Raw genomic sequence first — 55661 nt, 5'->3', positions numbered from 1 at the left:
GTGGATCTCGCAGGCGATGACGGCCAGGATTCGGCCATTCCCGCGTCCCTGGCCGGAGGGGCCCTGTTCAAGGCCGTTGACGCAAAGGGAGTGGCACAGGTGATTTCTGCGCCCGTGGTCGCGGCGCGAGATGGCAGTGGTGCGGTGCGAGTAATGTTCGGCACCGGGCGGTATTACCGCGTGGGCGACAACCTGCCCGCCGAGCCTGAGAAGGTCGAAAGCCTGTATGGCGTTCTCGACGACGGTACCGCGACGGTCGGGCGTACCCGGCTATCGGCGCAAAGCCTCGACGTGGGGTCGCTGGCGCGGTCCGCCGATTCGCCAGGCGACGGCAGCCGTGGCTGGTATCTGGACCTGCCCGCCGACGGCACCCGTGTCATCGAACGCGCGCAGCTGCGTGCGGATCGCTTCGTGCTGTTCAATCTCATGACACCTGGGGACGACCCGTGTGACGATCCGCTGCGCTACGGCTCCGTCGCGCTGGATATTGCCAGTGGCGGCGATCCGGGTACGGCACTCCCTGTGGTGTCCGCGGCAGGCAATGTGGTGTTCGGGCGGCCCGGCGGCCTGCTGGTGCGGCCGGGGGAGGGGGAAAGCGGTGTGCGGCTCACGACGCTGGATGAAGACGGTCGCCCCCGCTCGCGTGATCTCGACTGGCCGGGCGACAGCGGGCGCAAGGCCTGGCAGGAGCTGCGCTGAGATGAAGTCTGCCGTGCGTCGCAATGGTTTCACCCTGCCGGAAATGCTCACGACAGTAGCGCTGATCGGCATCCTGCTGGCCATCGCGGTACCGACCTACCAGGACTATATTCGCCGGGCTCACCGGGTGGATGCACAAAAATCCCTGGTGGAATTGGCGCAGTACCTGGAGCGCTATCACACCAGCCATGGCAGCTACGTGGGTGCGGCCCTGCCGTATCAGCATTCACCACGAAACGGGCCGGCGCGCTATCGCCTGGGCTTCGCCGACGAGCCGGAGTCCGCGAGCTTCACGCTGATGGCCGAACCTCAGGGCAGCATGGCGGGCGATGATTGCGGAACACTCACGCTGGCCAGCAGCGGGCTCCGTGGCGCGGCCTCGGAGCGCTGCTGGTAGCGGTGCGTCAAGTCGGCGTGCGATCCACCCACTTGGGCGCCGCCAGGGGCTTCCACGCGGCCAGGGCATCGACCAGTTCAGCGGGCGAGGCGGCGCGCTGCAGCATGTCGCGATGGGGCTGGCGCACGAAGCGCTCCTGCACCAGGTGGTCGAGGAACGCCAGCAGCGGGTCGAAGAAGCCGTTCACCTCCAGCAGGCCCAGGGGCTTTGCATGGTAGCCGAGCTGGCCCCAGGTCCAGACTTCGAACAGCTCTTCCAGGGTACCCAGGCCACCGGGCAGGGCGATGAAAGCGTCGCTCAGCTCCGCCATGCGGGCCTTGCGCGCGTGCATGCCGTCGACCACTTCCAGGCGCGTCAGGCCGCTGTGGCCGACTTCGGCGTCCTTCAGGCTCTGCGGGATGATGCCGATGACTTCGCCGCCGGCGGCCAGCGCGGCATTGGCGACCATGCCCATCAGGCCCACGGCCCCCCCGCCATAGACCAGCTGGATGCCGTTCTCGGCGAGGTGACGGCCGAGGGCTTCGGCGGCTTCCTGGTAGATAGGGGTGGCGCCGGGGCTGGCGCCGCAGAATACGCAGATGGAACGCAAGGTCATGGAACTTCCTCGATTGGCTGCCTCGTTTTGCAGGCCGTCAGGGTAGCGGCAGCCTCGAGTGCGACCAAGTCCGAATTTTCCTAGTCCATTTCAGCTCGTCGGCCGCCCCCGCCGCAGGTGCCGAGTGCGTAGCAGGCGAGCAGGTTTCGCAGCAACTGGCTTTGTAACATCGGAAGACGGTGCATGGCGCTAACTCCTGTTGGGCCGGGGGATGGCGTCTATGCTAGGCGGGGTGCGCTGTTCTGCCTCGTTGATCCTGCCGATCGACCTGATAGACAGTTTGAAGCTTGGCTCGTGGCCGATGGCCATTGATGCAGATCAGGGGAACCCGGATCGCCTTCGGGCAGTCTTCCCCTTCAGGATTCTCCGCCCAACCTGCCTAGGAGGCATGTCATGTTCCGTAAACTCGCCGCTGTATCCCTGCTTGGCCTGTTCAGTGCCCCGCTGCTGGCCGCCGAATGCTCCGTGGACATCCAGGGCAACGACCAGATGCAGTTCAGCACCAACGCCATCAGCGTCGACAAGAGCTGCAAGACCTTCACCGTGAACCTCTCCCACCCGGGCAGCCTGCCGAAGAACGTCATGGGCCATAACTGGGTACTGACCACCGCCGGCGACATGCAGGGCGTGGTGACCGACGGTATGGCCGCTGGTCTGGACAAGAACTACGTGAAAGACGGCGACACTCGCGTCATCGCCCACACCAAGATCATCGGCTCCGGCGAGAAGGATTCGGTGAGCTTCGACGTTTCCAAGCTCAAGGAAGGCGAGCAGTACACCTTCTTCTGCTCCTTCCCGGGCCACTCGGCCATGATGAAGGGCACCCTCACCCTGAAGTGATCCGGCTTTGCTAAAAAGCCTGTGATTCGAAAAGCCCGACTATTGGTCGGGCTTTTTATTTCACGCTTTTTAGTTCAAAAAACGAAGTCAGGGTGTCGGTTGCTGGAATTTGAATGGGGGACCCATGTACCACGGTGAACGCTTCAACGCCTGGACCCACCTGATCGGTGCCTTGCTGGCGCTGGTGGGCGGCATCTGGCTGCTGGTCGCCACCAGCCTGCTGGGCGAGCCGCTGCGCATCGTCAGCGTGGCGATCTATGGAACGACGCTGCTGTTGCTCTACAGCATCTCCACGCTGTACCACAGCGTGCGCGGGCGGGCGAAGGTGATCCTGCGCAAGCTCGACCACCTGTCGATCTATCTGCTCATCGCGGGGAGCTATACGCCCTTCTGCCTGGTGACGCTGAAGGGGCCCTGGGGCTGGACGCTGTTCGGCATCGTCTGGTCGATGGCGGTGATCGGCATGCTGCAGGAGATCAAGCCGCGCTCCGAGGCGCGGGTGCTGTCGATCATCATCTACGCGGTGATGGGCTGGATCGTGCTGATCGCGGTCGGGCCGCTGTACCGCGCCCTGGGCGGCGCGGGTTTCGCCTGGCTGGTGGGCGGCGGGGCCTTCTACACCATCGGCATCATCTTCTTTGCCTATGACAGCCGCTTCCGCCACTGGCACGGCATCTGGCACCTGTTCGTGATCGCCGGCAGCCTGCTGCACTTCATCGCCATCTGGCGCTACGTCATTCCCCAGCATTGAGCCGGGCGGCGCAGGACCGCTCCCGCGCCGCTGGTTGCCGACGGCTTACGGGGCGGTCGGCAGGGCGCGCTTGTGATGGGTCTTCTCGAAGGTGCGGACGATGATGTCGAAGGCGTCCTGGCTGACCTCCTGGCCGTGCAGGAAAGCGTCGATTTCCTTGTAGGTCACACCGTGGGAATGCTCGTCCGGCTTGCCGGGGGCGAGGTCTTCGAGGTCCGCAGTCGGCACCTTCTCCACCAGATGCTCCGGCGCGCCCAGGCTGCGGGCGATGCTGCGCACCTGGTTCTTCACCAGGCCGGTGAGCGGGGCGAGGTCGCAGGCGCCGTCGCCGAACTTGGTGAAGAAGCCCATCACTGCCTCGGCGGCGTGGTCGGTGCCGACCACCAGGCCGGCGCGGGCATTGGCGATGGTGTACTGGGCGACCATGCGAATCCGCGCCTTGGTGTTGCCCAGGGCGAAATCGCGGGTGGCCGGCGCCAGGCCTTCCAGCGCCTGGGTTTCCGCCGCCAGCGCCTGGACCGACGGGCCGATGTTCACGGTGTGGCGCTCGTCCGGGGCGATGCAGTCCACCGAGTCCTGGGCGTCCTGTTCGTCACCCTGGACGTTGTAGGGCAGGCGCACGGCGAGGAAGCGGTAGTCCTGGTTGCCGGTCTCGGTGCGCAGGCCTTCCACGGCGCGCTGGCAGAGCATGCCGGCGGTGAGCGAGTCGACGCCGCCACTGATGCCCAGCACCAGGGTCTTCATCCCCGAACCCTTCAGGCAGTCCTGGATGAAGCGAATGCGGCGCTGGATCTCGGCCTGCAGCTCGGCGTCGGACTGGAAGGGCGGCTGCACGTTGAGTTCTCTGGCGATGGCGGCCTGTCTGTCTTTCATCTGATGGGCTCCTGGTCGGATGCGAAAAGGGTTACACCGGCACCTTGAACACGTGGCGCAGGTAGGCGACGAAATTCTCGTCGCGGCATTGGGTCTTGCCGGGTGTGTCGGAAATCTTCGCCACGGGGTGGCCATTGCAGGCCGTCATCTTGAGCACGATGTTCATCGGTTCCACCCCGGGGATGTCGCAGGTCAGGTTGGTACCGATACCGAAGCTGGTGTTGATCTTGCCACGCAATGCACGGAAGAGCTGCAACGCCTTGGGCAGGTCGAGACCGTCGGAGAACACCAGGGTCTTGGTCATCGGGTCGATCCCTAGCCGGCGGTAATGGGCGATGGCCTTCTCGGCCCAGACCAGCGGGTCGCCGGAGTCATGGCGCAGGCCGTCGAAGAGCTTGGCGAAGTACAGGTCGAAGTCGCTGAGGAAGGCGTCCATCGTAATGCAGTCGGTGAGCGCGATGCCCAATTGACCGCGGTACTCGCGCACCCAGCAGTCCAGCGCGGCGATCTGGCTGTCGATCAGCCGTGGGCCGAGCTGTTGGTGTGCCATCAGCCATTCGTGGGCCATGGTGCCGATCGGTTTCACGTCGAACTCGCGGGCCAGGTGGACGTTGCTGGTGCCGACGAAGCGGCCAGGGAAGTCGCGCTTCAAGATGTGTACGACTTCTTCCTGGGTGCGGTAGGAAAAGCGCCGGCGGGTACCGAAGTCCGCCACCTGGAACTCCTTCAGCTCCTCTTTGCTGGCGTTGCCGGCAAGCCAGTCGAGCTTGCGGTAGAGCTGCTCGCCGACCTGCTCCAGCACTACCTCGCGGTAGCGATAGCGGTTGCGCACTTCACTGACGATGGCCAGCAGCGGCACTTCGAAGAGGATCACATGCAGCCACGGCCCGCGCAGGCGGATGGCCAGTTGGTCGTCCTCGATGCTGGTGTGCACGTAGCGCAGGTTGAAGCGGAACAGGCTGAGGAAGCGGATGAAGTCCGGCTTGATGAACGGGATGCGTTCGAGAAAGGCCAACTGGTCCGGCGTAGCCTCCAGCTCGGCCAGGCGCTCGATCTGGTAGCGGATTTCCGCCAGGTACGGGCGCAGGTCCTCGGCGTTGCGGCAACGGAATTCCCACTCCACTTCGGCGTTGGGGTAGTTGTGCAGCACCGCCTGCATCATCGTCAGCTTGTAGAAGTCGGTGTCCAGCAGGTTCTGCACGATGCTCTCGGCAAACACGCTTTCGGCCATGATCAATTCTCCCTGATGCCCATGAGGGCCTCGTCCAGCTCGTTCTCGTCCGCGCAGAGGGTGACCCCGGCGGCGCGCATCTCGGCGCAGGCGGCCCTGGCGGTTTCCTCCGCGATGGCGCGGCAGGCCGGCAGGTACAGCAGCACCTGGAAGCCGGCGCGGCGCAGTTGCAGTGCGGTGGTCTTCACGCAGTAGTCCAGCGCCAGGCCGCCCACCAGTACGTGGCTGACCGCGTTCTGCCGTAGGTACTCGATGGCTCCGGTACTGCGCCGTTCCGCCAGGTCGTGGTAGCACGCACCGTAGGGGTGCAGATCCGGCTCGACGCCTTTCCAGATGAAGAAGTCGTAGTCCATCGGTTGGGGCAGTTCGTCCAGCAGTTCGAAGCCCGGCGTGCCGGGCACACAGTGACTGACCCAGGTGAGGTCGGCGTTGGGCAGGGAGAGCGGCTGCAGCATCTGTGCCGGCTCGCTCACTACCCAGGGCGCTTGCGCAGTGTGCGCGTCCTTGCTGCCCAGGCGCAGGCTGGCGCGCTGGGCCAGAAGGTTCAGGGCGCCGCCGATGGCATCGCCGCCGGGCACCGGCAGTTCGTTGGGGCAGAGCGGGGTGAAGCCCTTCTGGGCATCTACATCGAAGCTGGCGATCAGGTTCATGGAAGCCTCCGCTTGACCGTTGGTGGCCTGTCGTGACTACATAATTCACGACGTGAAATAAGTCGTCAAGTAAAAATAACGGAAATGATCGGCAGTGGAAGATGCTTTCTATGCGTGATGAAATAAGTCGCAGGATTTCCCCGGCGAAAACCTTTTCAAGGAGCTTCGATGAGTACCGCTGAAGTGCTGGCCACCGTGGATATCGTGGCGCTGCGCCTGAACCCGGAGCGCGGGCTGGAACTGCTGCTGATCCGTCGCGCCCACGGGCCGTTCGAGGGGCAGTGGGCGTTGCCCGGCGTGCTGATCAACGGCCGCTGCGCGGATCACGGCCTGGACGATGCGGCTCTGCGCGCGTTGCGCGAGAAGGCGCGGGTGCAGCCGGCGTACATGGAGCAGGTGGCCACGGTCGGCAACGCAGTGCGCGACCCACGCGGCTGGTCACTGAGCGTGTTCTATCTCGTGCTGGTGGCGCCGGAGACCGAACTGGCCGCCGACGATCTCGACTTCGTGCCGCTCGACGCCGTGCGCGGCGAGCGCCTGGCCTTGCCCTTCGACCATGCCCATCTGGTGCAGCAGGCCTGTGAGCGGCTGGCCAGCAAGTCGGTGTACAGCGCGTTGCCGCTGCACCTGTTGCCGGAGCGCTTCACCGTGGCGGAGGCGCTGAAGGCCTTCGAGCTTTCCATTGGCGAGGAAATCCAGCATTCCAGCCTGCGCGGGCGGTTGGAGCGGATGAAAGCGGCGGGCTGGGTACAAGACACCGGTGAACGTCACCAGCCACCCATGGGGCGACCGCAGCATGTATTGCGCTTCACGCCGCAGGGGGAGGGGGCGTTCAAGTTTGATCGGAGTTTGTTGGTTTAGGGCGGCTCCGGACAGTCCTGAGCCTTGCGGCCCCCTCACCCCTCCATCCGCTCCCCAATCCACTCCACGAACGCCCTGATCTTGGGCACCGCCGCTGCATGTTCGGGGTACGCCAGGTAATACCCGCTGCGACTTTGCAGCCCGTGCTCCCAGGCGATCACCAGCTTGCCCTCGCTCAGTTCCTCTTCCACCAGGAAGCGCGGCAGCAGCGCCACGCCGCAACCGGCCTGGGCGGCGCGGATGCACATGTAGAACGTGTCGAAGCGCGGCCCGTGGTAGCTGTGCTCGCTGTGCTGGCCGAGGCTGAGGAACCACTCGTGCCAGGCCTCCTGGCGCGTGGCGTTCTGCAGCAGGACAAGGTCGGCCAATTGCGTCGGCTCGCTCAGCGGCTGTGCCGGCAGGATCGTTGGTGAGCACACCGGCACCATCTCTTCGCCGAACAGCGCCATGCACTCCGCGCCGGGCAGGGTGCCGGCGCCGAAGAAGAAGGCTATGTCGCAGCGCGATTGCAGCAGGTCCCCGGGCTCCAGCTCCTGGCGCAGGTCGAGGTGGATGTTCGGGTGGCGATGACGCCAACCGTTCAGCCGCGGGATCAGCCAGCGTGCGCCGAAGGTCGGTGGTGTGGCCACGCGCAGTACTTCAGTCTCGCCGCCATAGGAGAGCAGGTAGTGGGTGGACATCTCCACCTGGGTGAGGATCTTGCGCACTTCCACCAGGTACAGGTCTCCCGCCGGGGTTAATTGCAGGCGGCGTCGCACGCGACGGAACAGCAGGTGCTGGAGCATCTCTTCCAACTGAGCCACCTGCTTGCTGACCGCGCTCTGGGTCAGGTTCAGCTCTTCGGAAGCACGGGTGAAACTCAGGTGCCGAGCCACCGCTTCGAAGCATTGCAGGGCGGTCATGGACGGCAGATGGCGTTTGCTCAGCATGGCGGGCAGTTCATGAATTTACGGAATGATGTGCATAGGAAACGTCGTTTGTTGTGCCTCGGCAAGCCGTTTATTACTGCTGGCATTCCGTCAGGTCATCTGAAAAGAACTGGAGTCCGCATGATTTCCGCACTGCTCGAATCCCTCGGCGTCGACGCCCGCCTGGTTACCGGTGGCGATCAGGTCATCCACTCTCCCATCGACGGCAGCCGCCTGGGCGCGGTGCGCCTGCAAAGCGCCGCCGAGGTGGAGCAGAAGATCGGCCGCGCCGCCCATGCTTTCGACGCCTGGCGCAAGGTGCCGGCGCCTCGTCGCGGCGAACTGGTGCGGCTGTTCGGCGAGGAGTTGCGGGCAAGCAAGGCCGCCTTGGGCGAACTGGTGTCCTGGGAGGCCGGCAAGATCACCCAGGAAGGCCTGGGCGAAGTGCAGGAAATGATCGACATCTGCGACTTCGCCGTCGGCCTGTCGCGCCAGCTCTACGGCCTGACCATCGCCTCCGAACGCCCGGGCCACCACATGCGCGAAACCTGGCATCCGCTGGGCGTGGTCGGGGTCATCAGCGCCTTCAACTTCCCGGTCGCCGTGTGGTCGTGGAATACCGCGCTGGCGCTGGTGTGCGGCAACTCGGTGGTGTGGAAGCCGTCGGAGAAAACCCCGCTCACCGCGTTGGCCTGCCAGGCGCTGTTCGAGCGCGCGCTGAAGAAGTTCGGTGATGCGCCGGAGTATCTGAGCCAGGTGGTGATCGGCGATCGCAGCGCCGGTGAAGCCCTGGTGGACGACGTGCGCGCCGCTCTGATCAGCGCCACCGGCAGTACCCGCATGGGTAGCGAAGTCGGCCCGCGCGTAGCGGCTCGCTTCGGCCGCAGCATTCTCGAACTGGGCGGCAACAACGCGATGATCCTGGCGCCCAGCGCCGACCTCGACATGGCCGTGCGCGCCGTGCTGTTCAGCGCCGTCGGCACGGCCGGGCAGCGCTGCACCACGCTGCGTCGGCTGATCGCCCACGAGTCGGTGAAGGACGAATTCGTCAGCCGCCTGAAGACGGCCTACTCCAAGGTGCGCATCGGCCATCCGCTGGAAGGCAACCTGGTCGGCCCGCTGATCGACGAGCGCAGCTTCCTGGCCATGCAGGGCGCGCTGGAGCAGGCCCGCGGCGAGGGCGGCGTGGTGTTCGGCGGCGAGCGCCAACTGGCCGATAAATTCCCCAACGCCTATTACGTGGCGCCGGCCATCGTCGAGATGCCCGAGCAGAGCGATGTGGTGCGCAGCGAGACCTTCGCGCCGATCCTCTACGTGGTGCCCTACAAGGACTTCAACGATGCAGTGGCGCTGAACAACGGCGTGCCCCAGGGGCTGTCGTCCTGCATCTTCACCACCGACCTGCGCGAGGCGGAAGCCTTCATCTCGGCGGTGGGCAGCGACTGCGGCATCGCCAACGTCAACATCGGCCCCAGCGGCGCGGAGATCGGCGGCGCCTTCGGTGGCGAGAAGGAAACCGGCGGCGGCCGCGAGTCCGGCTCCGACGCCTGGAAGGGCTATATGCGCCGGCAGACCAACACCGTGAACTACTCGCGGGAACTGCCGTTGGCCCAGGGCATAGTCTTCGATTGATGACCAACGCGCCGGCCCCGTCAGAGGGCCGGCGCTGCACCACGCTTCGCCTGCCATTCACAAGATTCACCGATAAGGATCGCTGGATGTCGCTTCGCCAAGAATGTCTGTGGGAATACCTGACCCCCGACCGCCCGGAAGCTCCGGAGCTGCGCGGGGATCGCAAGGTCGACGTGTGTGTCATCGGCGCGGGCTTCACCGGCCTCTCCGCCGCGCTGCATCTGCTGGAGCGCGACCAGACGGTCTGTGTGCTGGAAGCCCACACCACCGGGCATGGCGGCTCGGGGCGCAACGTCGGGCTGGTCAACGCCGGCCTGTGGATTCCCCCGGACGAAATCGAAGCGGGCATGGGGGCGGAGGTCGGCCAGCGAGTCAACCGCATGCTCGGCAACGCGCCCTCGCTGGTGTTCTCTTTGATCGACAAGTACGGCATCGATTGCCAGGCGCGCCGCGAAGGCACCCTGCATATGGCGCACAACGCCCGTGGCCTGGCCGACCTGCGTAGCCGCTGCGAGCAGTGGGGGCGCCGTGGCGCTCCGGTGGAACTGCTCACCGGCAGCGAATGCGAACAGGCCTGCGGCACCGACAAGATCGCCGGCGCGCTGCTCGATCGCCGCGCCGGTACGCTCAACCCCATGGCCTACGTCAGCGGCCTCGCCCGTGCGGTCGTTGGGCTGGGCGGTGAGCTGTACCACCATTCCCCGGTGGTTGGCCTGGTGCGCGTCGGTAACGCGTGGAACGTGATCACTGCCGGGGGCGTGGTCACCGCCGAGCAGGTGGTGATCGCCTCCAGCGCCTACACCGAAGGTGAGTGGACAGAACTGCGCCGCACCTTCTTCCCCGGTTACTACTACCAGGTTGCCTCGCGTCCGCTGGAGGGCGCGGAAGCCGCGCGCATCCTGCCGGGCGGGCAGGGCTCCTGGGATACCCGCCAGGTGCTCAGCAGCATCCGCCGCGACGCCGATGGCCGTCTGCTGCTTGGTAGCCTCGGCAAGGGTACCGGCAAGCCGGCGTGGTTCCTGAAGAGCTGGGCGGACCGCATCCAGCAGCATTACTTCCCCAGGCTGGGCAAGGTGGACTGGGAGTTCACCTGGACCGGCTGCATCGACTTCACCCCCGACCACCTCATGCGCCTGTTCGAGCCGGCGCCGGGGCTGGTCGCCATGAGCGGCTACAACGGCCGCGGCGTCACCACCGGCACGGTGGTGGGCAAGGCCTTCGCCGACTTCCTGCTGGACGGGGATGCCAGCGCCTTGCCGATGCCGCTGCGGCCGATGGAGGAAATCTCCGCCGTGGGCCTGCGCAGCTGTCTGTACGAGGCCGGCTTCTCTCTTTACCACGCCGGGCAATGCCTGCGGGTGGTGATCTGAGCCTGCCGCGAAGGCGGCGCAAGCCGCCTCCGGGGTTGCCCGCCAACGCTCGCTGCACTTTGGTCTAGCCTCTTATGGTGCGTTACCCCGACGGGTCTGCACCGCGGATGTGCAGTTCGGTGACAGCGATGGTTACGGTTGGGGTTGCGCCTGTGGTGGCTGGAAAAAGACAGCTCACGGGAAGGCTGGTTGCACCCTTTCGGCTTCCGGGTTGCACCTTATGCTTTCAATGGGTTGCACGTGTCTAGGGCTTGATATCTGCCAGCTCGAGCTGTTTTCGCTGTAGGACTTGGTTAATAACAAAAACGAATGGCACGCCGCTTGCTGTTGATTGATCGCTAAGTCGCTGAATCGCTGCACGAGAAATCGCCAACAAGAAATACAACGCGCCATTACAAAAACCCTCAGGAGCAAAACTCCATGTCGCAGAAGATTTACAGAAAAGGTTTTCTGGCTCTGGCGGTCACCACCGCGCTGGGCATGTCTTCCGTAGTACAGGCCGATGTCGTTATCGGGGTCGCAGGACCGCACACCGGGGCCAACGCCTCGTTCGGGGAGCAGTACTGGCGTGGGGCTAGCCAGGCCGCGGAAGACATCAACGCCGCCGGCGGTATCAATGGCGAGAAGATCAAGCTGGTGAAGGCGGACGACGCCTGCGAGCCGAAACAGGCCGTGGCCGTGGCCAACCGCCTGGTGGACCAGGACAAGGCAGTCGCCGTGGTCGGCCACTTCTGCTCCTCCTCCACCATCCCCGCCTCGGAGGTCTACGACGAGGCCGGCATCATCGCCATCACCCCTGGTTCCACCAACCCGCAGGTCACCGAGCGCGGTCTTTCCGGCATGTTCCGCATGTGCGGCCGTGACGACCAGCAGGGCGTGGTCGCCGGCGACTACATCGTTGACGTGCTCAAGGCCAAGAAAGTCGCGGTGATCCACGACAAGGACACCTACGGCCAGGGCCTGGCGGACGCTACCCGTGCCCAGCTGAACAAGCGCGGCGTGAAGGAAGTGCTTTATGAAGGCCTGACCCGCGGCGAGAAGGACTTCAACGCCCTGGTCACCAAGATCCGCGCCTCGGGCGCAGAGGTCGTCTATTTCGGCGGCCTGCACCCGGAAGCCGGCCCGCTGGTTCGTCAGATGCGCGAGCAGGGCCTGACTGCCAAGTTCATGTCCGACGACGGTATCGTCACCGACGAACTGGTCACCACCGCTGGCGGCCCGCAATACGTCAAGGGTGTGCTGATGACCTTCGGCGCCGACCCGCGCCTGATTCCGGACGGCAAGGCCGTGGTGGAGAAATTCCGCGCCAACGGCTTCGAGCCCGAAGGCTACACCCTCTATGCCTACTCTTCGGTACAGGCCCTGGCCGCCGCCTTCAATGGCGCGGGCAAGACCGACCCGGCCAAGGCCAGCGCCTGGCTGAAGGCTAATCCGGTGCAGACCGTGATGGGCAAGAAGGAGTGGGACAAGAAAGGCGACCTGAAAGTCTCCGACTACGTGGTCTACGAGTGGGACGACAAGGGCAAGTACCACCAGCTCGACGCGTTCAAGAAGTAACCGCCTGACCCGGCCGGCGCCGCTACCCGCGGCGCCGGCTTCCCCGCAGGTCGGCGGTACGCGCGCAGCTGGTCACGAGCCGGTGATTGCGCGAGCCGTCAGCCTTTCCTGCCCTGCTTGCGCGAGTACCCAATCGTGGACGGTATCTTCCTTCAGCAAATGATCAACGGGCTGACCCTGGGGTCGGTCTACGGGCTGATCGCCATCGGCTACACGATGGTTTACGGCATCATCGGCATGATCAACTTCGCCCACGGCGAGGTCTACATGATCTCCGCCTATCTCTCGGCAGTGGCCCTGGCCCTGCTGGCCTTCTTCGGCCTGCAGTCGTTCCCGCTGCTGATCCTGGGCACCCTGGTCTTCACCATCTTCGTCACCGGCGTGTACGGCTGGGTGATCGAGCGCATCGCCTACAAGCCGCTGCGCAACTCCACGCGCCTGGCGCCGCTGATCTCCGCCATCGGCATGTCGCTGATCCTGCAGAACTACGTGCAGCTGGCCCAGGGCCCGCGCCAGCAAGGCGTGCCGACCCTGCTCGACGGCGCCTTCAAGTTCCATATCGGCGAAGGCTTCGTGCAGCTGACCTACACCAAGGTGTTCATCCTCATCGCCGCCTTCGTCGGCATGGGCGTGCTGACTTACGTGATCCAGTACACCAAGCTCGGGCGCATGTGCCGCGCCACCCAGCAGGACCGCAAGATGGCCTCGATCCTGGGGATCAACACCGACCGGGTGATCTCCTACGTGTTCATCATCGGCGCCGCCATGGCCGCGCTGGCCGGCGTGCTGATCACCATGAACTACGGCACCTTCGACTTCTACGCCGGCTTCATCATCGGCATCAAGGCGTTCACCGCCGCGGTGCTCGGCGGCATCGGCTCGCTGCCCGGCGCCATGCTTGGCGGCCTGATCCTGGGCGTGGCCGAGGCGCAGTTCTCCGGCATGGTGAACACCGACTTCAAGGATGTGTTCGCCTTCGGCCTGCTGGTGACCATCCTGATCTTCCGACCGCAAGGGCTCCTGGGTCGTCCCCAGGTATCGAAGGTGTAAGCATGATGTCCGCAACCCAGACCTCAGCCGCGCCGAAGCCGGCGCGCATCGATATCAGGAAGAGCCTTGTCGACACCGTTCTCGCCGGGCTGATCGCCCTGATCGTGTTCGGCCCCATCGTCGGCATCGTGCTCGATGGCTACAGCTTCAAGGTCGAACCGGTTCGCCTGGCCTGGATGATCGGCGCGGTGATGCTCGGTCGCCTGCTGCTCAGCCTGTTCCTGCAGACGCCCGCCGGCCTGCGCATCATGGACCGCTTCGAGAGCTCCGACTCGGGCATCAGCGTACTGCCGCCGGGCTACAAGACGCGCCTGCGCTGGATAGTCCCGATCGTCATCGTGGCCGCAGTGATCTTCCCGTTCTTCGCCAGCAAGTACCTGCTCACGGTGATCATCCTCGGGTTGATCTACGTGTTGCTGGGCCTGGGCCTGAACATCGTGGTCGGCCTCGCCGGCCTGCTCGACCTCGGCTACGTGGCCTTCTACGCCATCGGCGCCTACGGCCTGGCGCTGGGCTACCAGTACCTGGGCCTGGGCTTCTGGACGGTGCTGCCGCTGGCTGCCATCGTTGCCGCGCTGGCGGGGGCGCTGCTGGGCTTCCCGGTACTGCGAATGCACGGTGACTACCTGGCCATCGTGACCCTGGGCTTCGGCGAGATCATTCGCCTGATCCTCAACAACTGGTTGTCGTTCACTGGTGGCCCGAACGGCATGCCGGTGCCGGCGCCGACCTTCTTCGGCCTCGAATTCGGCCGCCGGGCGAAGGACGGCGGCACGCCGATCCACGAGTTCCTCGGCATCGATTACAACCAGAACTTCAAGTTCCTGTTCATCTACATCGTGCTGTTCCTGGTCGTCATGCTGGTGCTCTACATCAAGCACCGGCTGACCCGCATGCCGGTGGGCCGTGCCTGGGAAGCGCTGCGCGAGGACGAGATCGCCTGCCGCGCCATGGGCCTGAACCACGTGCTGGTGAAGCTCTCGGCGTTCATGCTGGGTGCCTCCACCGCAGGGTTGGCGGGCGTGTTCTTCGCCAGCTACCAGGGCTTCGTCAACCCGTCGTCCTTCACCTTCTTCGAGTCGGCGCTGATCCTCGCCATCGTGGTGCTGGGCGGCATGGGGTCGACGGTGGGCGTGGTGATCGCCGCCTTCGTCCTCACCGTCGCGCCAGAACTGCTGCGCAGCTTCGCTGACTACCGCGTGTTGCTGTTCGGCATCCTTATGGTGCTGATGATGATCTGGCGCCCGCGCGGGCTGATCCGCATCAGCCGCTCGGGCTTCGCCGTACGCAAGGGGGTGGCGCCATGAGCGGCGACAAGATCCTCAGCGTCGAGCACCTGATGATGCACTTCGGTGGCATCAAGGCGCTCAACGACGTCAACCTCGACGTGGAGCGCGGCTCCATCACCGCGCTGATCGGCCCCAACGGCGCCGGCAAGACCACGGTGTTCAACTGTCTCACCGGCTTCTACAAGGCCACCGGCGGCAACATCCTGCTCAACACCCAGGGCGGCACCACCGACGTCATCAAGGTGCTCGGCCAGCCGTTCCAGGGCGGCGACTTCGTCAACCCGGCGCAGTTCGGCAACCGCCTCTACTACAAGATGTTCGGCGGCACCCACCTGGTGAACCGCGCGGGGCTCGCGCGGACCTTCCAGAACATCCGGCTGTTCCGCGAGATGTCGGTGGTGGAGAACCTGCTGGTGGCCCAGCACATGTTCGTCAACCGCAACCTCATCGCCGGCGTGCTCAACACCCCCGGCTACCGCCGCGCGGAAAGCGAAGCGCTGGACCACGCCTTCTACTGGCTGGAAGTGGTGGACCTGGTGGACTGCGCCAACCGCCTGGCCGGCGAGATGTCCTACGGGCAGCAGCGTCGCCTGGAGATTGCCCGCGCCATGTGCACCCGGCCCGAGTTGATCTGCCTGGACGAACCGGCCGCCGGCCTCAACCCGGCCGAAACCCAGGCCCTGGCGCGCATCGTGCGCTACCTGCGCGACCACCACGGCATCACCGTGCTGCTGATCGAGCACGACATGGGCATGGTGATGAACATCTCCGACCATATCATCGTGCTCGACCACGGCGTGGTCATCGCCCGTGGCGGCCCGGAGGAGATTCGCCACAACGACAAGGTCATCGCCGCCTATCTCGGCGCAGACGAAGAGGAGCTGGCATGACGGCGCCGATGTTGGAATTCCGTGAGGTCGATGTGTTCTACGGGCCGATCCAGGCGCTGAAGAAAGTCTCGCTGACCGTCAACGAAGGAGAGACCGTGGCGCTGATCGGCGCCAACGGCGCGGGCAAGTCGACGCTGCTGATGTCGATCTTCGGCCAGCCGCGCGCGGCGGGCGGCGCGATCCTCTACAAGGGCCAGGACATCCGCCAGAAGTCCGCGCACTACGTGGCCTCCAACGGCATCGCGCAGTCGCCGGAAGGGCGCCGGGTGTTCCCCGACATGACCGTGGAGGAGAACCTGCTGATGGGCACCATCCCCATCGGCATGGACCACGCCCAGGACGACATGCAGCGCATGTTCGACCTCTTCCCGCGCCTGAAGGAGCGGCGCAACCAGCGCGCCATGACCATGTCCGGCGGCGAGCAGCAGATGCTCGCCATCGCCCGCGCGCTGATGAGCCGGCCCAAGCTGCTGTTGCTCGACGAACCGTCCCTGGGCCTGGCGCCCATCGTGGTCAAGCAGATCTTCCAGACCTTGCGCGAACTGGCGCAGAGCGGGATGACACTGTTCCTCGTGGAGCAGAACGCCAACCACGCGCTGAAGCTGTCCGACCGCGGCTACGTGATGGTCAACGGCGAGATCCGCCTGAGCGGCACAGGGGCGGAACTGCTGGGTAACCAGGAGGTTCGCAACGCGTATCTGGGCGGGCACTGACGCCTTCGCCTTTCGTAGGAGCGGACGGAGTCCGCTCCTACGATTCCTTCACCGCTTTCCCGAAGAGGGGTTTCCATGCAAGACCTCCGCTTCCTCACCAACGCCGACGTCGCCGAACGACTGAGTTATCCCCAGTTGATCGAAGCCCTGCGCATCGGCCTCGCCGGAGCCTGCGAAGCCCCGGTGCGCGGCTGTCATGAACTGCCCGGCAACGCCTCGTTGCTGACCATGCCGGTGTGGCGGCCGGGGCAGGACATCGGCGTGAAGCTGGTCACCGTATTCCCCGATAACGGCGCGAAGAACCTGCCGGCGGTGGCCGCCTTGTTCTGCCTGTTCGACGGACAGACCGGCCATCCGCTGGCGATGCTCGAAGCTTCGGAAATGACCGCCCGGCGCACCGCCTGCACCTCCGCGTTGGCCGCCGATTACCTGGTACGCCGCGACGCACGGCGGTTGCTGATCGTTGGCAGCGGCACCCTGGCGCCGCATATGGTCCGCGCCCACTGCTCGGTGCGCGAGTACGAGGACATCGCCCTCTGGGGGCGCCAGGAAGACAAGGTGCAAGCGCTGGTGAAGCAGTTGCAGGACGAAGGCTATCCCGTCCACGCCAGTGCCGATCTGCGCGGTGGCGTGGCAGCGGCGGACTGCATCAGTTGCGTCACCACTTCCCGCGAGCCCATCGTCCACGGCGCCTGGCTGCGCTCGGGTTGCCACCTCGATCTGGTCGGAGCCTTCCTGCCGTCCATGCGCGAGACCGACAGCGAAGCCGTGCGCCGTGCGCGCATCGTCGTCGACACCCGCGAAGGTTCACTGGCAGAGGCGGGCGATCTGCTGATTCCCCTGGGCGAAGGCGTGATCGACGAGCGCGCTATCGACTGTCAGTTGGCCGACCTCCTGAACGGTCGCGGCGCGCGCAAGGACGATAGCGAGATCACTCTGTTCAAGTCCGTGGGTTATGCACTGGAAGACCTGGTCGCGGCGCGCCTGCTCCTGCAGTGAAGTTGTCCCGAAATTCTGTGGGCGGCGCTGTGGATAACATCTGGGAGAACCTTGCGAGGCCGCGTGACAACGGGCTCCGGCAGTACCGCTCGTTTTCTGTTCGATTGCCCTGCAACCCCTGTATGGATGGACAGTTACCACTTCGTGGAAAAGTTCCGCAGTTCCGATAGTTGTCCCCGTCAGCCGTTGAAAGACTTGTGGATAACCTTGGGAAGAACGGCTCCAGCGCAGCGGCGACGCGGCCTGTGCTGAAGCGCTTGAAAATCGTCCAGGGGGAATGCGCTCTTCCGCTTGCCCACAGAAACCGTGGAGCAGCCTGTGGACAAGATGGGCGCAACTCTCGGCAGGCCCACAGCCATGGACCTTTCACGCGGCTGTTCGGGTTTTATCCAGCACCGCTGTAACGCAACGCGGCGAGTTCGGGCTGTTATGCTCGGCCGACCGACAAGAACGCGCACCGCACGACTCCCCGGCATGCATCGGCGACGGCAGTGCCCTGCAAGAGGATATCTGTGATGACCACTCCCACTCTGTTCATTACCGGCGCCACCTCCGGCTTCGGCGAAGCCTGTGCCCGGCGTTTCGCCCGTGACGGCTGGTCGCTGGTGATCACCGGTCGCCGCGAGGAGCGCCTCAATGCGCTGGCCCAGGAGCTTTCCGCCGAGACCGAGGTGCTGCCGCTGGTGCTCGACGTGCGTGATCGCGCGGCCATGACCGCAGCGGTGGACCGCCTGCCGGAGAGGTTCGCCAAGCTGCGTGGCCTGATCAACAACGCCGGCCTCGCCCTGGGGGCCGACCCGGCGCAGGAGTGCGAGCTGGACGACTGGGACACCATGGTCGACACCAACATCAAGGGCCTGATGTACGCCACCCGCCTGCTGCTGCCGCGTCTGATCGCCCATGGTCCGGGCGCGAGCATCCTCAATCTGGGCTCGGTTGCTGGTCACTGGCCCTATCCGGGCGGCCACGTGTATGGCGCGACCAAAGCCTTCGTCGAGCAGTTCTCGCTGAACCTGCGTTGCGACCTGCAGGGCACCGGCGTGCGTGTCACCAACCTCGAGCCGGGCATGTGCGAGAGCGAGTTCTCCCTGGTGCGCTTCGGCGGTGATCAGGCGAAGTACGACAAGACCTATGCCGGCGCCGAGCCGATCCAGTCCGCAGACATCGCCGAGACCATCCACTGGATCCTGAACCAGCCGCCGCACATCAACATCAACACCCTGGAAATCATGCCGGTGAGCCAGGCCTGGGCGGGCTTCTCGGTGCATCGCAAGGGGTGATTTTTGTGCGGGGGGTTACCCTCACCCCAGCCCTCCCCCAGAGGGGCCGTTCGTCCCGGCTGATGGCGTGGTTTCGATCTGCTCCAGACCGTCCCTCTCCCTCCGGGAGAGGGCTGGGGTGAGGTGCTGTTGACCCTACAGATAAGGCGTCAGCCTGCGAGCAACCAGGCACCTGCACCCGCCGAAGCCAGCCCGGCGAAGCGCACCAGCGGCGCCGCCGCCTGAGGCAACACGCGAACCAGACCGTAACCTGCCCCATGCAGCGCAGCCGTTGCGGCAACGAAACCGCCGGCGTACAGCCACGGACTGCTCAGGTCCGGCAGTTCCAGCCCGTGTGCCACGCCGTGGGCGAGAGCGAACAGCGCAGTGACGCCCATCGCCACCGCCAGCGGCGGACGCACCGCCAGCGCCACGCACAGGCCCAGCGCCAATACCGAAGCGGAGATGCCGGTCTCCATGAACGGAATCCCCAGCCCCTCGAAGCCCAGCAGCCCGCCGATCAGCATGGTGCCGACGAAGGTGCAGGGCAGCGCCAGGCGTGCGGCGCCCTGTTGCTGGGCGGCCCAGAGGCCGACGGCGAGCATCGCCAGCAGGTGGTCGAGGCCGGTGATGGGGTGGGCGATGCCGGCGATCAGGCCGTGGTCGCCGTGGCCCGGATGAGCGAAGGCCACTGCCGGGGTGAGGAACAGCGCCAGGCTGTAGAGGGCTTTACGCAGGGTCATGGTCATTCCTTGGTCTGTGGGGCTGTTCAGGCTGCAGTCAGCAGTCCCTGGCGCTCGATGAAGGTGATGATCTCGGCCAGGCCCTGGCCGGTCTTCTGGTTGCTGAAGACGAAGGGCTTGTCGCCGCGCATGCGCGAGGCGTCCTGGTCCATCACTTCCAGCGAGGCGCCCACCAGCGGGGCGAGGTCGATCTTGTTGATCACCAGCAGGTCGGACTTGCAGATGCCCGGTCCGCCCTTGCGCGGGATCTTGTCGCCGGCGGAGACGTCGATCACGTAAAGGGTCAGGTCCGACAGCTCAGGGCTGAAGGTAGCCGAGAGGTTGTCGCCGCCGGACTCCACCAGGATCAGGTCGAGGCCGGGGAAGCGGCGGTTGAGCTGGTCCACCGCCTCCAGGTTGATCGAGGCATCCTCGCGGATTGCCGTGTGGGGGCAGCCGCCGGTTTCCACGCCGATGATCCGCTCCGGCTCCAGCGCCTCGTTGCGTACCAGGAACTGCGCGTCTTCCTGGGTGTAGATGTCATTGGTGACCACGGCGATGTTGTAGCGCTGGCGCAAGGCGCGGCACAGCGCCAGGGTCAGGGCGGTCTTGCCGGAGCCCACCGGGCCGCCGATGCCGACGCGAAGAGGTTGAGAGTTCATGGCAGTTCTCCTAGGAGCGGAACAGACGGCTGTATTGGGTTTCGTGAGTCATGCAGGCCAGCGCGAGACCGAAGGGCGCGCCGCCATGGGGATCGTTTTCCAGCGCGGCCTGGCAGGCGACGTCGAGCTCGGGTAGCAATTGCGACGTGAGCTTCTGCGCGGCCAATTGGCCCAGCGGCAGGGTTTTCATCAGTACCGCCAGCTGGTTCTCCAGCCAGCTCCACAGCCAGGCGCCGAGGGCCTGTTCCGGGGAAAGCTCCCAGGCGCGGGCGGCCAGCGCCCAGGCGGCGGCGAAGGAGGGAGCGGCCTGCTCGGCGAGGCACTGGCGAGCGGGCGCGTCCAGCTCGGGCAGGGCTTCGAGCAACTGGCCGAGGGAGAAGCCCATCTGCCGGTTCTCCAGACCCAGCTCGCGCGTTTCGCGGCTGGCGCGGTGGCGCTCTGCGGCGTCGCGCAGGGCGTCCCAATCACCGGCTTGGGCGGCACGCAGCAGCTCGGCCAGCAGCGGGCCTTCGAAGCGCGCGAGGTTCAGGTGCAGTTGATCGGTCAGCCAGGTGCGTGCGCTGTCGGCATCCTTGACCTGGCCTTGGTCGATGGCGCTTTCCAGCCCTTGCGAGTAGCTGTAGCCGCCGATGGGCAACTGCGGGCTGGCCAGGCGCAGCAGTGCCCAGAGGGGGGTCACCGGCGCACTCCGAACTGATGCAGCTTCGGCGCGTAGTTGAATTCTTCTTCGCCCTGATGCGAATGATGATGCCCGCCGCCGTAGGCACCGTGTTCCGGCTGGAAGGGCGCTTCGATGGCCTCCACCGTGGCGCCGAGCTGGTCGAGCATGGCCTTGAGTACGTAGTCGTCGAGCAGGCGTAGCCAACCTTCACCGACCTGCAGGGTAACGTGGCGATTGCCCAGGTGATAAGCCGCGCGGTTCAGCTCGCGGGCGTTGGCGCAGGTGACGTGGAGCAGCTTCTCCGGCGCGGCGCAGACGCGCACCACGCGGCCGTCCTTGGCCAGCAGGAATTCGCCATCGGCCAGCGGTGACTGGCCGCGTTCGAGGAACAGCCCGACGTCTTCACCCCCGGCGCTGAAGCAGCGCAGGCGGCTTTTGCTGCGCGCCTCATAGTTCAGGCGTAGTTCGGCGTCCCAGTGTTCGCGGGGTTCGATTCGTTGGTGGATGACCAGCATGGCAGTGTCCGGCAGTAGCAATGGCGGTGCTACAGCAAGGGGCTTGCCAGTGCAGGCGGCGGTCAGTGCTGGCGCGGCCTGGCGGGGTTGTCCGAGCGATCAGGAATGGTACGCGTGGGCAAGGATGGTGCGCACGAAAACGGTGCGCACCATGTCGGGGCAATGGGCTCTTTGCAGGAGCGAGGGGGCGCCTAGAGGATTTTCGTTAGGGCCGCGAACCGATCCCGGTCCAGTGCTTGGCGCCGATCATGATGAAGCGCAACTGCTGGGTGATCTTCGCCTGGGGCGAGAGGTGCGTCGGCAGGCTGTCCGCCGGCGGGTCGATCAGTTCGGGCAGGGTGGCGAACACCGTCTTGACGACCAGATCGGCGATCACGTCGATGTCCTGGCCGCCCAGGTGCGGCAGCTTGTTGAGTAGCGCCAGGTCAGCGGCCAGGTCGTCGGTGATGCGCTGGCGCAGGGCACCGACGGCCTGGCGGATCGGGTGCGAGCCGCCGTACTGCTCGCGGGCGAGGAAGAGGAACTGGGTGCGGTTGGCGGTGACGGCATCGAGGAAGATGCGCACCGATGCCTCGATCACGCCGCCCAGCTCGAACTCGTTGCGGCGCACCACGCGCAGGGTTTCGCGGAAGGTTTCGTCGACGTCCGCCACCAGCGCAAGGCCGAGTTGGTCCATGTCGGTGAAGTGCCGGTAGAAGCCCGCCGGGACGATGCCCGCCGTCTTCGCCACTTCGCGCAGGCTCAGGGTGCCGAAGCCGCGGCCGCTGTCCATCAGGCTCCGCGCGGCATCCATCAGGGCCAGGCGGGTCTGTTGTTTCTGTTCGGCGCGGGGAGTGGACATACGGCGATCCATGACAAAGGCGCAGGCACTCTAGCAAAAGCCGCTCGGCGTTTGGGAAGTTCCTGATGGCAATAGTGAACAGATGTTGACTGAAAACTCCTACCCATGAGATTTTAAGTGAACACATGTTTACTGTTCGGTCACGCCCAATGTCGCTGCTGCCCTTTTCCACTCTGAGCCTGATCCAGCCGCTGCTCGCTCCGCTGTGTTCGCTGGTGCGCAACCAGTGGCTGCGCGAGGCGGATGTCGATGCGTGGCTGCGGGTGCTCAATCGCGGCTGGTCATTGCAACGCGTGTATGCACGGGTCGAGGCGCGGCAATGGGTGGCGGATGACATGCTGGAGCTGCGCCTGCGCCCCAACGCCCATTGGCGCGGTGCGCGCCCCGGGCAGCACCTGCAGTTGTTCGTCGAGCACGACGGCGTGCGCCACAGCCGCAGCTATAGCCTGACGCGCATCGCCGATGACGGCTGCCTGGAGATTGCCGTGAAGCGGCAGCCGGGCGGGCGGGTGTCTTCCCTGCTGGTGCAGCAGCTGTGCGTGGGCGATGTGCTGGAGCTGGGCCAACCGGACGGCGACCTGAGCTGGCCGCTCGATGACCAGGGCGTGCTGCTGCTGGCTGCCGGGAGCGGGCTGACGCCGCTGCTCGGTTTGCTGCGCGAGGCCTTGGCGCGCGGCTACAACGGGCCGGTGACGCTGCTGCATTACGTCCGCGAGCGCGGGCAGAAAGCCTTCGTGGCTGGCCTGGACGCCTTGGCGCGGCAGTATCCGAACCTGGAGTTGCGCTGGTCGCTGAGCGGCGATACGGCGCTGGCAGGCGAATTGTCCGGGCGCTTTCAGCCGGAGCACGTCTGTGGCCTGGACGGGCGCCACGTGCTGGCCTGCGGCCCCGGTGGTTTCGTCGAGAGCGTGCGCCTGGCGTTAGGTGCCAGCAGCCGCAGCCTGCAGGTGGAAAGCTTCAGCCCGCCGAGCTGGGATGAGCGCGCGCCGGCGCAGTCCGTGAGCCTGCGCTTTGCCCGTAGCGCGCTGGAGGTGGCGGGTGACAGCCGCCGCAGCCTGCTGGAACAGGCCGAAGCCAACGGTCTGCGCCCGGTACACGGTTGCCGCCAGGGCGTTTGCACGAGTTGCACCTGCACCCTGGTCAGCGGCTGCGTGCGCGATCTGCGTAGCGGCGAGCTGTTCAGCGAACCGGGTCAGCCCATCCGCATCTGTGTCAGCGCGCCCCAGGGCGACCTGACTGTCGATCTCTGAATATTCCGGAAGCCATCGCCATGCGTGAAGACCGCGATCTGACCGCCGCCGAGCTGGCGGCCTTCGGTGCCGAACTGGACGCCCTGCGCCAGCGCACCCTGCACGACCTGGGGGCAAAAGACGCCCGCTACATCCGCCGCATTCGCGCGGCGGTGCGCTTCTGCTGCTGGAGCGGCCGCGCGCTGCTGATGGCCGGCTGGTTCCCGCCGACCTGGCTGCTGGGCACTTTGCTGCTCGGGCTGGGCAAGATCCTGGAGAACATGGAGCTGGGCCATAACGTCATGCATGGCCAGTACGACTGGATGAACGACCCGGAGCTTTCCGGGCAGCGCTACGAGTGGGACATCGTCGGTCCTTCGGACTTCTGGCGGCACACGCACAACCATGTGCACCACACCTACACCAACGTGCTGGGCATGGATGACGACGTGGGCTACGGCGTGGTGCGGCTGTTCCCGGAGCAGAAGTGGAAGCCGTTCTACCGCTGGCAGCCGCTGTGGGTGACGCTCCAGGCGCTGCTGTTCCAGTACGCCGTGGCGGTTCAGCACCTGCGCCTGGACAAGTACGTGAAGGGGCGGATGGGGAAGGAAGAACTGCGCCCGCTGCTGCGCCAGTTCAACGCCAAGGTCGGGCGCCAGTGGGTCAAGGACTACATCGTGTTCCCGCTGCTCGGCCTGATCACCGGCGCCTTCGGCGCGGTGCTGCTGGGCAACGTCATCGCCAACCTGATGCGCAACCTGTGGACCTTCACGGTGATCTTCTGCGGCCACTTCACCGAGAAGGCCGCGGTGTTCCCGCCCGAGGTACTGCAGGACGAGACGCGCGGCCACTGGTATCTGCGCCAGCTGCGCGGGTCGAGCAACCTGGAAGGCGGGCCGATCTTCCACATCATGACCGGCAACCTCAGCCACCAGATCGAGCACCACCTCTATCCGGACCTGCCCGCGCGGCGTTATGCGGCACTATCGCGGGAGGTTCGAGAGATCGCTGCGCGCTACGGCCAGACCTACAACAGCGGCCGCTTGTCGGCGCAGTTCGCCACGGTGCTCAAGCGCATCTGGGTCCATCGTCGACCCACCGTTCCGGCCCGCGCCTGATCCGGATCAGGCGCGGCGGGAATGCGGCGAGGCGACTTCTTCACGCAGGGCGCGCAACTCGGCGGCGTCCTGATTGAGATGGTGGATGGCCTTGAGCAGTCTCTGCCGGAGCAGGTCGTCCTGGACCTGTTCGGCCGCCCGCATGACCTCCAGGGCCGTGGCCTCGTTGTTGCTGGCGACGGCGTCGAGGGTCTTTCGCAGGCTGCGGGTTGCGTGGTTCACGTTGGTGTTCTCCTGAAAACTGCACGCACCCTACGACCTGATTATTTCCAATAAATTTCAACAAGTTGCTTTCTGATCGGCGGTCATGATGTCGCAGCAGTGGCGCATCGATTCAGAAAGCATGCACGGCGCCAGCCGGGGCACCAGGTTGAACAGCAGGCGGCCGATCCCCCGCCGTAATGAATGGCACCCAAGTCCTCCAGCGGCAAGTCGGATAAGCGTGTGTGCAGGCGGTAGATAACGCCGCGGGCGAGGCCGAGGGCGAAGAGCCATACCAGCAGGATGGTGGGGCATTAGAGCAGGAAAGACTTGAGATCCCGGAGCAGCGTGGCGATTCTCCAGGTACATGCTGCTTAGGATCGATCCTGCGACGGTATGGTTTCATGCAACTGAAGGCACGAGGTCTGATAGCCGGCGGAGTGTTGCAGCACCATAATGCGCGGCTTCGTAAAACCTGTGATCTTTGTCGCGCCAGCACTGTCCGATATCGGGACGGTTTTTTCGTCGCCGCACTCTTTCATCCCATTTGCCTGCCGGACTCGCCATGTTCAGCCCGCTCGTCACCTTTCCCGCGCTTTACACAGCCACGCTGCTGATGCTCGCCGGCTCCGGCCTGTTCACCACCTATATGGGCCTGCGCCTGACCCAGGAGGGTGTCAGCGACCTGTGGGTCGGCGGCCTGATGGCGGCCTACTATTTCGGCCTGGTCTGCGGCGGCAAGTTCGGCCACAAGCTGATCGCAGGCTTCGGTCACATCCGTTCCTACGTGGCCTGCGCGGGCATGGCGACGGTGATCGTGCTGATCCACGCGCTGGTCTCGCAGCTGGAGGTGTGGATCGTGCTGCGCTTCGTGATGGGCGCCGTGATGATGAACCAGTACATGGTGATCGAGAGCTGGCTCAACGAGCAGGCTGAAGGACATCAGCGCGGCAAGGTGTTCGCCGGCTACATGGTGGCGGTGGACGCTGGCCTGGTGGTCGGCCAGGGCCTGCTGGCGCTGAGCCCGGCGCTGGATTACAAGCCGCTGCTGCTGGTCGCCATCTGCTTCTCCTCGTGCCTGATCCCGCTGGCGCTGACCCGCCGCGTCCACCCGGCCAAGCTGGTGGCGGCGCCGCTGGAGATCGGTTTCTTCTGGAAGCGCGTGCCGCAATCGCTGGGCACCATCTTCGTCGCCGGCCTGATGGTCGGCGCCTTCTACGGCCTGGCGCCGGTGTATGCGGCGCGCAACGGTCTGGACACCTCGCAGGCGAGCCTCTTCGTCGGCATGTGCATCGTCGCCGGCTTCTGTGCGCAGTGGCCGCTGGGCTGGTTGTCCGATAGGGTCAACCGCAGCTGGCTGATCCGCGCCAATGCCTTGCTGCTGTGCCTGGCGGCGGTGCCGATGTGGGGCCTGATCGAACTACCCTACGCGCTGCTGCTGGCCAATGGTTTCGTCACTGGCATGTTGCTGTTCACCCTCTATCCGCTGGCGGTGGCATTGGGCAACGACCATGTCGAACAGTCTCGCCGGGTGGCACTCTCGGCCATGCTGCTGACCACCTACGGCGTCGGCGCCTGTATCGGCCCGCTGTTCGCCGGCGCGATGATGCGCCACTTCGGCCCGGGCATGTTCTACATGCTGGTGTCGGCCTATGCGCTGATCCTGATCTTCTGGGTGCAGCCCAAGCGCGTCACCGGTGTGCACCGTGTCGATGAGGCGCCATTGCATCACGTGGCCATGCCCGACACCGTCAGCCCGATGGCTGCAGCGCTGGACCCGCGCGTTGAGGAAGTGCCGGAGGAGTTGGTGGTGGAGGCACCGGCCAGCATCGGCCGCTCCGATGGCGAGCCGGATGGCGCCGAGAACAAGAGTTGACCGCGCTAGACAAACCGCAGAAATGAGAAAGCCCGGCAGATGCCGGGCTTTTCTTTCGCCTGTTCGGCGTATTTCGCGCCGATCAGGAAACACGCTTCAGGTGGGCATCGAATACGGTGTCACCACCGGACTCGGCGACCATGTTGTTGTGCAGCTTGTCGATGGTGTGCTCGGAGCCGTTCTCGGCAACGCGGACGTCTTCCATTTGCTTGTGCAGGCGGTCGATGGTGCGTTCGGAACCGTTGTCGGCGATGCGGGCATCGTCCATTTGCTTGTGCAGACGGTCGATGGTGCGTTCAGAGCCGTTGTCGGCAACGCGGGCATCGTCCATCTGCTTGTGCAGGCGGTCGATGGTGCGTTCGGAGCCATTGTCCGCAACGCGGGGCTGGGCGCTCTGCTGCTGGAGTTGGTGCGTGCTGCGCGGGCCATTGTTGAGGATGGCCGGGGCGGCGAAGACGGCGCTGGCGGTCATCAGGGAGGTGAGTGCAAGGCTGAGGGCGATCTTGGTTTTCATGTTGGGTGGCTCCGAAAAGGGGGCGGTTTGTTTTGGCTACGGGGTTATTTTCCCTTCGGATAAATCGATTTAAAAACGATGCTGGGTGATACAGAGCATCAGTGATGTCGATTATTTAGCCGGCTAATTTCAACTATCGCCGCCAATGATGGAACGACGAAAACCGCTCTAGGGCGGTGTCTTAAGGCGTTTCAAAGGAGGTTTCAGGCAAGACGCCGTTACAAATCACGGGTGGCCTGGTATCGATGGCGTGCCGTTGCGGCTCTGGGGCGATAAGAAAGCCCGGCGAGGCCGGGCTTTTCTCTCACCTTGCGGTGTACTGCCTGGAGACTTATGCCTTCAGATGGGCGTTGAAGACGGTGTCGCCACCCGACTCGGCAACCATGTTGCTGTGCAACTGGTCGACGGTGTGCTCGGAGCCGTTCTCGGCCACGTTCATTTCGCTGTGCAGACGCTCGATGGTTTTGCTCGAACCGTTTTCAGCGACGCCCAGTTGCTTGTGCAGGCGGTCGACCGTCTGGCTGGAGCCGTTCTCGGCGACGTTCATCTGCTGGTGCAGGCGGTCAACCGACTGGCTCGAACCGTTTTCTGCAACGCTCATCTCGCTGTGCAGACGGTCGATGGTTTTGCTCGAACCGTTTTCAGCGACGCCCAGTTGCTTGTGCAGGCGATCGACGGTCTGGCTGGAGCCGTTCTCGGCGACGTTCATTTGCTGGTGCAGGCGGTCAACCGACTGGCTCGAACCGTTTTCTGCAACGCTCATCTCACTGTGCAGACGGTCGATGGTTTTGCTCGAACCGTTTTCAGCGACACCCAGTTGCTTGTGCAAGCGGTCGACGGTCTGGCTGGAGCCGTTCTCGGCGATACGGGCCTTGGCGGCGTCCAGTTGTTTCTGTTGTTGATCCAGGGTGCGCTCTGCGCCGTCCTGGACCAGAACCTGAGTCTGGCTCGCGTTGATGACCGGGGATTCCTGCTGGGAGCCGGCGAAAGCGGCATTGGCAGCAAGTACGGAGAGGGCAAAGCCAAGTACGAGGGTGCGTTTCATGATGCGGCTCCAGAAAGAGTGGGGGAGTTCGTTGGACACGGACTCAGTATCTGTTCTGGATTATCGATTGGAAAACGATGCTGGAAGATAGTCGCTATCGATGCCGATGATTGTTGGATAAATTGTTTAAAATCATAGAGTTGATTTTGAAAATTGACTTCTATCAATGCCTTCGATTGGCGGTATTGGTGGGATTGTTAGTATCTGATTAATCGATATATTGAGGGAAAAATCTGTGGGCAAGGCTCTGGAACGGGGCTTTGCGCTCAGCGGGACGAGCGCGCCCACGATGCCCGGCCGGAGCCGGGTATCGATGACAGCGGTGGGGGTTATTTCAGGTCCTGGAGCAGGTCCGCCATGTCGTCGGCGTGTTCTTCTTCCTGGGCGAGGATCTCCTCGAACAGGCGGCGCGTGGTCGGGTCGTCATCGCCCAGGTAGACCACGATCTCGCGGTAGCTGTCGACGGCGATGCGCTCGGCGACCAGGTTCTCGGTGATCATCTCGCGCAGATTCTTGCCGGCCACATACTCGGCGTGGGAGCGCTCGGTCAGGCCGGCCGGGTTGAAGTCCGGTTCGCCGCCCAGTTGCATGATGCGCTCTGCCAGCAGGTCGGCATGTTGCAGTTCCTGGGTGGCATGCTCGAGGAATTCCGCCGCGGCGACGCTCGCCTTCAGGCCCGTGGCCATGAAGTAGTGGCGTTTGTAGCGCAGGTAGCAGACCAGCTCGGTGGCCAGCGACTCGTTGAGCAGACGCAGCACGGTCTTGCGATCGGCATGGTAGCCCTCGGTCACCGCGCCGTCCTCGATGTTCTGGCGCGCCCGCTGGCGCAGGGTCTGGACGTCGGTCAGTTGTGCCTGGTTCATCAGTCATCTCCTTGTGGCAAACCGGCGCTGCGGTGGCGCACGGCTCAAATCGGGTCACAAGGGTGTGAGTCGCCGGAGGCGGCGAAAGTTTAAGTTTTCTCGCCATGGCGTCTGCATCGGACTTTCTGCGTGCAAATCGGTGGATACAACGCACCGCTATGCTGGTCCAAGTGAACAGGCCAAGGGAGAATGCCGGCCCGGCATGCTCAGGCGGCCGATGATTACCGGCAGCGGCGTGGGGACGTCGCTGCTTCCACCGACGCGGCCAGCAGGGAGTTCAGGTATGACGCGCGGGAAACGAATCTGCCTCTGGAGCTTCACCGGTTTCATCGCGGTGATAGCCGCGCTGGTGGTGTTCATCGCCACCTTCGACTGGAACCGGGTGAAGCCGACCATCAACGAGAAGGTCTCGGCCGAGCTGGGGCGCCCCTTCGCCATCAATGGCGACCTGCAGGTGTTCTGGCGCACGGAACCTGCGGAGGGCGGCTGGCGCGCCTACGTGCCGTGGCCGCACTTCAGCGCGCAGGACATTACCCTGGGCAATCCGGACTGGGCGGCGGGCAAGACGCGCGCGCCGAACTTCGCGAGCCTCGAAAAAGTCGAGTTCCGCCTCGCCCCGCTGCCGCTGTTGTGGCAGACGGTGCGCATCCCGCAGATCGTCCTCACCCGCCCCAGCGCCGACCTGCTGCGCCTGGCCGACGGCCGCGCCACCTGGACCTTCGAGCTGCCGAAGCAGGAAGAAGACCCCAACGCCATGCCCGAGCAAGCCTCCTGGAAGCTGGACATCGGCGAGATCGGCTTCGACAAGGGCAGCGTCACCCTCGATGACCAGAGCCTGAAGACTCGCCTCGAGCTGCTGGTGGATCCGCTCGGCAAGCCGGTGCCCTTCGGCCAGTTGGCGGGCAAGGCGCTGGCCGGTGGCGACAAGGCGGCCACCCAGGACTACGTGTTCGGCTGGAAGCTCAAGGGCCAGTACAAGGGCCTGCCGCTCGCGGGCGCGGGCAAGGTCGGTGGCGTGCTGGCGTTGCAGGATGCGGCCAAGCCGTTCCCGGTGCAGGCCGACGTATCCGCCGGGAGCACCCGCGCGAGCATCGTCGGCACCCTGACCGATCCGCTGAACCTTGGCGCGCTGGATTTGCGCCTGCAACTGGCCGGCACCAGCATGGCCAACCTCTTCCCGCTCACCGGCGTGACCCTGCCCGATACGCCGGCCTACGAGACCGACGGCCGCCTCAAGGCCGAGCTGCACGACTCGGGCGGCGCGCAGTTCCACTACGAGAACTTCAACGGCAAGGTTGGCGACAGCGACCTGCATGGCGACCTCGTGTTCGTCAATCGCCAGCCGCGGCCCAAGCTGTCCGGCAAGTTGCGCTCGGACCAGTTGCGCATGGCCGACCTCGGCCCGCTGATCGGTGCAGACTCCAATCAGGAAAAGCAGGCGCGTGGCCAGAGCACCCGCCAGCCGGCGGACAAAGTGCTGCCGGTGGAAGAGTTCCGCACCGACCGCTGGCGCGCCATGGACGCCGACGTGGAGTTCACCGGCAAGCGCATCGTGCACGGCGACAAGCTGCCGATCAGCGACCTCTATACCCACCTGGTGCTCAATGATGGCCTGCTGAGCCTGGAACCGCTGCGCTTCGGCGTGGCCGGCGGCACGCTGGATTCGCACATCCGCCTGGACGGCGGCAAGACGCCGCTGCAGAGCAAGGTCCAGTTGCAGGCGCGCAGCTTCAAGCTCAAGGAGTTGTTCCCCAGCTTCGCGCCGATGCAGTCGAGCTTCGGCGAGCTCAACGGCGACGCGACCATTGCCGGCACCGGCAATTCGGTGGCGACCATCCTGGCCGGCGCCAATGGCGAGATGAAGCTGCTGATCAATGATGGCCGCATCAGCCGCAGCCTGATGGAGATCGCCGGGCTCAACGTGGGCAACTACGTGGTGAACAAACTGTTCGGCGATGACGAGGTGAAGATCAATTGCGCCGCCGCCGACGTGGGTATTGCCAACGGCCTGGCCAAGCCGCGGGTGTTCGCCTTCGATACCGAGAACGCCATCATCACGGTGGATGGCACGGCCAACTTCGCCACCGAGCAGCTCGACCTGGACATCACGCCGCAGAGCAAGGGTGTGCGCATTTTCTCCCTGCGTTCGCCGCTCTATGTGCAGGGTACCTTCAAGAATCCGAAAGCTGGCGTGCATGTGCTGCCGCTGGCGGCGCGTGGCGCAGGGATGGTCGCTCTCGGCGTGGCGGTGGCCCCGGCGGCAGCGCTGCTGGCGCTGATCGCCCCGAGCAAGCAGGACGACAACCAGTGCGCGGCGCTGCTGCAGCAGATGAAGCAGCCGCCGAAAGCGCCGACCACGCGCAAATAAAAGGCGGGATGAACCTGTAGGAGCGAGGGGGACGCCTAGTCCTTGTTCGCGAACCGCCTCGCAGCGGGGGTGTTCGCGAGCGGGCTCGCTCCTACGAAAGGCCGGGTCGGTGTTCTCTAATAAATCGGCACGTACAGGTCGGTTTCCGAAGCCGGATCTTCCGGCCCCAGGAAGCGCTCGGTGTAGCGCTCCAGGTCCACGCCCTTCTTCGGCTCCAGGCCGTGGCGGGCCAGCAGGCTGGAATAGATGGCCTGGAAGCTGTCGGCGATGGCGGTGACCGGGCCGATGTGGGTGAACACCGCGTACTTTTGCGCGGGAACCCCGTAGCGGGTCATGCCCGCGGGCACGTTCGCGCCGGGTTCCACCGGCAGCCCGGCGATGTAGTGGAATTCGCCGCCCGGCAGCTGGCTGCAGACGCCATAGGCGGCTTTATCCTGCGCGCTGGCGCTGACCTCCTTTTCGCGTGGCAGGAAGCGCTGCCACAGCTGGCCAATGCTGTCGCCCGGCGCGCTGCCACGATAATCCATGCCCACCACGTCGAAGGCGGGCAGTTCGATGATGCGGTATTTCATGGTCGGCTCCTCAGGTGGCTGCTGGGATGATAGACGGCCACCGCGTGGCGGGAATATCCCCGCCTGCAGGACTGTGGCGATGTGCCGAAGGAAAAAGCCCCCGCCGGCCGGCGGGGGCATGTCGTCACGCCCGGGCGGGCATCACGGCTGGGCGTCGCGCTCGTGTCGGTCGAGCTCGGAGCAGGTCATGAAGCCCGATCCATCGACTCGGCCACTGCCGTCGAAGCTCACGTAGAAGGGCTGTTGCTGCCCGTCCTTGCTGAGGATGTAGCTGTTGCAGCTGCCCGGTTTCATCAGGCGTTTCTGCGTCGACGACGGTGTGCCGCCGATCTTCAGGACTTCTTCCTGGCTCATTCCCTTCTCGACGTTGCGCACCAGCGGCTGGTCGCGGAAGGTGATGTAGTTGACCGGGTTCTGCACCTTGGTGGAAGCGCAGCCCGCCACCGAAGCCAGTACCAACAGCGCCAGCAGTGATCGCTTGTACATGGTGTTCTCCTTGGTTGAGCAATTCACTCGCTCAACTTGGAGCCTAGGCCAGGATCGGGCGTTCAAGAAATCTGCAGGGCAGGCTTTTATTCGGCTTCCTTCAGGGCTTCGTCCAGGCGCTGCTGGTTCTGCACGTTGGCGGCGTCGATCTGCTGTTTGAGCTGCTCGATCTGCTGCTGGGCCTGTTGCGCCTGCTGGGCTTGCAGCTTGGCGGTGGTGGCCGTGGTCGCGGCGGTTTCGCCGAGGCCGCAGGCTGAAAGGGCGGCGCAAAGCATCAGGAGGCTGCTCAGGTGGACGAGGCGCATGGCGGGCTCCGGCGCGGGGAGGAATGACCGCCACACTAGCGCATGGCGGTCCCGGCGTCAGTGCGCGACCGCTCAGCCGTAGCGCTTCATCGCCTCGATGGCCAGGCCGTTGCCGATCCCGCCGAAGCGATCGCCGTCGACGTGCCGGGCGTTGGGCAGCATGGCCGCCACGCTCTGGCGCAACGCCGGTACGCCGGAGGAACCGCCGGTGAAGAACACCGTGTCCACGCGCGCCGGGTCCACGTCGGCCGAATTGAGCAGGTTGGTGATGCTACCGCGCACGCGCTCCAGCAGCGGGGCGATGGCGCCTTCGAACAGTTCGCGGCTCAGCTCGGCGACCAGCCCCGGCTCGATACGCATCAGGTCGATGTCGCGGCGCTCGGTGTCGGACAGCTCGATCTTGCTGGTTTCCACCTGCATCGCCAGCCAGTGGCCGGCGCGCTGCTCGATCAGCTTGAACAGGCGGTCGATGCCGGTGGCGTCGACGATGTCGTAGCGCATGTTCTGCAGCGCCAGCTGGGACTTCTGCGCGTATACCGCGTTGATGGTGTGCCAGGTAGCCAGGTTGAGGTGGTAGCTGGTCGGCATGAAGGCGTCGCTCTTCATCCTGCTGCCGTAGCCGAACAGCGGCATCACGCCCTGGATGCTCAGTTGCTTGTCGAAATCGGTACCGCCGATATGCACACCGCCGGTGGCGAGGATGTCGCTCTGGCGGTCGGCCACTTCGCGACGCTCGGGCGACAGGCGCACCAGCGAGAAGTCCGAGGTACCGCCGCCGATATCGACGATCAGCACCAGCTCCTCGCGCTCGATGCTGCGCTCGTAGTCGAAGGCCGCGGCGAGAGGTTCGTACTGGAAGGAGACGTCCTTGAAGCCGAGCTTCTGCGCCACGGCGACCAGGGTGTCCTGGGCTTCCTGGTCAGCCTTGGGATCGTCGTCGACGAAGAACACCGGACGGCCCAGCACGACGGACTCGAACTCGCGCCCGGCGACCGCTTCGGCGCGCTTCTTCAGCTCGCCGATGAACAGCCCCAGCAGGTCCTTGAACGGCATGGCGCTGCCCAGCACGGTGGTCTCGCTTTTCAGCAGTGAGGAACCCAGCAGGCTTTTCAGCGAGCGCATCAGGCGGCCTTCGTAGCCTTCCAGGTATTCGTGCAGGGCCAGGCGGCCGTACACCGGGCGGCGTTCCTCGACGTTGAAGAAGATCACCGAGGGCAGGGTGATCTTGTCGTCTTCCAGGGCGATCAGCGGTTCGGTGTCCGCGCGCCACCAGCCGACGGTGGAGTTGGAGGTGCCGAAGTCGATGCCCAGGGCGCGGGCCGCAGTAGTCGGGAACATGGTGCGCGAGTGTCCGGAGAAAAAACGGCCGCGCAGTGTACGCGAGCGCGGAGGGAAAACCAGGGTATCCGTCGGAAGGCTATGGTGGCAAAGAGGGCTTGGGGAGTAGCTTGTAGTTTTGCTACATTGTATTCCTGTAGTTTTCCTACAAGAGTTTTCGACTATCTGATTTCCGTTCTCCCACCCCGTACAAGCAGTTGGATCCCACCATGCACAGAGCCTCCTTCCACGAATTGCGCAAGGATTTCCGCGCCTTACTGAGTTCTTCAGCCTGCTATCACACCGCATCGGTGTTCGATCCCATGTCGGCGCGCATCGCCGCGGATCTGGGGTTCGAGGTGGGCATCCTGGGCGGTTCTGTAGCTTCACTACAAGTTCTGGCTGCGCCTGACTTCGCGCTGATCACCCTGAGCGAATTCACCGAGCAGGCCACCCGCATCGGTCGCGTCGCCCGTCTGCCGGTGATCGCCGACGCCGACCACGGCTACGGCAACGCGCTGAACACCATGCGCACCATCGTCGAGCTGGAGCGCGCCGGCGTGGCCGCGCTGACCATCGAGGATACGCTGCTGCCGGCGCAATTCGGCCGCAAGTCCACCGACCTGATCCCGGTCGAGGAAGGCGTCGGCAAGATCCGCGCCGCGCTGGAAGCGCGCATCGATTCGGAAATGGCGATCATCGCCCGCACCAACGCCGAGGTGCTGGAAGTGGACGATGTGATCCGCCGCACCCTGGCCTACCAGGCCGCCGGCGCCGACGGCATCTGCATGGTCGGCATCCGCGACTTCGACCACCTGGAAGCCATCTCCCGCCACCTGTCCGTGCCGCTGATGCTGGTGTCCTACGGCAACCCCGAGCTGCGCGACGATGCACGACTGGCCGAGCTGGGCGTGCGCATTGTGGTCGACGGCCACGCCGCCTACTTCGCCGCGATCAAGGCCACCTACGACTGCCTGCGCGAGCAGCGCGGCGTGCATGCCTCCGACCTGACCGCTTCGGAACTGGCGAAGAAGTACACGCTGCCCGAGGAGTACCAGATCTGGGCGCGCGAATACATGGAAGTCAAAGAGTAGGACCGCCTATCCCGCGTCGCTCAACTTCGCGGCAGATGCGCCAGCAGGTATTCGACCTGGGCGTTGAAGGGATAGAGCAGAGTGCCTTCGGGTTTCTCCGCCTTGCGCAGGTAGCTCCAGCGCGAGAGCAGGGAGTCCCGGCTGGCACCGGCGGGTAGTGCCGCCAGGCGTTCGCCGATCAGCTCCTGCAGTTCCCCGATGCGTGTCGCATCCCCCTCGCTTTCCTTCCCCAGCAAACGCCCGTTGGCTCGCCGCGCCTCCAGCAGCGCCAGCTCGCGCAGCTCGTCTTGCAGTCCGTCTGGTGCCGGCTCCCGCGCCAGGATGAAGGTGTCGAACAGCCCGGCCACTTCCCGTGTCTGCAGCAATGCTTGTTGCAGGTCAACGTCCTTCTGCAAGTAAGCCGCACGCACCTTTTCCAGCGTCTGTCGATAGAGTTGCCAGAGGTCCTGCAGGTTGGCGGCATTCTTCTGCTGTGACAGCTGTTGCTCGAAGCTTGGCCCCAGGCTCTCCAGGCGCGTCAGGAAACGTTCGTCGCCGGTCGCGCTGTACAGCAGCAGGTAGCGTTCCATATCGCGCAGGCTGGCATCGACGGCGTCGGCATTGGCGGCGCGCGGCAGAAGGCCGGCGAGAAGAAGGCTGGCGAGTAAGGCGGAGGCGTAGCGCATGGCGGGGTTCCGGCAGACAGAGATCTGCCGATTCTCGGCAGGCTTGCCCGTTCGGAACATCAGACGTATCTGGATTCCCGGCGATGCGCTCGTCGCTTCCTGCGCCATCACCCTTGCAATCCCTTGCAGTGCCCTGCATATCTTCAGTACAGCGAAGATTCCACGGGAGGTCGCCATGGCCAGCGGCTGGGCAAACGACGGAGCGGTTCAGGAGCAGATCGACAGCACCATCGAGGATGCCATTGCACGGGCGCGCAGCCAGTTGCCCAAGGGCGAGAGCCTGACCCATTGCGAGGAGTGCGATGCGCTGATTCCCGAGGCGCGGCGCAAGGCCATTCCCGGCGTGCGGCTGTGCGTCAGCTGCCAGGCCGCGCATGACAAGGAGCAGTCCGCCCACAGCGGCTACAACCGTCGCGGCAGCAAGGACAGCCAGCTGCGCTGAGTCTTTTTCCTCCAAAATGAGAGCGGCGCCCCGAGGCGCCGTTCTGCATTGTAGGAGCGAGCATTCCGGTATCAGGGGGGTGGCATGAGCGGCACCAGTACGCTGAAGCTGATGATGCCGTCGGCCTGTTCCACTTCGATGCGGCCGCCATGGGCGTTGACGATGGCCTGGGAAATGTACAGGCCGATGCCCAGCCCGCTCTTGTTGCGGCCACGACCGCCGGTATCCTGCTTGAACGGCTCGAAGAGGTTGCCCAGACGCGCCTCGTCCAGTGCCTCGGCCTCGTTGAGGATGCTCAGCCGCGCCAGCTCGCCCTGGCGGCGCAGCTCCACCAGCACCGGGCGGCCGGGGCGGCCGTGGTGGCGGGCATTGCTCAACAGGTTGGCCACCACCTGCAGATAACGGTCCGGGTCGACCTGCGCCTGCACGTCTTCCTCGATGGCGGTCTCGATGGACAGGCCCGGATAGGCCACGTCGGTTTCCTGGACGATATCGCGTACCAGCCGCGAGAGCTCGGCGGCTACCGGCTTCACCGTCATTCCCGCGCCGCTTTGCAGACGGCTCATCTCGAGAATCTGGCTGATCAGGCGTTCCATGCGGCTGCTGGAGTAGGTGATGTGCTGGCGCAGCTCGGCATTGCGCACGTCGCTGGAGGAAAGCATCGCGGCCGCCATGGAGATGGATTGCAGCGGGTTGCGCAGGTCGTGGCCGAGCACGGCGATCAGGCGCTGGCGCATGCGGTCGATCTCCCCGGCGCGGTTCAGGCACAGTTCCACCAGTTCGGTGCGCAGCTTGTCGGCGACGCTCAGATCGATACCGGTCCAGGGCATCGAGCGCCCACGCACCACTTCCTCCCAGGCCTCGAACGAGCCACGCGGGGTCAGGCGCGCGCCGGAAGGGCCGGTCTTGGCGATCTTCTCCGGCTTGCCACCCCAGCGGATGCGGTGCACCTGCTCCAGGCGCAGCCAGACGATCCAGCCCGACTCCTGGCGATGGAAACGAATCGCCATGACGCCGCAGTAGCGCGGGTCATGCAGGCCCTCGGGCAGATCCAGGCGGCGGTCGCTGTGGAACAGGTCCAGCTCGTCGTCCTGTTGCAGCTGGGCGACGATGGAAACGGCCAGGTCCTCGAAGTCGCCGCCGATGCTGCTGGCGCGCCCGCCGAGCATCACCACCGCGCCATCGCAGGGCAGCAGGTCGGCGACGTTGGCATCGGGGCGGGCCAGGGCGCTGAGCAGGTCGTCGGAGTCGCGGGTGCGGCGCAGCAGTGCCTGCTGGCGCTCGGAAGCCTGGCGCAGGAGTTCGCTGGTGCGGCTCTGTTCCAGGCGCTCGACCATGGCGCTGCAGACCTGGGAGAACACCTGGAAGGACATGCGGATCGGGTAGGGCACCACCTTCGGGCTCATGTGGTGGCAGGAGAACAGCCCCCACAGGCGCCCGCCGACTACGATGGAAATGCTCATCGAGGCGCGCACGCCCATGTTCGCCAAGTACTCGCAGTGGATCGGCGAGACGCTGCGCAGGGTGCTGAAACTCAGGTCGAACGGCTTGCCGCTGCCGGGGTTCAGCGTGGGGTGCACGGCCACCGGCTGGTAGGCGGCATCGCCGATCAGCCGCACCGGATTCTGCAGGTACAGGCGGCGCGCCTGGGCGGGGATGTCCGATGCCGGGTAGCGCTGGCCGAGATAGCTTTCCAGGTCTTCGCGACGGGATTCGGCGACCACCTGGCCGGACTCGTCTTCGTTGAAGCGGTAGGCCATGACGCGGTCGTAGCCGGTCATCCGCCGCACTTCCTCGGTGACGCTGATCAGCAGGCTCTCGACGTCATTGCGTAGCTGCAGCTGGCTGACCAGGCGCTGGGCGTTGAGGGCGAAGGTGGTGAAGGAGGCGGTCCCGGCAGCGCGCCGTTCGAACTCCAGGTAGCGCACGCCGTCATGGCTGTGGCCGATCACGTCGAAGAAGCGCCGGTTGATCCGTGCCTCCACGCTGTTGACCCAGGGGCCCTGCTCGGCCAGCCCGTCCGCGAGCATCGCCAGCACGCCGGGCCCGACGCAGGCTTCCGCCAGCGGTTCGCCCAGCGGCGGGGCGATGCCCAGCAGGGTGCCGAGGTTGTCGCTGAAGCCGAGTACTCGACCCTGCTCGTCGAGTGCGATCAGCGCACCGTGGGGCTGGATCGCGCCGGGCACATGGATGGGTTCGTCCTCGCAGTTGGCGAGGGTGACGGGCTGATCGCTCATGCCTGGCCCGCCCGGTCGGGTGTGGCGTCGATCACCCAGTCGCGGAACGACGTGAAGGCCTGTACGGCCGCCTGTTGCGCAAGGGCGATGTCTTCGGCGGTGCTGACGTGTTCGGCCAGCAGGCGCTGGAAGCTGCCCCAGCGCTCGCCCGTGTGCTCGCCGTAGCCTTGCAGCCAGCGCAGCGGCAGGGGATCGAGGGAGGTCTTGAGGCGCTTGTAGAGTACGCGTCCGCCAAGGGTCGCGCCTTCGGCGACATAGGCGATGCCGAAGGCTTCGGCCAGGCAGCTCGGCTTGGGTACCCAGGGGCAGTCGGCCATGGGCTCTTCGGCGTGGGCGCCGGCCCGCAGGTCGTCTTCCAGCCACCGGCTCTTGCCCCGGCGCAGGGCTGCATCGTCGGCGTCCGGCCAGAGCGGCCAGAGTGCCTGCTCCAGCGGGCGCATCCAGCCGAGAACGCGGGCGGCATGATCGAGGTAGTCGGCGCGGGTCAGCGCGGCAGTCAGCGGCGAGCGACTGTCGAGGTCGGCATGCAGGGCATGGGTGGCTGCGCGCAACGCGGCCAGAGCGGGCGAAATACCCGTGCGGTCGTTTGTCTGCGGAGTCATCGCCGTCATCGCTGGTCCACCTGATTCTTCGAGCAGCAGAGCATAGCAGCCCAGCTGTACGACAGGGCCGACGGATGAAAGCTGATCGAAATGTCAGGTGTTTCCAGGAGGAGGCGAAGTGCAAAAAAAAGGCCGCCACACTCTCGTGCGACGGCCCCCGTTCAGCGTGGGATCAGAAGTTGACCTTCAGCCCCAGCGTCACCGCCTGGTCGCGGTAACCGTTGTCGCCGAACTGCTTGCCCACTTCACCCCAGACGTTGACCCGGCTGTTCACCTTGCTGGTGGCGCCGAGCTTCACTTCGAAGATGTCGCTGGCGCCGTCCATCTCGAACTTGCTGCTGCCCATCTTCGCACCGAAGTCCTTGGAGTTGTGGATCCAGTTGGTCTCCAGGTACGGCTCCACGCCATAGGTGTTGGCGAAGCCGCCTTCCTGGTTGCTGCGCACGGCGGCGCGGGCGCCCAGGCGGGTCATGACATTGCCGTCGCCCTTGCCGGTGACCTTGGTGCCGTTGGCCTCGCGGTGGCTGTCAGCCTTCACGCCCATGTACACCACCTGCGCCTGGGGCTGCACGTAGTAGCTGGCGCTCTCGGTCTTCGCCACTTCGAAGGTCTTGCCGGCCTCGATGGAAGCAGTGATGCCCTTGAGGTCGTAGCTCTCCTTGGCCAACTGGTCGCCTTTCACGTCGGCATCGAATTCGTTGTAGAGAATCCAGCCGTCGACGTACGCACCGTTCTCATCGTCCTTGTTCTCGTACCAGGTGCCATAGACGCCCAGGCTGTAGCCGTCGATCTCGCCGCGCGAGCGGTAGCCGGTGACGCGGGACTTGGTCGTCGAGTTGCCGTTGGCGTAGCCGGCCATCACACCCAGTACCCAGTCGCCGTTGTCGGTTTCCTTGCGGTACAGGTCGCTGCCGATCTGCAGCACGTAGCGGTTGGCTTCGGTCTTGAGCTGGCCGGTGCTGTCTTCCCAGCGGGTCGAGCCATCGACGTTGCGCATCCAGAGCATGGAAGTGACTTCCTTGCCGGTATCCGGATCGACGTAGGTCAGGTTGCCGGTGCGGTCATGCAGACGGTGCAGGAACATGGTGTTGGCCGCCGCGATGTTGGCGGTGTAGCTGCCGCCTTCGGGCTGGCGCACGCGGTCCTTGTCGCTGGGCTTCGGCGCTGGGTCCACGGGCCCTGGTTGCTCCGGCGCGGGATCGACCGGATCGGGGTCTTCCGGGGTCGGGTCGACCGGGCCCGGCGGGTCGACTGGCGGCGGATCAACTGGTGGCGGATCAACCGGTGGAGGATCAACCGGTGGAGGATCAACCGGCGGCGGGTCAACGGGTGGCGGATCCTCCGGATCGGGATCGTTCGGCTTGTACGAGGTCAGGAACCAGTCGCTGTCCGCACCGGTGGAGCCGACGAAGCTGCCGCCGCGGCGCAGCACGTACTCATAGCCCCCAGCGGTGACGCGGTCGGACTTGAACTCGCCCGCGGAGGTGCCGCCGACGGTGATCATCTCGATCCCCTGTTCGGTTTCGTCGCCCAGCCCGGTGGTGTTGTTGACCGTGACGCGGGTCTCGCCCGAGGTGCTGCCGGCGATGGCCAGTTTGTCGGTTTCCGAGGTGTCGTCGCCCAGGTAGGTGTTCATGACCAGATGGCCGCCACCGCTGAAATCGCCATCCACGGTCAGGGTCTTGTAGGTGTATGCGCCGTGTTCGTCGTGGCGGTCATAGACCAGTTGCGCGCCGTTGGTGAGCGTCAGGTTGGTGAGGTTGGAGTTGCCTGTCATGAACCACTGGCTGGTAGCCCCGTCCATGGCGAGGTCGATCACGCCGTCGGTGGCGGTGCTGGTGGTGCCGTTGAGGTAGGAGCCGGCGGCCATTTTCAGGTCGATGACGCCGGTCTTGTCGGCATACAGGGCAACGCCCTTGCGGTTCTGCACGTCACTGGCCGCGCTGCTGTCCAGGCGGTACACCGAGGCTGCCTCGGCGCGAATCAGCGAGTCGGCGCCGGAGGCGTAGAGCGCACGGTTGCCATCGGTGACGGTGACGCTGGTGTCGCCGCCCAGGTAGACCTGGCCGCCACGGTCGCCGTTCTTGTCTGCCGCCGTTTGCGCGTAGATGCCGTATGCGTTGGTTTTCTCGGTGGTAATACTGGTATCGCCGAGGCGGATAACGCCGCCGCGGTTGGCATAGACGGCATGGGCAGAGCTGCCCTTGCTGACGATGGTGCTGCCGTCGCCGAGAATTACTTCGGCGTCGCCCCAGTAGGTATTGGCGGACAGCGAGCGATTGCCTGCATAGACAGCGTAACCCGTTCCGTCGATCGAATTCGCGCCACTTCCGTTGGTGGTGATCTGCGCGCCGGCGCCCAGTTCGATGAGGTTTTTGCCTCCGTTCTTCGAGGTGTTGGCGCGCACACCCATACCCGATCCTTCGGCGGTGATGATGGCGCCGTCGCCGACACGCACTTCCGAGTTGAGCGCGTTCTCGGTCACGTTGATGCCGTCCGCCGAGCTGCCCTTGGTGACGATGTGCAGCTTGTCGATGGAGATCTTGCTCCCACCGTTGTTGGCCTGAATGGCGTCCGACTTGCTGGAGGCCGTGGTAATCGACACATCCTTGAGGGTGTACTTCGAGCTGTTGCCGTAGATGCCGAAACCGGTGGGCGTGAAGGACTGATTCTCGCCAGTGGTATCGATCACGATCTTTTCGTAGGTCGACGTATCGCCAGGGGCCCAGTAGATGCTGGTCGTGCAGTTCAGCGTCGAGCCGTCTACCGAGCAGGAGCCGGCGGCGGCGCCTCCGCTATGGGCAAGCATGCCGGCGGCCAGGGCGACGTGGATGGCCAGCAGAGTTTTCTTGAAGCGCATTGCATTCCTCCTTGCGCCCGCTCACTCGGTGAGCGAATGCGTATTCCGGCGCAAGGAGCCGTTCACTGGCTGAAGAGCGGAAGCTTGGGCTTCCAAGAGCGGATCCTTCCTGCACCGGGAGATGGCGCCTGATCGCGTCAGGCAAGGGGAGGGCAGCACTCCGGACTTCAGAGCCCTGCCCGTCCAGCTGCGTAGGGCGCGCTGGATCAGTGGGCTCATTGTTCAGCTGCGGTTCAGCTGGCCGAATAAGACGAATCTCAATCGGCCATGGGCGGGCGGCGGGATCGGAAAAAGCTTGATTTATCGCAATGAGGAGAACCGGACCGGGCGTTGCGCGCCGGTCCGGTGAAGCGGCTCAGAACAGAAAATAGCGCTGCGCCATCGGCAGCACATCAGCCGGCTCGCACCACAGCAACTGCCCGTCCGCGCGCACCTGATAGTTCTGCGCATCGACCTCGATGTTCGGCAGGTACGCGTTGTGGATCAGGTCGGTCTTCTGCACGCTGCGGCACCCTTTCACCACGCCGATGGCCTTGCGCAGGCCCAGTTCCTGGTGCACGCCGAGGTCGAATGCCGCCTGGCTGATGAAGGTCAGGCAGGTGGCGTGGCGGCTGCCGGCGTAGCTGGCGAACATCGGCCGGTAGTGCACCGGCTGCGGCGTCGGGATCGAGGCGTTGGCGTCGCCCATCAGGCTTGCGGCGATGGCGCCGCCCTTGAGGATCAGGCTCGGCTTCACGCCGAAGAAAGCCGGGCGCCAGAGCACCAGGTCGGCCAGCTTGCCCACTTCGATGCTGCCCACTTCATGGGCCACGCCGTGGGTGATCGCCGGGTTGATGGTGTACTTGGCGATGTAGCGCTTGGCGCGGAAGTTGTCGTTGCGCGCACCGTCGCCGTCCAGGGCGCCGCGCTGTTTCTTCATCTTGTCGGCGGTCTGCCAGGTACGGGTGATCACTTCGCCGACGCGGCCCATGGCCTGGCTGTCGGAGCTGATCATGCTGAAGGCGCCGAGGTCGTGGAGGGTGTCCTCGGCGGCGATGGTCTCGCGGCGGATGCGCGACTCGGCGAAGGCCACGTCCTCGGCGATGCTCGGGTCCAGGTGATGGCAGACCATGAGCATGTCCAGGTGCTCGTCGATGGTGTTGCGGGTGAAGGGGCGCGTCGGGTTGGTCGAGCTGGGCAGCACGTTGGCGAAGCCGCAGGCCTTGATGATGTCCGGCGCGTGGCCGCCACCGGCGCCCTCGGTGTGGTAGGTGTGGATGGTGCGGCCCTTGAAGGCGGCCAGGGTGGTTTCGACGAAGCCGGATTCGTTGAGGGTGTCGGTGTGGATCGCCACCTGCACGTCGAGACGGTCGGCCACCGACAGGCAGTTGTCGATGGCCGCCGGGGTGGTGCCCCAGTCCTCGTGCAGCTTCAGGCCGATGGCGCCGGCGCGCACCTGCTCCTCCAGCGGCAGCGGCAGGCTGGCGTTGCCCTTGCCGGTGAAGCCGATGTTCATCGGGAAGGCGTCGGCGGCCTGGAGCATGCGCGCCATGTGCCACGGGCCGGAGGTGCAGGTGGTGGCGTTGGTGCCGGTAGCCGGCCCGGTGCCGCCACCGATCATGGTGGTGACGCCGCTCATCAGTGCCTCTTCGATCTGCTGCGGGCAGATGAAGTGGATGTGCGTGTCGATGCCGCCGGCGGTGAGGATCATGCCTTCGCCGGCGATCACCTCGGTGCTGGCGCCCAGGGCGATGGTCACGCCAGGCTGGATGTCCGGGTTGCCGGCCTTGCCGATGGCGGCGATGCGGCCGTGCTTGAGGCCCACGTCGGCCTTGACGATGCCCCAGTGGTCGATGATCAGCGCGTTGGTGATGACCGTGTCGACCACCTGCGCGGCGCACCGCTGACCCTGGCCCATGCCGTCGCGGATGACCTTGCCACCGCCGAACTTCACTTCCTCGCCGTAGACGGTGAAGTCCTTTTCCACTTCGACCCACAGGCCGGTGTCGGCCAGGCGCACGCGGTCGCCGACGGTGGGGCCGAACATGTCGGCGTAGGCTTGTCTGCTGATTTTCATCGGGGCTCCCTGGTCGATCCCTGCATTGGTTTCGCCCTCACCCCAACCCTCTCCCGGAGGGAGAGGGGGCTGATCGGCGCGCTGATCCATCCCGCCGCAGCGGGCTGCTTTTCTCCCTCTCCCTCTGGGAGAGGGGCGGGGTGAGGGGCTGTCAGAGCGCGCCCATCACCCGCCCGGCAAAGCCGTAAACCTTTCTCTCGCCCGCCAGTTCCACCAGTTCCACGTCGCGACTCTGCCCCGGCTCGAAGCGCACTGCTGTTCCGGCAGGAATGTTCAGGCGCATGCCGCGTGCCGTGTCGCGATCGAACAGCAGCGCATCGTTGGTCTCGAAGAAGTGGTAGTGCGAGCCGACCTGGATCGGCCGGTCGCCGCTGTTGGCCACCGTCAGGGCGAGCGTGCGGCGGCCGGCGTTGAGTTCGATCTCGCCGGGCTGGAGGTCGTATTCGCCTGGGGTCATGGAGCGCTCCGTGAGTCGAGGTTCAATTGCATGAAGGTGAGGTCCAGCCAGCGGCCGAACTTCTGGCCCACCTGCGGCATCTGCCCGGTAGTGATGAAGCCCAGGCGCTCGTGCAGGCGGATCGACGCCGCGTTGCCGCTTTCGATGGCCGCGACCATCACGTGCAGGCTCTGGGCGCGGGCGCGCTCGATCAGTGCGTGCATCAGGATAGGGCCGAGGCCCTTGCCGCGCTGGTCGGCGCGTACGTAGACCGAGTGCTCGACCGTCTCGCGGAAACCGTCGAAGGCGCGCCACGGGCCGTAGCTGGCGTAGCCCACCACCTCGCCGCCATCTTCGGCCACCAGCACCGGGAAGCCCTGCTGCGCGCGCAGTTCCAGCCAGGCGCGGCGGTTCTCCAGGTCAATGGCGACCTCGTTCCAGATGGCGGTGGTGTTGAGCACGGCGTCGTTGTAGATGTCGCGCAGACTGCCGAGGTCGGCTTGGCTGGCGTCGCGGATGAGCATGTCGGTTCCTCAGGTTCGTAGGGCGAATGAAGCGGAACGCTTCATCCGCCATTGTCGCTGCACCCTTGTTGGATGGCGCGCGATCAGGCGATGGGCTGATGCACGGTGACCAGCTTGGTGCCGTCCGGGAAAGTGGCTTCCACCTGGATCTCCGGGATCATTTCCGGCACGCCTTCCATCACCTGTTCACGGCTCAGCAGCGTGGTGCCGTAGTGCATCAGGTCGGCGACCGTCTGGCCATCTCGCGCGCCTTCGAGCAGCGCGGCGGAGATCAGCGCCACGGCCTCCGGGTAGTTGAGTTTCACACCACGGGCGAGGCGACGCTCGGCGACCAGGCCAGCGGTGAAGATCAGCAGCTTGTCTTTTTCGCGGGGCGTCAGGTCCATCTCAAGTGCTCCAGATTCGCGGAGGAACGGCCTCGCGGCCGAGCAGCGCCGGCCGCAGCCGGCGCCAGAGTTCGATGAGCCAGGCGCGGGCGTGCAGCGCCTCGTGCGCAAGGCAGCGGGCGACCACCAGGCCGGGCAGTTGGGTGAGGTTGCCATGTCCCTGGTAGGGGATGGCGCGGCAGGCTTCGATGAGCGCCGCGTCGATCTGTCCGCTGGTGATCAGCGTGGCCATCACCGGGTAGCCGGCCAGGCCGATGGGCGAGTCGAGCAGGCGGTCGCCGCCGGTCACGCGCTGGCGTTCGTGCCACAGGCGCTGGCCGTCGCGGCGGATGTCCAGGGCGGCGGCGAAGTGGCCGTCGTCGAAGCGCTCGCCACTGGCCGGGCGGCCGAGGGCGACCATGTCCCAGTAGAACAACCGGGCGTCGGCTTCGAGATCGATACGGGTGGTCAGCTCGGCTTGGGCGCCGGAGTAGACGATGGTTTCCTGCGGCAACCATTCCAGCGTGGCACCGGGGCCGACGCGGATGTCCAGCTGCTGTTTTGCCGGGCAGCCGGCGCGGTACCACTTGGCCGCGCCGGGGCTGGTGAGCTGCGCCCAGCTGTCGTTGCCGGCGCGAATGTCGAGGTTCAGGGTGTCGCCACCGGCGATGCCGCCGGGCGGGTGCACGATGATGTGCTGGCACACCTCCGGGCCTTCGGCATACAGGTGCTTCTGCACCCGCAAAGGGCCAAGATGCCGCCGCCTGACCGGGCGCGTGCAGTCACCGATGCGGGCATAAGCCAGCTCGAGCTCGGCGTGCCAGGCGGGGTGGAAAAGGGTGACCGGTGCGTTCATGGGCTGTTGCTGAAAGATGGATGCTCAAGACAGAGCAATCAGCGTGCCGGCTGCGCCAGGATAGTGCGTGGCCGCGGCTTCCCCTTGTGCCGCTCGGGTATGGCGCGGGATCGACGGTGGTGCTGCAGACTGTCCACTTGGTCAGGTTTCGGCGCGGTTGCGGTGCGTTGGCGGCAATTGCGCACCATGCTGGTGCGCCAGCGGCGAGACTGCTCGCCAACAAGGCTCGGGCGAACTTCGGGCGTCCCGGGGGGCGCGATGGTTACCGAGCAGGCTCGTTCCTACACGGAGAGCTGCTTGCGCATGTACACGCGGCGAAAACCGTTCTCGACCTTGCGCGCGTATTCCTGATAGCCGTTCTTCGCGTACAGTTCGATGTTCTCGGTCATCCGCTCGTTGGTATAGAGGTACAACGACGCGTAGCCCAATTGCGCGGCGGTTACCTCGGCATGGATCAGCAGGGTGCGGCCGATGCCCTGGCCGGCACACTCGGGCAGCACGGCGATGTTGTCGAGCAGGAAACCTTCGTCGGTCTCGCGCATCACCAGCAGGCCGACGGGGGCGCCGTCCTGCTCGGCAATCAGAACGCGGTCTTCGGCGATGATGGCGTGGTAGTCATCCAGCATCGGCCCCGGCTTGCGGCCGAGCGTGGGTATCCACTGGGCGTAGGCGGCGGCCACGCAGACTGCGGCGAAACCGGCGTCGTCGTTGACGGCGGGGCGCAGGACGAGGGGCATGACAAACTCCGGAAAAACCAGTACGGGGCTCGGCAGCTTGCCATTGGCCGACGCCATTCGCCAGTGACCGGTCGCCTCAGATGGTCACCAGCCCGCGCACTCCGTCGCGTTCCATGTCCACTCCGCGCCCCTGCTGGACGATCTCGCCGCGCGACATCACCAGGTACTGGTCGGCCAGTTCGGCGGCGAAGTCGTAGAACTGCTCCACCAGCAGGATGGCCATGTCGCCGCGCTGGGCGAGCTTCTTGATCACTGCGCCAATCTCCTTGATCACCGAGGGTTGGATGCCTTCGGTGGGTTCGTCGAGGATCAACAGGCGCGGCTGGCTGGCCAGCGCGCGGCCGATGGCCAACTGTTGCTGCTGGCCGCCGGAGAGGTCGCCGCCACGGCGCTGCTTCATTTCCCGCAGCACCGGGAACAGCTCGTAGATGGGCTCGGGCACCGATTTGGCTTCGCTGGCGCTGAAGCGCGACAGGCCCATCAGCAGGTTTTCCTCCACCGTCAGGCGCGGGAAGATTTCCCGGCCTTGCGGCACGTAGGCGATGCCGGCATGCACGCGCTGGTGCGGCTTGAAACCGGTGATCGGCTTGCCTTCCCAACTGACCTTGCCTTCCTTGGCGGGCACCAGGCCCATCAGGCAGCGCAGCAGGGTGGTCTTGCCCACGCCGTTGCGCCCGAGCAGGCAGGTGACTTCGCCGATTTTCGCGTCGAACGACAGGCCACGCAGGATGTGGCTGCCGCCGTAGTACTGGTGCAGTTTGTCGACTTGCAGCATGGGTGTTTCCCTTGCATTGGGCTGCGGCGCATAACGCTGCGCGTTATGCGCCCTACGGATGGCTTAGGCGTAGGGCGAATGAAGCGGAACGCTTCATCCGCCGTCGTTCTAACGCCCCAGATAAACCTCGATCACCTGCTCGTTCGCCTGTACTTCCTCCAGCGAACCCTCGGCCAGCACATGCCCCTGGTGCAGCACGCTGACGTGGTCGGCGATGCTGCCGACGAAGCCCATGTCGTGTTCCACCACCATCAGCGAATGCTGGCCGGCGAGGGACTTGAACAGCTCGGCGGTGAACTCGGTCTCGGCGTCGGTCATGCCCGCCACCGGCTCGTCGAGCAGCAGCAATTGCGGCTCCTGCACCAGCAGCATGCCGATCTCCAGGAACTGCTTCTGCCCGTGGGACAGCAATCCTGCGGGGCGATTGCGCGATTCGCGCAGGCGGATCGTGGTGAGCACTTCCTCGATGCGGTCCTTCTGCTCGCCGGACAGCTTCGCCTTGAGGCTGGCCCACACTGACTTGTCGGTCTTCTGCGCGAGCTCCAGGTTCTCGAACACCGAGAGCGCCTCGAACACCGTGGGCTTCTGGAACTTGCGGCCGATACCGGCCTGGGCGATTTCCACCTCGCTCATGCGGGTGAGGTCGAGGGTTTCGCCGAAGTACGCCTTGCCGTTGTCCGGGCGGGTCTTGCCGGTGATCACGTCCATCAGCGTGGTCTTGCCCGCGCCGTTGGGGCCGATGATGCAACGCAGTTCGCCGACACCGATGTACAGCGTGAGATCGCGCAGGGCGCGGAAGCCATCGAAGCTGACATTGATGTCTTCCAGGGTCAGGATGGTGCCGTGGCGCACGTCCAGCTGGCCGCTGGCGCTCGAACCGAGGCCGATGGCATCGCGGCTGGCGCCGGGGTCGCGGTTGGGATCGTAGGCCGGCTCCAGCATCAGGTGGGGGACCGCTCTCATTGCTCTTTCTCCCGCTTGATCAGGCCGAGGATGCCGTGCGGCAGGTACAGAGTGACGACGATGAACAGCGCGCCGAGGAAGAACAGCCAGTACTCGGGGAAGGCCACGGTGAACCAGCTCTTCGCGCCGTTGACCACGCCGGCGCCCAGCAGCGGGCCGATCAGCGTGCCGCGCCCGCCGAGGGCGACCCACACGGCGGCTTCGATGGAGTTGGTCGGCGACATTTCGCTGGGGTTGATGATGCCCACCAGCGGCACGAACAGTGCGCCGGCCAGGCCGCAGATCACCGCGGAGAGGGTCCAGACGAACAGCTTGTAGCCGCGCGGGTCATAGCCGCAGAACATCAGGCGGTTCTCCGCGTCGCGCAGGGCGGTGAGTACCCGGCCGAACTTGCTGCGCGCCAGGGCGAATCCCACGGCGAGGCTCGCCGCCAGCAGCACGACGATGGCGATGAACAGCGCCACCCGCGTACCCGGCGCGGTGATGGAAAAGCCGAGGATGCTGCGGAAATTGGTGAAGCCGTTGTTGCCGCCAAAGCCGGTCTCGTTGCGGAAGAACAGCAGCATGCCGGCGAAGGTCAGCGCCTGGGTCATGATCGAGAAGTACACGCCCTTGATCCGCGAGCGGAAGGCGAAGAAGCCGAACACCAGGGCCAGCAGGCCGGGCGCCAGCACCACCAGGCACAGTGCCCAGAGGAAGTGCTGGGTGCCGGCCCAGTACCAGGGCAGCTCCGTCCAGGAGAGGAAGGTCATGAATGCCGGCAACTGGTCGCCGGCCGCCTCGCGCATCAGGTACATGCCCATGGCGTAGCCGCCCAGGGCGAAGAACAGCCCGTGGCCCAGCGACAGTAGGCCGGCGTAGCCCCAGACCAGGTCCAGCGCCAGCGCGACGATGGCGTAGCAGAGGATCTTGCCGGTCAGCGTCAGCCCATAGGCGGACAGGTACAGTGCGCTGCTTTCCGGCAGCAGGTGCAGCAGCGGCAGGATCAGCAGTGCGATGAGGACGGTGCCGACCAGGCTGGCAGTGAGTTTCGGGCCGGCCTTTTGCGCGGCCGTCACGGTGAGTGGCTGGTTCAATCGATGACCCTCCCTTTCAGAGCGAAGAGCCCTTGCGGACGTTTCTGGATGAACAGGATGATCAGCGCAAGGATCAGGATCTTGCCCAGCACCGCGCCGATCTGCGGCTCGAGGATCTTGTTCGCCACGCCCAGGCCGAAGGCGGCGAACACGCTGCCGGCGAGCTGGCCGACACCGCCGAGCACCACCACCAGGAAGGAGTCGATGATGTAGCTCTGGCCCAGGTCCGGGCCGACGTTGCCGACCTGCGACAGCGCCACGCCGCCCAAGCCGGCGATGCCCGAGCCCAGGCCGAAGGCGAGCATGTCCACGCGGCCGGTGGGCACGCCGCAGCAGGCGGCCATGTTGCGGTTCTGGGTGACGGCGCGAACGTTCAGGCCCAGCCGTGTGCGGTTGAGCAGCAGCCAGGTGAGCGCCAGCACGAACAGCGCGAAGCCGATGATGACGATACGGTTCCACGGCAGCACGAGGTTGGGCAGCACCTGAATGCCGCCGGATAGCCAGGCCGGGTTGGCGACCTCGACGTTCTGCGCGCCGAACAGCACGCGCACCAGTTGGATCAGCACCAGGCTGATACCCCAGGTGGCGAGCAGGGTTTCCAGCGGGCGGCCGTAGAGATGGCGGATCACCGTGCGCTCCAGGGCCATGCCGATGCAGGCGGTGACCAGGAAGGCCACCGGCAGGGCCAGCAGCGGATACAGCTCCAGCAGGCCGGGAGCGAAGCGCTGGCAGAGCAACTGCACCACGTAAGTGGAGTAGGCGCCGAGCATCAGCATTTCACCGTGGGCCATGTTGATCACCCCGAGCAGGCCATAGGTAATCGCCAGGCCCAGGGCGGCGAGCAGCAGGATCGAGCCCAGCGACAGGCCGCTGAAGGCCTGGCCGAACAGATCGCCCATCAGCAACCGGCGCTTGACCTGGCCGAGGCTGGTGGCGGCGGCGGTGCGCACCGACTCGTCGGGTTCGACCGCGGGGTCGAGGAGGTTTTCCAGGCGGGTGCGCGCCTGCGGATCGCCGGATTCGCCGAGCAGGCGTACGGCGGACAGGCGTACCGCTGGCGCTGGGTCGGCCAGTTGCAGGTTGGCCAGGGCCAGTTGCAGCGCGGCCTTGACGCCGTCGTCGGACTCTTCGTTGAGGCGGTATTCGAGGAGCGTGCGTTGCGCGGGACGGGCGCTTTTCTGTAGCTGCCGTGCGGCTTCCAGGCGCACCTCGGGGTTGTCGGCCACCAGTTGGTGGCTGGCCATCGCGGTGTTCACCAGGCCACGCAGACGGTTGTTCAAGCGCAGTTTGTCGGGCTCGCCCACCGGTCCCGCGCCACCCTCGGCGGCGTGGTACTGCTGGTCGTCGCCCAGGAGGAAGGCGCGGCTCTGCGCGTCGAGGGCCAGTCGACCGGACTGGATGGCTTCCAACAGGGGCAGGCGATCGGCGTCGGGCGCGGCGGCCCATTGCTCGAGCAGTTTGGCGCGGGCGTCGTTGTCGGCGCTGGCAAAATCCTGCGCGGGACCGGCGAAGGCGAGCTGCGGTAGCAGCGCGGCCAGCGCCAGGGCGCACAGGCGGAGCAGGTGGAGAAGGGCAGTGGGCATCTTCATATCCCGGCACACAGGAGTCTGGGATTCCCTCACCCCGGCCCTCTCCCGGGGGGAGAGGGGGAAGAGCGGAGCCGGAGTGCGGGCTGACAATCCGCGCCGTCCGGTCCCCTCTCCCTCCGGAGCGGGGCGCGCAGCTAGGGTTAGGGTGAGGGGCTCTCGCTCCCCGGAGGATCAGTTACTACGCACCGCGTAATCCGGCTTCTTGTCGTTGCCCGGAATGAACGGGCTCCACGGCTGGGCGCGGATCGGCTCGGGGGTTTTCCAGACCACGTTGAACTGCCCGTTGTCCTCGATCTCGCCGATCATCACCGGCTTGTGCAGGTGGTGGTTGGTCTTGTCCATGGTCAGGGTGAAGCCCGACGGCGCCTTGAAGGTCTGCCCGCCCATGGCCTCGCGCACCTTGTCGACGTCGGTGCTGCCGGCCTTCTGCACGGCTTGCGCCCACATGTGGATGCCGACATAGGTGGCCTCCATCGGGTCGTTGGTCACGGCGGTGCTGTAGTTGGGCAGGTTCTTGGCCTTGGCGTAGGCCTTCCAGTCGGCGACGAACTTGGTGTTTTCCGGGTTCTTCACCGACTCGAAGTAGTTCCACGCGGCGAGGTTGCCCACCAGCGGCTTGGTGTCGATGCCGCGCAGTTCTTCCTCGCCCACGGAGAAGGCCACCACCGGTACTTCGGTGGCTTCCAGACCCTGGTTGGCCAGTTCCTTGTAGAAGGGCACGTTGGAGTCGCCGTTGACGGTGGAGATCACCGCGGTTTTGCCGCCGGCGGAGAACTTCTTGATGTCGGCGACGATGGTTTGATAGTCGCTGTGGCCGAACGGCGTGTAGACCTCCTGGATATCCTTGTCGGCCACGCCCTTGCTGTGCAGGAAGGCGCGCAGGATCTTGTTGGTGGTGCGCGGATAGACGTAGTCGGTGCCCAGCAGGAAGAAGCGCTTGGCGCTGCCGCCGTCCTCGCTCATCAGGTACTCCACCGCCGGGATGGCCTGCTGGTTCGGCGCGGCACCGGTGTAGAAGACGTTGGGCGACATTTCCTCACCCTCGTACTGCACCGGGTAGAACAGCAGGCCGTTGAGTTCCTCGAACACCGGCAGCACGGACTTGCGCGACACGCTGGTCCAGCAGCCGAAGACCACCGCGACCTTGTCCTGGGTCAGCAGCTGGCGCGCCTTTTCGGCGAACAGCGGCCAGTTGGAGGCCGGGTCGACCACCACCGCTTCGAGCTGCTTGCCGTTCACCCCGCCCTTGGCGTTGATCTCGTCGAGGGTCATCAGCGCCATGTCCTTGAGCGAGGTCTCGGAGATCGCCATGGTGCCGGACAGCGAGTGCAGGATGCCGACCTTGATGGTCTCGGCAGCCTGGGTGCTGAACGGGAACAGACCGGTGAGCAGCAGGGCGCTCATGGCCAGCGTACTTTGCAACAGCGGACGACGTTTCATCGCGGCAGCCTCCTTGGCTATCCAGGGGCGGGGAGTTGCCGCCGGCGGCAGCTTCCCCGGAAATGGGGCGATCCTTGAGTGGGATCGAAGCTGCCATCGCAGCATCCGTGCCAAACAGGCAAAAGCCTCGGCGCAGATGGGGCGAGCGCGATTTTCTGTCGTATTGGTGAGGTTTTTCAGTGCGCAGCTTTGGTGCGCCAAGCGCCAAATGGTGCGCGGCGCTCCCCAAAGGGGCGCGTCATTGCGGGATGAAGTAGCCGCGCACGCCGGTCATGATGATCTGCGCGGCGAGGGCGCAGACGAACAGCCCCATCAGGCGGCTGACGATCATCAGGCCCTGCTCGCCCAGGACCTTTTCGATCTTGTCGGAGAGGTAGAGCGTGACGCCCACGGTCAGGCAGGCCAGGAAGATTGCCGCCAGGGCCAGCAGCTTGTGCTCCCAGTCCTGGTTCACGCCCATCACCAGCAGCGCACCGATGGTGCCGGGGCCGACGGTGATGGGGATGGTCAGCGGGACGATGGTCACATCCTGCTGCACATTGTCCGCCTGCACCGCCGAGCGCCCTTGCGCCATGCCCAGGGCGGAGATGAACAGCACGGAACCGGCGCCGATGCGGAAGGCGTCGGCGGTGATGCCGAAGAGCGTGAAGATATAGCGGCCGAACAGGTACAGCAGCACGCTGGCGATCAGCGCCGCCAGGGCCACGCGCCAAGCCATGCGCTTGCGGTCGCGCGGGGCGAAGCCGCGGTTCAGGCTGATGAAGCAGGAGAGCACGAAGAAGGGGCTATAGAGCACCAGCATCTTCAGGTACACGCTGAACATCACTTGCATGGGAACGACTCGTCCGGATTGAGAGGGCGCGGCTGGGCAAAGCATAGCGGGTGGGACGATGCGCGGCATTGCGGCGGGGCAATTGAAACCGGCCGCCGTAGGCCGGCGAGATCAGGACGGCAGTGCGTCGCTCTGCTGCTGGCGCAGGCGACGGTCACGTTCGCCGACCCAGTAGGCCACCAGTTCGCGCAGTTGCGACAGCTCCACCGGCTTGGCCATGTGGCCGTCCATGCCCACCAGTCGCGCGCGCTCCTTGTGCTCGCTGAGGATGTGCGCGGTGAGCGCCACCACCGGGGTGTGCGGGCGGTGTTCGCTGGCTTCCCAGGCGCGCAGGCGCTCGGTGGCGGAGAAGCCGTCGAGTACCGGCATCTCGCAGTCCATCAGCACCAGGTCGTACTGGGTGGACTGCATCGCGGCCAGGGCTTCCTCGCCGTTGTTGGCGGTGTCCGGCTGCAGGTTGAGCTTGCTGAGCATGCCGCGGATGACCTTGGTAGAGATGCTGTTGTCCTCGGCGACGAGGATGCGGAAGTCGCTCGGCGGCACGTTGGACACAGGCTCGCTGGCCGGCGAGAGGTAGTTGCTCACGCCGCTCGGGCCACGCTGCGACAGCTCCTCGGCGAGCGTCGCCTTGAGCGTGTAGCCGGCCACCGGCTTGGCCAGGATGCGCTTGATCCCGGCGTTGCGGGCGATGATCTTGCTCGGCGCGTTGCTGATGCCGGTGAGCATGATCAGCAGGATGTCGTGATTGAGGTTCGGGTCTTCCTGGATCTTGGTGGCCAGCTGCATGCCGGTCATGCCGGGCATGTCCTGGTCCAGCAGGACCACGTCGAAGTACTCGCGCAGGTGCGCCTTGGTGCGCAACTGGGCCAGCGCTTCCTTGCCCGAGGATACCGCGCTGACGTTCATGCCCCAGGCGCTGCACTGCTGCACCACCACCTTGCGGCAGGTCTGGTTGTCGTCCACCACCAGCAGGCGTGCGCCCTGCAGCGGGCTGTCGAGGTCGGCGCCGGCCTGGTCGATCTGCTGCGGGTCCAGCGGCAGGCTGAGCCACAGCAGGTTGCCCGCGCCTTCGGCGCTGTTGCCGCTCTCGATGCCGCTCTCTATTCCAAAGTCGCCCGACATCAGGCGGATCAGCTGGCGGGCGATGATCAGGCCGAGGCGGCTGCTCATGCGGGTGGCGGAGAGGAAGTCGCGGCTGTGCAATTCGGCGGTGAGCAGCGCCTGGCGGTCGGCGCTGTCCAGGGGCCTGCCGCTGTCCTGCACGGCGATGCGCAGGCGCGGGCGCTCGGCCGGGCCGTCGAGGGCGACGACGAGAAGGATCTCGCCCTCGTCGGTCTGCTTGAAGGCATTGTCCAGCAGGCTCAGCACGGCCTGGCGCAGGCGCGTCGGATCGCCACTGATGATGCGTGGCACTTGCGGCTGGGTGAAGCTGATCAGCTCGACCTTCTGCTGTTCGGCCTTGGCACGGAAGATCGCCAGGCAGTCCTCGATCAGCGCGCCGAGGTCGAACTGCACCTCGTCCAGTTCGATCTGACCGGATTCCAGCTTGGAGATGTCGAGGATCTCGTTGATCAGCGAGAGCAACTCGTTGCCCGCACTGTGGATGGTCTGTACGTAGTCGCGCTGCTTGGCCGAGAGCGGGGTGCCGAGCAGCAGCTCGGTCATGCCCAGCACGCCGTTCATGGGGGTGCGGATCTCGTGGCTGATCTTCGCCAGGAAGTCGCCCTTGGCCTTGAGTTCGGCGACGTTGGCGGCACGCACGCGGCTGGCGGCGAAATGATCGTTCTGGATCTTCCGCTGGCGTTCGGCCAGGGCAAGGCTGAGCAGGAAGCCGACCACCGCCGAAAGCCCCAGCAGGCCGCTACCGAGCCATTCGGTACGGGTCGCCGCGTAGCCCAGCAGCGACGGCAGGCACAGGCACCAGATCACGACGAAGAGGCCCATGCCGATAGCGAACAGGCGCGCCGGCCGGTAGGCGTGAATCCAGTAGTAGACCGCGACGCCGAGCATGCCCAGGGTCACCAGGGTGATCAGCCCGTACACCAGGCTGCTGACGGACAGGGAGAACAACAGGTTGAGCGCGATGCCGAGCACCACGAGTGCGGCGGTGCCGCCCAGCAGCAGACGTCTGAGCGGCAGGCGCGGGCTGAGGTCTGAGAAGAAGCTGGCGGTATAGCCCAACGCGCAGAACAGCGTCACCACCAGGCAGGCCAGGGCGGCCATCGGTTGCAGCGACTGGCTGTTGCCGTACCA

The 55661-nt window shown here is 65.5% G+C and carries 56 protein-coding genes (2 of these 56 running past the window's edge); 20 read left to right on the top strand and 36 right to left on the bottom strand.

What is annotated here, in order from left to right; all coding sequences use genetic code 11:
- A protein-coding gene (locus GJV37_RS22945; protein ID WP_193452968.1) for a PilC/PilY family type IV pilus protein crosses the window boundary here: on the top strand, positions 1-699 show its 3' portion. 2682 nt of this gene lie to the left of the window's left edge; only the last 699 of its 3381 coding nucleotides appear in the window; its start codon lies off the left edge, out of view; its stop codon occupies positions 697-699.
- Between the two features lies 1 nt (position 700).
- On the top strand, positions 701-1096 hold the full coding sequence (locus GJV37_RS22940) for a type IV pilin protein (RefSeq protein ID WP_024766003.1): 396 nt from the start codon (positions 701-703) through the stop codon (positions 1094-1096).
- 7 nt (positions 1097-1103) lie between these two features.
- Here the strand turns inward: GJV37_RS22940 and GJV37_RS22935 are convergent, their stop codons facing one another.
- Positions 1104-1691: a cytokinin riboside 5'-monophosphate phosphoribohydrolase gene (locus GJV37_RS22935; RefSeq protein WP_024766002.1), complete on the bottom strand. Its 588-nt coding sequence runs from the start codon at positions 1689-1691 to the stop codon at positions 1104-1106.
- A gap of 393 nt (positions 1692-2084) precedes the next feature.
- On the opposite strand from GJV37_RS22935, the gene azu reads away from it, so the two are divergent.
- Both azu and trhA read left to right on the top strand, forming a co-directional pair.
- Complete coding sequence (azu, locus tag GJV37_RS22930; RefSeq protein ID WP_024766001.1) at positions 2085-2531, top strand: azurin; 447 nt, start codon at positions 2085-2087, stop codon at positions 2529-2531.
- A 124-nt stretch (positions 2532-2655) separates the two neighbouring features.
- The gene (gene trhA / locus GJV37_RS22925) at positions 2656-3282 is read left to right on the top strand and encodes a PAQR family membrane homeostasis protein TrhA (RefSeq protein WP_024766000.1); all 627 of its coding nucleotides are present in this window, start codon (positions 2656-2658) and stop codon (positions 3280-3282) included.
- Between the two features lie 45 nt (positions 3283-3327).
- On the opposite strand, the gene nadE is transcribed toward trhA, so the two are convergent.
- Genes nadE through GJV37_RS22910 form a run of 3 tightly spaced genes read right to left on the bottom strand, consistent with a single transcriptional unit; the run spans position 3328 to position 6036 of the window.
- The gene (gene nadE, locus GJV37_RS22920; RefSeq protein ID WP_170858891.1) at positions 3328-4155 is read right to left on the bottom strand and encodes an ammonia-dependent NAD(+) synthetase; all 828 of its coding nucleotides are present in this window, start codon (positions 4153-4155) and stop codon (positions 3328-3330) included.
- A gap of 31 nt (positions 4156-4186) precedes the next feature.
- Positions 4187-5386 (bottom strand): nicotinate phosphoribosyltransferase, encoded by a 1200-nt coding sequence (gene pncB, locus GJV37_RS22915; protein ID WP_084358610.1) that lies wholly within the window; start codon positions 5384-5386, stop codon positions 4187-4189.
- A 2-nt stretch (positions 5387-5388) separates the two neighbouring features.
- Positions 5389-6036 (bottom strand): nicotinamidase, encoded by a 648-nt coding sequence (locus tag GJV37_RS22910; RefSeq protein WP_084358609.1) that lies wholly within the window; start codon positions 6034-6036, stop codon positions 5389-5391.
- A 168-nt stretch (positions 6037-6204) separates the two neighbouring features.
- On the opposite strand from GJV37_RS22910, the gene GJV37_RS22905 reads away from it, so the two are divergent.
- Entirely contained in the window at positions 6205-6897 is a 693-nt protein-coding gene (locus GJV37_RS22905) for an NrtR DNA-binding winged helix domain-containing protein (RefSeq protein WP_170858892.1), read from the top strand.
- Between the two features lie 35 nt (positions 6898-6932).
- On the opposite strand, the gene GJV37_RS22900 is transcribed toward GJV37_RS22905, so the two are convergent.
- Entirely contained in the window at positions 6933-7826 is an 894-nt protein-coding gene (locus tag GJV37_RS22900; RefSeq protein WP_024765995.1) for a LysR family transcriptional regulator, read from the bottom strand.
- Positions 7827-7946: 120 nt separating this feature from the next.
- On the opposite strand from GJV37_RS22900, the gene amaB reads away from it, so the two are divergent.
- The 9 genes from amaB to GJV37_RS22855 all read left to right on the top strand — a co-directional run bounded on the left by amaB (position 7947) and on the right by GJV37_RS22855 (position 18585).
- Positions 7947-9437 carry an L-piperidine-6-carboxylate dehydrogenase gene (gene amaB / locus GJV37_RS22895; protein WP_276511409.1) on the top strand — a complete coding sequence of 497 codons (1491 nt, stop codon included), beginning with the start codon at positions 7947-7949 and terminating at the stop codon, positions 9435-9437.
- An 86-nt stretch (positions 9438-9523) separates the two neighbouring features.
- A complete protein-coding gene (amaA, locus tag GJV37_RS22890; RefSeq protein ID WP_024765993.1) occupies positions 9524-10807 on the top strand; it encodes an L-pipecolate oxidase in 1284 nt (427 codons plus the stop codon).
- Between the two features lie 420 nt (positions 10808-11227).
- On the top strand, positions 11228-12364 hold the full coding sequence (locus GJV37_RS22885; protein WP_024765992.1) for a branched-chain amino acid ABC transporter substrate-binding protein: 1137 nt from the start codon (positions 11228-11230) through the stop codon (positions 12362-12364).
- 135 nt (positions 12365-12499) lie between these two features.
- On the top strand, positions 12500-13414 hold the full coding sequence (locus tag GJV37_RS22880; RefSeq protein WP_024765991.1) for an ABC transporter permease subunit: 915 nt from the start codon (positions 12500-12502) through the stop codon (positions 13412-13414).
- 5 nt (positions 13415-13419) lie between these two features.
- Entirely contained in the window at positions 13420-14721 is a 1302-nt protein-coding gene (gene livM / locus GJV37_RS22875) for a high-affinity branched-chain amino acid ABC transporter permease LivM (RefSeq protein ID WP_024765990.1), read from the top strand.
- Positions 14718-15593: an ABC transporter ATP-binding protein gene (locus GJV37_RS22870; RefSeq protein WP_024765989.1), complete on the top strand. Its 876-nt coding sequence runs from the start codon at positions 14718-14720 to the stop codon at positions 15591-15593. The genes livM and GJV37_RS22870 overlap by 4 nt, the downstream gene beginning before the upstream one ends.
- Positions 15590-16306, top strand: a complete 717-nt coding sequence (locus tag GJV37_RS22865; protein ID WP_037012012.1) for an ABC transporter ATP-binding protein — start codon at positions 15590-15592, stop codon at positions 16304-16306. Before GJV37_RS22870 ends, GJV37_RS22865 begins: the two co-directional genes overlap by 4 nt.
- 75 nt (positions 16307-16381) lie before the next feature.
- Complete coding sequence (gene lhpI, locus GJV37_RS22860) at positions 16382-17305, top strand: bifunctional Delta(1)-pyrroline-2-carboxylate/Delta(1)-piperideine-2-carboxylate reductase (RefSeq protein WP_024765987.1); 924 nt, start codon at positions 16382-16384, stop codon at positions 17303-17305.
- A 515-nt stretch (positions 17306-17820) separates the two neighbouring features.
- The gene (locus tag GJV37_RS22855) at positions 17821-18585 is read left to right on the top strand and encodes an SDR family oxidoreductase (RefSeq protein ID WP_084358608.1); all 765 of its coding nucleotides are present in this window, start codon (positions 17821-17823) and stop codon (positions 18583-18585) included.
- Between the two features lie 149 nt (positions 18586-18734).
- Here GJV37_RS22855 and GJV37_RS22850 read toward each other — a convergent pair whose 3' ends face one another.
- From GJV37_RS22850 to GJV37_RS22830, 5 genes are all read right to left on the bottom strand, one after another.
- A complete protein-coding gene (locus tag GJV37_RS22850) occupies positions 18735-19307 on the bottom strand; it encodes a HupE/UreJ family protein (RefSeq protein ID WP_084358607.1) in 573 nt (190 codons plus the stop codon).
- Positions 19308-19333: 26 nt separating this feature from the next.
- Complete coding sequence (ureG, locus tag GJV37_RS22845) at positions 19334-19948, bottom strand: urease accessory protein UreG (RefSeq protein WP_037012004.1); 615 nt, start codon at positions 19946-19948, stop codon at positions 19334-19336.
- Between the two features lie 10 nt (positions 19949-19958).
- Positions 19959-20627 (bottom strand): urease accessory protein UreF, encoded by a 669-nt coding sequence (locus GJV37_RS22840; protein WP_037012002.1) that lies wholly within the window; start codon positions 20625-20627, stop codon positions 19959-19961.
- On the bottom strand, positions 20624-21124 hold the full coding sequence (ureE, locus tag GJV37_RS22835) for an urease accessory protein UreE (protein ID WP_170858894.1): 501 nt from the start codon (positions 21122-21124) through the stop codon (positions 20624-20626). The genes GJV37_RS22840 and ureE overlap by 4 nt, the downstream gene beginning before the upstream one ends.
- Positions 21125-21329: 205 nt before the next feature.
- Entirely contained in the window at positions 21330-21965 is a 636-nt protein-coding gene (locus GJV37_RS22830) for a TetR family transcriptional regulator (RefSeq protein ID WP_037011999.1), read from the bottom strand.
- 149 nt (positions 21966-22114) lie between these two features.
- Here GJV37_RS22830 and GJV37_RS22825 point away from each other — a divergent pair, with 149 nt between their 5' ends.
- Together GJV37_RS22825 and GJV37_RS22820 are read left to right on the top strand one after the other, a co-directional pair.
- Positions 22115-23215, top strand: coding sequence for a ferredoxin reductase (locus tag GJV37_RS22825; protein ID WP_024765981.1), 1101 nt, complete (start codon positions 22115-22117; stop codon positions 23213-23215).
- A gap of 20 nt (positions 23216-23235) precedes the next feature.
- Positions 23236-24312, top strand: a complete 1077-nt coding sequence (locus GJV37_RS22820; RefSeq protein ID WP_024765980.1) for a fatty acid desaturase family protein — start codon at positions 23236-23238, stop codon at positions 24310-24312.
- A 6-nt stretch (positions 24313-24318) separates the two neighbouring features.
- On the opposite strand, the gene GJV37_RS22815 is transcribed toward GJV37_RS22820, so the two are convergent.
- Positions 24319-24534, bottom strand: a complete 216-nt coding sequence (locus GJV37_RS22815; RefSeq protein WP_084358604.1) for a hypothetical protein — start codon at positions 24532-24534, stop codon at positions 24319-24321.
- 83 nt (positions 24535-24617) lie between these two features.
- Positions 24618-24812 (bottom strand): hypothetical protein, encoded by a 195-nt coding sequence (locus GJV37_RS29890; RefSeq protein ID WP_425326843.1) that lies wholly within the window; start codon positions 24810-24812, stop codon positions 24618-24620.
- Between the two features lie 266 nt (positions 24813-25078).
- Between GJV37_RS29890 and GJV37_RS22810 the strand changes: the two genes are divergently transcribed.
- Entirely contained in the window at positions 25079-26389 is a 1311-nt protein-coding gene (locus tag GJV37_RS22810; protein WP_024765978.1) for an MFS transporter, read from the top strand.
- Between the two features lie 82 nt (positions 26390-26471).
- On the opposite strand, the gene GJV37_RS22805 is transcribed toward GJV37_RS22810, so the two are convergent.
- From GJV37_RS22805 to GJV37_RS22795, 3 genes are all read right to left on the bottom strand, one after another.
- Positions 26472-26903, bottom strand: coding sequence for a phage infection protein (locus GJV37_RS22805; protein WP_170858895.1), 432 nt, complete (start codon positions 26901-26903; stop codon positions 26472-26474).
- 331 nt (positions 26904-27234) lie between these two features.
- Positions 27235-27948 carry a hypothetical protein gene (locus tag GJV37_RS29885; protein ID WP_170858896.1) on the bottom strand — a complete coding sequence of 238 codons (714 nt, stop codon included), beginning with the start codon at positions 27946-27948 and terminating at the stop codon, positions 27235-27237.
- Between the two features lie 329 nt (positions 27949-28277).
- Entirely contained in the window at positions 28278-28811 is a 534-nt protein-coding gene (locus GJV37_RS22795) for a ferritin-like domain-containing protein (protein WP_024766344.1), read from the bottom strand.
- Positions 28812-29094: 283 nt separating this feature from the next.
- Between GJV37_RS22795 and GJV37_RS22790 the strand changes: the two genes are divergently transcribed.
- Positions 29095-31179, top strand: a complete 2085-nt coding sequence (locus GJV37_RS22790; protein ID WP_170858897.1) for an AsmA family protein — start codon at positions 29095-29097, stop codon at positions 31177-31179.
- A gap of 116 nt (positions 31180-31295) precedes the next feature.
- Here the strand turns inward: GJV37_RS22790 and GJV37_RS22785 are convergent, their stop codons facing one another.
- From GJV37_RS22785 to GJV37_RS22770, 4 genes are all read right to left on the bottom strand, one after another.
- Positions 31296-31751 carry a GyrI-like domain-containing protein gene (locus GJV37_RS22785; RefSeq protein ID WP_170858898.1) on the bottom strand — a complete coding sequence of 152 codons (456 nt, stop codon included), beginning with the start codon at positions 31749-31751 and terminating at the stop codon, positions 31296-31298.
- A gap of 141 nt (positions 31752-31892) precedes the next feature.
- Positions 31893-32237 (bottom strand): osmotically-inducible lipoprotein OsmE, encoded by a 345-nt coding sequence (gene osmE / locus GJV37_RS22780; RefSeq protein ID WP_017518219.1) that lies wholly within the window; start codon positions 32235-32237, stop codon positions 31893-31895.
- A gap of 86 nt (positions 32238-32323) precedes the next feature.
- Entirely contained in the window at positions 32324-32542 is a 219-nt protein-coding gene (locus GJV37_RS22775) for a hypothetical protein (protein ID WP_037011987.1), read from the bottom strand.
- Positions 32543-32614: 72 nt separating this feature from the next.
- Entirely contained in the window at positions 32615-33880 is a 1266-nt protein-coding gene (locus GJV37_RS22770) for an Hsp70 family protein (protein ID WP_170858899.1), read from the bottom strand.
- Positions 33881-34089: 209 nt separating this feature from the next.
- Here GJV37_RS22770 and GJV37_RS22765 point away from each other — a divergent pair, with 209 nt between their 5' ends.
- Positions 34090-34953: an isocitrate lyase/PEP mutase family protein gene (locus GJV37_RS22765; RefSeq protein ID WP_037011984.1), complete on the top strand. Its 864-nt coding sequence runs from the start codon at positions 34090-34092 to the stop codon at positions 34951-34953.
- A 20-nt stretch (positions 34954-34973) separates the two neighbouring features.
- Here GJV37_RS22765 and GJV37_RS22760 read toward each other — a convergent pair whose 3' ends face one another.
- Entirely contained in the window at positions 34974-35618 is a 645-nt protein-coding gene (locus GJV37_RS22760; protein WP_024766348.1) for a hypothetical protein, read from the bottom strand.
- A gap of 175 nt (positions 35619-35793) precedes the next feature.
- Between GJV37_RS22760 and GJV37_RS22755 the strand changes: the two genes are divergently transcribed.
- The gene (locus GJV37_RS22755) at positions 35794-36060 is read left to right on the top strand and encodes a DksA/TraR family C4-type zinc finger protein (protein WP_024766349.1); all 267 of its coding nucleotides are present in this window, start codon (positions 35794-35796) and stop codon (positions 36058-36060) included.
- A 71-nt stretch (positions 36061-36131) separates the two neighbouring features.
- On the opposite strand, the gene GJV37_RS22750 is transcribed toward GJV37_RS22755, so the two are convergent.
- The 16 genes from GJV37_RS22750 to GJV37_RS22675 form a co-directional block, all read right to left on the bottom strand.
- Positions 36132-38297 carry a GAF domain-containing protein gene (locus GJV37_RS22750; protein WP_170858900.1) on the bottom strand — a complete coding sequence of 722 codons (2166 nt, stop codon included), beginning with the start codon at positions 38295-38297 and terminating at the stop codon, positions 36132-36134.
- Positions 38294-38899, bottom strand: coding sequence for a biliverdin-producing heme oxygenase (locus GJV37_RS22745; RefSeq protein WP_038803382.1), 606 nt, complete (start codon positions 38897-38899; stop codon positions 38294-38296). The genes GJV37_RS22750 and GJV37_RS22745 overlap by 4 nt, the downstream gene beginning before the upstream one ends.
- A gap of 172 nt (positions 38900-39071) precedes the next feature.
- Positions 39072-41759 (bottom strand): autotransporter outer membrane beta-barrel domain-containing protein, encoded by a 2688-nt coding sequence (locus tag GJV37_RS22740; protein WP_193452967.1) that lies wholly within the window; start codon positions 41757-41759, stop codon positions 39072-39074.
- Positions 41760-42114: 355 nt separating this feature from the next.
- Entirely contained in the window at positions 42115-43815 is a 1701-nt protein-coding gene (ureC, locus tag GJV37_RS22735) for an urease subunit alpha (protein WP_193452966.1), read from the bottom strand.
- 151 nt (positions 43816-43966) lie between these two features.
- Positions 43967-44272, bottom strand: a complete 306-nt coding sequence (locus GJV37_RS22730) for an urease subunit beta (protein WP_170858903.1) — start codon at positions 44270-44272, stop codon at positions 43967-43969.
- Complete coding sequence (locus tag GJV37_RS22725) at positions 44269-44775, bottom strand: GNAT family N-acetyltransferase (protein WP_170858904.1); 507 nt, start codon at positions 44773-44775, stop codon at positions 44269-44271. The genes GJV37_RS22730 and GJV37_RS22725 overlap by 4 nt, the downstream gene beginning before the upstream one ends.
- 83 nt (positions 44776-44858) lie before the next feature.
- Entirely contained in the window at positions 44859-45161 is a 303-nt protein-coding gene (locus GJV37_RS22720) for an urease subunit gamma (RefSeq protein WP_017518207.1), read from the bottom strand.
- 1 nt (position 45162) lies between these two features.
- Complete coding sequence (locus tag GJV37_RS22715; protein WP_170858905.1) at positions 45163-45996, bottom strand: urease accessory protein UreD; 834 nt, start codon at positions 45994-45996, stop codon at positions 45163-45165.
- Positions 45997-46277: 281 nt separating this feature from the next.
- Positions 46278-46733 carry a GNAT family N-acetyltransferase gene (locus GJV37_RS22710; RefSeq protein WP_024766356.1) on the bottom strand — a complete coding sequence of 152 codons (456 nt, stop codon included), beginning with the start codon at positions 46731-46733 and terminating at the stop codon, positions 46278-46280.
- Between the two features lie 76 nt (positions 46734-46809).
- Positions 46810-47508, bottom strand: a complete 699-nt coding sequence (gene urtE, locus GJV37_RS22705; protein WP_024766357.1) for an urea ABC transporter ATP-binding subunit UrtE — start codon at positions 47506-47508, stop codon at positions 46810-46812.
- A 108-nt stretch (positions 47509-47616) separates the two neighbouring features.
- Positions 47617-48471, bottom strand: coding sequence for an urea ABC transporter ATP-binding protein UrtD (gene urtD, locus GJV37_RS22700; protein WP_024766358.1), 855 nt, complete (start codon positions 48469-48471; stop codon positions 47617-47619).
- Positions 48468-49547, bottom strand: coding sequence for an urea ABC transporter permease subunit UrtC (urtC, locus tag GJV37_RS22695; protein WP_170858906.1), 1080 nt, complete (start codon positions 49545-49547; stop codon positions 48468-48470). Before urtC ends, urtD begins: the two co-directional genes overlap by 4 nt.
- The gene (gene urtB / locus GJV37_RS22690; RefSeq protein WP_170858907.1) at positions 49544-51130 is read right to left on the bottom strand and encodes an urea ABC transporter permease subunit UrtB; all 1587 of its coding nucleotides are present in this window, start codon (positions 51128-51130) and stop codon (positions 49544-49546) included. Before urtB ends, urtC begins: the two co-directional genes overlap by 4 nt.
- Before the next feature lie 177 nt (positions 51131-51307).
- Complete coding sequence (urtA, locus tag GJV37_RS22685) at positions 51308-52576, bottom strand: urea ABC transporter substrate-binding protein (protein ID WP_170858908.1); 1269 nt, start codon at positions 52574-52576, stop codon at positions 51308-51310.
- Positions 52577-52814: 238 nt separating this feature from the next.
- Positions 52815-53408: a MarC family protein gene (locus GJV37_RS22680; RefSeq protein ID WP_024766361.1), complete on the bottom strand. Its 594-nt coding sequence runs from the start codon at positions 53406-53408 to the stop codon at positions 52815-52817.
- 111 nt (positions 53409-53519) lie between these two features.
- A protein-coding gene (locus tag GJV37_RS22675; protein ID WP_170858909.1) for a hybrid sensor histidine kinase/response regulator crosses the window boundary here: on the bottom strand, positions 53520-55661 show its 3' portion. 669 nt of this gene lie beyond the right edge of the window; 2142 of the gene's 2811 nt are visible here — the last part of the coding sequence; its start codon lies beyond the right edge, outside the window — the gene reads right to left on this strand; its stop codon occupies positions 53520-53522.

The sequence above is a fragment of the Pseudomonas nitroreducens genome (assembly GCF_010994165.1).
In the GTDB taxonomy this organism is placed as follows: Bacteria; Pseudomonadota; Gammaproteobacteria; order Pseudomonadales; family Pseudomonadaceae; genus Pseudomonas; species Pseudomonas nitroreducens.
This window is presented reverse-complemented; position numbering and strand designations above follow the sequence as displayed.

Excerpts from the sequence above, each read along its gene's own strand:
- GJV37_RS22910 (WP_084358609.1), bottom strand. The coding sequence starts at position 6,036 with ATGAACCTGATCGCCAGCTTCGATGTAGATGCCCAGAAGGGCTTCACC.
- GJV37_RS22865 (WP_037012012.1), top strand. The coding sequence starts at position 15,590 with ATGACGGCGCCGATGTTGGAATTCCGTGAGGTCGATGTGTTCTACGGG.
- osmE (WP_017518219.1), bottom strand. The coding sequence starts at position 32,237 with ATGTACAAGCGATCACTGCTGGCGCTGTTGGTACTGGCTTCGGTGGCG.
- urtE (WP_024766357.1), bottom strand. The coding sequence starts at position 47,508 with ATGCTGCAAGTCGACAAACTGCACCAGTACTACGGCGGCAGCCACATC.
- GJV37_RS22725 (WP_170858904.1), bottom strand. The coding sequence starts at position 44,775 with ATGCTCATCCGCGACGCCAGCCAAGCCGACCTCGGCAGTCTGCGCGAC.
- GJV37_RS22905 (WP_170858892.1), top strand. The coding sequence starts at position 6,205 with ATGAGTACCGCTGAAGTGCTGGCCACCGTGGATATCGTGGCGCTGCGC.
- urtA (WP_170858908.1), bottom strand. The coding sequence starts at position 52,576 with ATGAAACGTCGTCCGCTGTTGCAAAGTACGCTGGCCATGAGCGCCCTG.
- GJV37_RS22785 (WP_170858898.1), bottom strand. The coding sequence starts at position 31,751 with ATGAAATACCGCATCATCGAACTGCCCGCCTTCGACGTGGTGGGCATG.
- GJV37_RS22935 (WP_024766002.1), bottom strand. The coding sequence starts at position 1,691 with ATGACCTTGCGTTCCATCTGCGTATTCTGCGGCGCCAGCCCCGGCGCC.
- GJV37_RS22755 (WP_024766349.1), top strand. The coding sequence starts at position 35,794 with ATGGCCAGCGGCTGGGCAAACGACGGAGCGGTTCAGGAGCAGATCGAC.
- GJV37_RS22710 (WP_024766356.1), bottom strand. The coding sequence starts at position 46,733 with ATGCCCCTCGTCCTGCGCCCCGCCGTCAACGACGACGCCGGTTTCGCC.
- GJV37_RS22715 (WP_170858905.1), bottom strand. The coding sequence starts at position 45,996 with ATGAACGCACCGGTCACCCTTTTCCACCCCGCCTGGCACGCCGAGCTC.
- GJV37_RS29885 (WP_170858896.1), bottom strand. The coding sequence starts at position 27,948 with ATGAAACGCACCCTCGTACTTGGCTTTGCCCTCTCCGTACTTGCTGCC.
- GJV37_RS22820 (WP_024765980.1), top strand. The coding sequence starts at position 23,236 with ATGCGTGAAGACCGCGATCTGACCGCCGCCGAGCTGGCGGCCTTCGGT.
- GJV37_RS22680 (WP_024766361.1), bottom strand. The coding sequence starts at position 53,408 with ATGCAAGTGATGTTCAGCGTGTACCTGAAGATGCTGGTGCTCTATAGC.
- GJV37_RS22870 (WP_024765989.1), top strand. The coding sequence starts at position 14,718 with ATGAGCGGCGACAAGATCCTCAGCGTCGAGCACCTGATGATGCACTTC.
- GJV37_RS22775 (WP_037011987.1), bottom strand. The coding sequence starts at position 32,542 with ATGCGCCTCGTCCACCTGAGCAGCCTCCTGATGCTTTGCGCCGCCCTT.
- amaA (WP_024765993.1), top strand. The coding sequence starts at position 9,524 with ATGTCGCTTCGCCAAGAATGTCTGTGGGAATACCTGACCCCCGACCGC.
- GJV37_RS22770 (WP_170858899.1), bottom strand. The coding sequence starts at position 33,880 with ATGTTCCCGACTACTGCGGCCCGCGCCCTGGGCATCGACTTCGGCACC.
- GJV37_RS22850 (WP_084358607.1), bottom strand. The coding sequence starts at position 19,307 with ATGACCCTGCGTAAAGCCCTCTACAGCCTGGCGCTGTTCCTCACCCCG.
- GJV37_RS22795 (WP_024766344.1), bottom strand. The coding sequence starts at position 28,811 with ATGAACCAGGCACAACTGACCGACGTCCAGACCCTGCGCCAGCGGGCG.
- GJV37_RS22940 (WP_024766003.1), top strand. The coding sequence starts at position 701 with ATGAAGTCTGCCGTGCGTCGCAATGGTTTCACCCTGCCGGAAATGCTC.
- trhA (WP_024766000.1), top strand. The coding sequence starts at position 2,656 with ATGTACCACGGTGAACGCTTCAACGCCTGGACCCACCTGATCGGTGCC.
- pncB (WP_084358610.1), bottom strand. The coding sequence starts at position 5,386 with ATGGCCGAAAGCGTGTTTGCCGAGAGCATCGTGCAGAACCTGCTGGAC.
- urtD (WP_024766358.1), bottom strand. The coding sequence starts at position 48,471 with ATGAGAGCGGTCCCCCACCTGATGCTGGAGCCGGCCTACGATCCCAAC.
- nadE (WP_170858891.1), bottom strand. The coding sequence starts at position 4,155 with ATGAAAGACAGACAGGCCGCCATCGCCAGAGAACTCAACGTGCAGCCG.
- ureE (WP_170858894.1), bottom strand. The coding sequence starts at position 21,124 with ATGCTGGTCATCCACCAACGAATCGAACCCCGCGAACACTGGGACGCC.
- GJV37_RS22805 (WP_170858895.1), bottom strand. The coding sequence starts at position 26,903 with ATGAAAACCAAGATCGCCCTCAGCCTTGCACTCACCTCCCTGATGACC.
- GJV37_RS22825 (WP_024765981.1), top strand. The coding sequence starts at position 22,115 with ATGTCGCTGCTGCCCTTTTCCACTCTGAGCCTGATCCAGCCGCTGCTC.
- ureG (WP_037012004.1), bottom strand. The coding sequence starts at position 19,948 with ATGAACTCTCAACCTCTTCGCGTCGGCATCGGCGGCCCGGTGGGCTCC.
- GJV37_RS22790 (WP_170858897.1), top strand. The coding sequence starts at position 29,095 with ATGACGCGCGGGAAACGAATCTGCCTCTGGAGCTTCACCGGTTTCATC.
- GJV37_RS22885 (WP_024765992.1), top strand. The coding sequence starts at position 11,228 with ATGTCGCAGAAGATTTACAGAAAAGGTTTTCTGGCTCTGGCGGTCACC.
- GJV37_RS22810 (WP_024765978.1), top strand. The coding sequence starts at position 25,079 with ATGTTCAGCCCGCTCGTCACCTTTCCCGCGCTTTACACAGCCACGCTG.
- amaB (WP_276511409.1), top strand. The coding sequence starts at position 7,947 with ATGATTTCCGCACTGCTCGAATCCCTCGGCGTCGACGCCCGCCTGGTT.
- GJV37_RS22900 (WP_024765995.1), bottom strand. The coding sequence starts at position 7,826 with ATGCTGAGCAAACGCCATCTGCCGTCCATGACCGCCCTGCAATGCTTC.
- GJV37_RS22855 (WP_084358608.1), top strand. The coding sequence starts at position 17,821 with ATGACCACTCCCACTCTGTTCATTACCGGCGCCACCTCCGGCTTCGGC.
- lhpI (WP_024765987.1), top strand. The coding sequence starts at position 16,382 with ATGCAAGACCTCCGCTTCCTCACCAACGCCGACGTCGCCGAACGACTG.
- GJV37_RS22750 (WP_170858900.1), bottom strand. The coding sequence starts at position 38,297 with ATGAGCGATCAGCCCGTCACCCTCGCCAACTGCGAGGACGAACCCATC.
- GJV37_RS22745 (WP_038803382.1), bottom strand. The coding sequence starts at position 38,899 with ATGACTCCGCAGACAAACGACCGCACGGGTATTTCGCCCGCTCTGGCC.
- GJV37_RS22760 (WP_024766348.1), bottom strand. The coding sequence starts at position 35,618 with ATGCGCTACGCCTCCGCCTTACTCGCCAGCCTTCTTCTCGCCGGCCTT.
- GJV37_RS22730 (WP_170858903.1), bottom strand. The coding sequence starts at position 44,272 with ATGACCCCAGGCGAATACGACCTCCAGCCCGGCGAGATCGAACTCAAC.
- livM (WP_024765990.1), top strand. The coding sequence starts at position 13,420 with ATGTCCGCAACCCAGACCTCAGCCGCGCCGAAGCCGGCGCGCATCGAT.
- GJV37_RS22830 (WP_037011999.1), bottom strand. The coding sequence starts at position 21,965 with ATGTCCACTCCCCGCGCCGAACAGAAACAACAGACCCGCCTGGCCCTG.
- GJV37_RS22720 (WP_017518207.1), bottom strand. The coding sequence starts at position 45,161 with ATGGACCTGACGCCCCGCGAAAAAGACAAGCTGCTGATCTTCACCGCT.
- ureC (WP_193452966.1), bottom strand. The coding sequence starts at position 43,815 with ATGAAAATCAGCAGACAAGCCTACGCCGACATGTTCGGCCCCACCGTC.
- azu (WP_024766001.1), top strand. The coding sequence starts at position 2,085 with ATGTTCCGTAAACTCGCCGCTGTATCCCTGCTTGGCCTGTTCAGTGCC.
- GJV37_RS22765 (WP_037011984.1), top strand. The coding sequence starts at position 34,090 with ATGCACAGAGCCTCCTTCCACGAATTGCGCAAGGATTTCCGCGCCTTA.
- urtB (WP_170858907.1), bottom strand. The coding sequence starts at position 51,130 with ATGCCCACTGCCCTTCTCCACCTGCTCCGCCTGTGCGCCCTGGCGCTG.
- GJV37_RS22740 (WP_193452967.1), bottom strand. The coding sequence starts at position 41,759 with ATGCGCTTCAAGAAAACTCTGCTGGCCATCCACGTCGCCCTGGCCGCC.